Raw genomic sequence first — 55886 nt, 5'->3', positions numbered from 1 at the left:
ACCCTGACCATCACCGCCGACTTCGCCGCGCCCGTCGAGCGCGTGTGGGAGGTCTACGCCGACCCGCGCCAGCTGGAGCGGGTCTGGGGTCCCCCCTCCCACCCGGCCACCTTCGTCGACCACGAGCTCGCCCCGGGTGAGCGGACGACGTACTACCTGACCACCCCCGAGGGCGACCATTACTACGCCTACTGGGACATCCAGACCGTCGACGGCCCGGACGGCTTCACGTTCCGCGACGGCTTCGCCCTCGACGAGACCTTCACGCCCAACCCGGAGATGCCGGAGTCGCAGCAGGCCTACTCCTTCGTCCCGACCGATGGGGGCACCCGCGCGACCTACGTGTCGTCGTACGCCACCGCGGAGGCGTTGCAGACGGTGCTCGCGATGGGCGTCGTCGAGGGTGCCTCGTCGGCCCTCAACCAGATCGACGACCTGCTCGCCTCGCGCGCAGCCTGACCACCACCACCAGAAGAGGACACCCACGTGCGACCCATCGTCATCACCGAGTTCATCTCCCTCGACGGCATCGTCGACTCCCCGGGCGGCGGGGACCACCCCCACGCCGGCTGGACGTTCAAGGACGTCGACTTCGTCGAGGAGGCCTACGACATCAAGGGCCGCGAGACCGAGCAGGCGTCCGCGCTGCTCCTCGGTCGCCAGTCCTACGACGAGTTCTTCCCGGTGTGGCCCTCGATGGAGGAGTTCGCCACCTACAACGCGATGCCGAAGTACGTCGTCTCGACCACGCTCGCCGGTGACACCGCCCCGTGGGGCGACAGCGAGGTGCAGGTGCTCCGCTCGCTCGACGACGTCGCCGCACTGAAGGAGACCGACGGGGGCGAGATCCACGTGCACGGCAGCCCGACCCTCGCGCAGGGACTGGCCGCGGCGGGCCTGGTCGACCGCTACCACCTGCTGGTCTTCCCGGTCCTCCTCGGCAGCGGCAAGCGCCTCTTCGTCGACGGCACGGCCCTCGACAAGACCACGCTCGAGCTCACCGAGCACGCGTCCTACCCCAACGGGATCACCCTCCAGGTCTACGAGGTCGTGCGCTGAGCGCGAACGCGGTGGATTGAGCGAGTTCCACCCGCGATGATCTGCGGGTGGAACTCGCACTGCTGCTCGTCTCGATGGCCGCCGTCGTCCTCGCCGCCACCGCCATCAGCGAGCGCCTGCACGTCCCGGCGCCGCTCCTCCTGATCGTCGTGGGTGCCGCGGCGTCGTACGTCCCGATGCTGCCCACCATCCACCTCGAGTCCGAGGTCGTGCTGCTCGGCCTGCTGCCACCGCTGCTCTACGCGGCGGCCATCCAGACCTCCCTCGTCGACTTCAACGCCAACCGCGGCGCCATCCTGCGCCTCTCGGTGCTGCTGGTCGTGGTCACCACGATGGCGGTCGCCGCGGTCGTCGAGTGGCTCGTGCCCGGCCTCGGCTGGGCGGCCGCCATCGCGATCGGCGCGGTCGTCGCGCCGCCCGACGCGGTGGCCGCGACCGCGGTGGCCAAGAGGATCGGCCTGCCGCGTCGCGTCGTGACGATCCTCGAGGGCGAGTCGCTGCTCAACGACGCCACGGCCCTGGTCGCGCTGCGCACCGCGATCGCCTTCCTCGCCGGGAGCCTGACGGTCATGGAGGTGGGCCTCGACTTCGTCCGCGCGGCCGGCGGCGGCGCGATCGTCGGATTCGCCCTGTTCGCGCTCGTCGCGTGGCTGCGCAAGCGGATCACCGACCCGCTGCTGGACACCGGCATCTCGTTCCTGACGCCGTTCGCGGCGTTCGTCGCGGCCGAGGAGATCGACGCCTCGGGCGTCATCTCGGTCGTGGTGGCCGGCCTGCTGCTCGGGCACAAGGCGCCGATCATCCAGACCGCCCAGTCGCGGATCACCGAGCGCATCACCTGGCGCACGGTCGCCTTCATCCTGGAGAACACGGTCTTCCTCCTGATCGGCCTCCAGCTCGACTGGATCCTCGAGGACGTCCGCGAGTCCACGCTGCCGGTCGGCAGGATCGTGCTCCTCTGCCTGGCGACGCTGGCAACCGTCATCGTCACGCGCCTCGTCTACATGCAGGTCACCTGGATCTTCCGCCGCACCGACCCCCTCCCGTCCTCGTGGACCTTCCTCATCGGCTGGGCCGGCATGCGCGGCGTCGTCACCCTCGCGGCCGCGTTCGTCATCCCCGAGGAGACACCCCACCGCGAGGTGCTGCTCCTCGTCGCCTTCACGGTCGTGGCCGGGACGCTGCTGCTCCAGGGACTCACCCTCCCGCTGCTCGCCCGCGTCCTCGACGTGCCGGCCCCCGACCCCGCCGAGGACGCGCTCGCCCGCGCCGCCCTGCTCCAGCAGGCCGCCGACGCCGGGCTCGCGCGGCTCGACGAGCTGGAGTACGACGACCACCACGGCGTCTCGGACCAGATCCGGGCCCGCCTCGACCAGCGCTCGTTCGCCGCCTGGGAGCAGCTCGCCACCGCCGAGGACTCCGAGACGCCGTCGCAGCTCTACGCGCGGATCCGCGGCGCGATGATCGAGGCCGAGCGCGCCAAGGTGCTGCTCGTGCGCAGCAAGGGCAAGATCCCCTCCGACGTGGTCAGCGGCGTGCTCGCGATGCTCGACATCGAGGAGTCGATGCTCGACGCCGCCGCCGAGGCGCCCGAGCGCACCCGCATCGGGTCGCTGGCCTTCACCGGCGGGCGGCAGTGCGACGACCTCGACGCGTTCCCCGCGGTCGACACCGTCGCCGACCCGGCGTGCGCGACCTGCCTGGCCGACGGCACCCCCTGGGTCTCGCTGCGCCAGTGCCTCGAGTGCGGCCACGTCGGCTGCTGCGACTCCTCGATCGGCAAGCACGCGACCGCCCACTTCCACGAGACCCTGCACCCGGTCATGGAGTCGGCCCAGCCCGACGAGTCCTGGCGCTGGTGCTTCGTCCACAACCTCACCGGCTGAGAAGGAGCAAGACCATGGGAGCACCCGCGATCGTCATCGCCTCGGCCCACCACGGTGACGTGCTGGCGGAGGCCTTCGGCCGCTACGAGCGGGAGTACGACGTACGCCTCGTCCACGACGAGGTCACCGCGAAGCACACCGCGAAGGACCTGATGAGGTCCGGGCACGAGGTCGCGCTCTTCGTGATCGACTCCGACCACGACCAGGACAAGCTCTACGGCCTCATCGGCGGCACCCGCAAGGCGGTGCCGACCGCGCGGCGGCTGATCGTGTCGCACATCAGCCGGTTCCGGACGGACAACGCCGACTTCCGGCACGCGGTGGCGGCGGGCAAGGTCGACGCGCTGCTGCTGATGCCGCAGGGTCCGCGCGACGAGGAGTTCCACGGCGCCGTCGGCGAGATGCTCAACGAGTGGAACGCGACCGTCGCGAGCCCGGTCGTGGAAAACGTCCGCATCATCACGCCGGAGAAGGACGCGCTCACCCGCGAGCTGCTCGACTACCTCGGGCGGGTCGGGCTGCCCGCCGGCGTGCACCACCCCGACAGCGAGGTCGGCCGCGAGGTCATGGCGAGCTGTCCCGAGGACGAGGGTCGCTGGCCGGTCGTCTCCTCGCTCGCCGGCTGGTGCGGCCACTGCCCCGACGTACGCTCGCTCGCCAACCAGCTCTACGGCCGGCCCGACGAGATCGACGTCGACGAGGTGGTCGACCTGGTGGTCGTCGGCGCCGGCCCGGCCGGCCTCGCGGCCAGCGTGTACGCCTCGAGCGAGGGCCTCTCGACCGTCTGCCTCGAGGCCGAGGCCATCGGCGGGCAGGCCGGCACCAGCTCGATGATCCGCAACTACCTCGGCTTCCCCCGCGGCATCTCCGGGATGCGGCTGGCCCAGCGGGCGCGGGGGCAGGCGCTGCGCTTCGGCACGCGCTTCTTCACCGGCTGGCCCGCGACCGGGATCTCGCCGTGCGAGGACGGCGGCCACCACATCGTCCACACCGAGGGCGGTGACGTGCACACCCGCTCCGTGCTGGTCGCGACCGGCGTGAATTACCGCCGGCTCGGGGTCGACTCGATCGAGGAGCTCGTCGGTCGCGGCGTCTACTACGGCGCGGCGATGGCGGCCGCGCGCGAGCTCGCCGGCGACCACATCGTCATCGTCGGCGGCGGCAACTCGGCCGGTCAGGCGGCGATCCACGCGGCCCGCTTCGCCAAGGAGGTCACCATCGTGGTCCGCCGTCCCGACCTCACGGCCACCATGTCGTCGTACCTCATCAACGAGATCGAGTGGAACCCGCGGATCACGGTCCGCGGCTCGGCGTGCGTCGTCGACGGCGGCGCCGACGACGTCCGGCACCTCTCCTGGCTCACCGTCGAGGACGTCACCACCGGTGAGCACGAGCGGGTCGAGGCGCGCGGCCTCTTCCTCCTGCTCGGCGCGGCGCCGGAGTGCGCGTGGCTGCCCGAGACGGTGCTGCGCGACGAGCGTGGCTTCGTGCTGACAGGTCGTGACATCCCGCGCGAGCAGTGGGAGGACGACGTCCCTCCGGAGGACCTGGCCACCACGGTGCCCGGCATCTTCTGCGGAGGCGACATCCGCTCGGGCTCGATGAAGCGGGTGGCGTCGGCGACCGGCGAGGGCGCGTCGGTGGTCTCGTCCGTGCACGCCTGGCTGGGCCAGTAGGCGCGTCCGTACGTCAGAGCTCGAGCAGCAGGAACAGCACCGCGAGCGCGGGCAGCGTGCCCTGGGTGACGGCGGCGCGCGCCATCCTGCGGTCGTGGGTGACCAGCACCAGGGCCGCGGCGAGCATCGAGCCGGTGCCGGCGAGCGCGAGGGCCGAGCCGACCCCGTGCTCGGACCGGTAGAGCGCGAGACCGACGAGCGTGATGATCGCAAGGAAGAGGTTGTAGAAGCCCTGGTTGTAGGCCAGCGGCCTGGTGGTCTCGGCATCCGCCTCGGTCGTGCCGAAGGTCTTGCGGGTCGCGGGATGCGTCCAGCGGAAGGACTCGAGCACCCAGATGTAGACGTGCAGCAGCGCGGCGAGCAGCGAGAACCCCACGGTGAAGATGGTCATCCTCGAACAGTAGGGGCACCTACCCCTGCGAGGGTGGTACGCCGTTCACGCCGGGGCCATGATCGGGGCCGACGGCTACCCCGCCGCCATGATCAAGGAGGTCCCCATGGGACGACTGATCGGCATCCTGCTCGTGCTCTGGTTGATCATCGGAGCGTTCGCGGCATTCCAGCGCGGCTACTTCGACGACGCGGAGACCAACTGCTCGGAGACGAGCGACATCGTGCTCAACATCGTCGCCGGACCGCTCAACTACACCGGGATCAACCCCAAGGTGGGCTGCCCCGACGTCGACGTCGACACCCCGGAGCCCTCGAAGTAGGGCATCAACGCCCGCGGTTGCGTGGGTGGATCTTCGCGGTCCGCTCATTGCCGCGGCGGTAGTTGCCGGTGATCCGCGCCATCAGCTCCTGCGGGTCGTCGTCCTCGACGTCGGCCAGGAACCGTACGGCGGCCGGGCCGCGCAGGACGGTGGCGCGGCGGCCGTGGTGCGTGATGACGACGTCTCCGCCGCGTGTCTCGTAGTCGAAGCCTTCGGGTCCGGGCACGGGCCCAGCGTGTCAGCCCGGACCCGTCAGGACGATCCGTTTTCCAGCCAGGTCGGCGTCCAGTCCTCGTCGGGGTCCTCGCCGACCCGGCCGTCGACGGCCTCCCGCAGCAGGTCGGCGTGGCCGGTGTGGCGGGAGTACTCCTCGAGCAGGTCGATCAGCAGCCGGCGCAGGCGCGGGTGGTTGCCGTTGCCGTCGTCGACGTGCGCGACGAGGTCGAGCCCGTCCTCGGCGAGGGCGTCCTCGATCCGCCGGGTGTTGCGGACGACCGCCTCGTCGAAGATGGCGTACGTCTCTGCGGCGGTGAAGTGGTCGGCCTCGAACTCCCACTCGTCGGAGTCGTCGTGGCCGAGCGACGACCACGGCTCGACGAGCTCCTCCCCGCGGAGCTTCGTCGTCAGGTAGTAGTCCTCGGCCAGCGCGAGGTGACGGAGCAGCCCGCCCAGGGACAGCGACGACGACGGGATCCGGTGCGCCAGCCCCGCCTCGTCGAGGCCGTCGGCCTTCCACCGCAGGGTGGCGCGCATCCGGCCCAGCGCACCGGTGAGGTGCTCGGCCTCGGTGCCGTCGATCGGCGGCTCCCACGGCGGGGGAACCCAGACGTCGGCGTTCTCTTCAGTGGTCATGACCCTGACGCTAGTGACGGTTGCGGACAGTCGGCTGCCGCTACGGCCTCGCCCGTGGGGAGGCTGGACAGGTCCCCCGCAGTCGGAGCAGTCTGGCCGGATGCGACGACTCGGAGTCACCCTCATCCCCGCCCTGACCCTGCTCACTGCGCTCGCGGCTGCCACCGCGGCGACCTCGGCCGTCGAACACCGCGGCGCGACGCGGCTCGACCCCTTCGACGCCGGCTGGACCGAGCAGGTCCTCGACGCCGACCAGAACTTCCGCGGCCTCGAGGCCGTGAGCAGGAAGGAGGCGTGGGTCACCGGCGAGAGCCTCACGGACGGCGGACCCGCCACGGTCTTCCGCACGACCGACCGCGGGAAGACCTGGACCGACGTCAGCCCCGACGACACCGCAGGTCTGTCCTTCCGCGACGTCGAGGTCAACGGCAAGGTCGCGCACGTCCTGGCGATCGGTCCCGGTGAGGCTTCGCGGATCTACCGCTCCACCGACGGCGGCGCCACGTGGACGATCGCCTTCCAGAACGACGACCCGGACGCGTTCTACGACTGCATGGCGTTCTACCCCGGCGGCCGGAAGGGCCTCGCGGTGAGCGATCCCGTCGACGGCAAGCTGCGCATCCTGTCGACCCGGGACCGGGGCCGGACCTGGACCGTGCTGTCCGACGCCGGGATGCCCGCCTCGGCCGACGAGTTCGGCTTCGCGGCGAGCGGCGACTGCCTCGTCACGGCCGGCAAGGCGGCCTTCCTGATCACCGGAGGTGCGAGGTCCCGGGTCCTGCGCTCGGACGACCGCGGCCTCACCTGGACCGCCGTCGAGTCCGGCATCCCGGAGGGTCCGGCCGCGGGTGGCTTCGCCGGCGCGTTCGCGTCACCGCGTCGCGGCATCGCCGTGGGAGGCGACTTCGGCGAGGACCCGGACCTGCAGGACAACGTCGCCTACACCCGCGACGGCCGCACCTGGACCGACGGCATCACCCTGACCCACATCGGTGAGGACGTGACCTTCCTCCGCGGCTGGAAGGTCGCGGTGGCCACCGGCGACTTCGGCGGGTCGGCCGGCACCAGCCTGACCCGCGACGGCGGCGCGACCTGGGCCCGCGTCAGCGACCTCGGCTACCACGTCGTCGACTGCGTGGCGAAGGTCTGCTGGGCCGCTGGCGGCAAGGGCCGCGTCGGCCGGGGCTGACGGCCTCGGCATCCGGCTCGCCCGCGGCACCGAACCACAGGTGTGAGCCAGCCCGACACGATGTTCGCCAGCAGCAGCGTCCCGCGGCACCTCGTCCGAGGTGCGATCGGGCTGCCGATGATGGTGGCCGCGTTCGTCCTGGTCCCGTGGACGGGGCCGCTGGCACTCCTACTCGTCGTGCCTGCCGCCGTGCTGCTGCGCGGCTGCCCGACGTGCTGGGCCCTGGGACTCGTGCAGACCTGCGCGATCAGTCCACGGGCGTCAGCGGGTGGATCGCGACCTCGCCGCTGAGCGCACCGTCGGCGGCTGCGAAGGCGGCGGCCACGTGCGGCTGACCCATGTGGGCGTCGAGCGCCGCCTGATCGGTCCACCGCTCGACCGTGACGAAGGTGCCGGGAGCGCTGGCCGACTCGAACAGGTCGTAGGCCAGGCACCCCTCCTCGGCGCGCGTCGCCGCGACGAGGGTCGTCAACGCCTCCCGGATCGCGTCGGCGTGCTCGGGCTTGGCGGGGATGGTGGCGACGACCTGGAGATCACTCACGGAAGTTCCTTGTCAGTTGGCGGAGCCCCAGTGTGCGGGGTGCGCGGGTGCCCGGCATAGCCCCTCTCGCCGGGATGGTCGCCCTCGACCGCACGTGCACCGAGGACGCGCATCGCGACGAATCCGGCGCCGGCCGCCACCAGCACGATCACGAGCAGGGTCGTTGCCACAGCTGGGCTCAACATGTCCATCATGTCGATCACCTCCGGCTCCCCACGCTAGGGCGTCGGAGGCGTCCTGCTCCTTACGGTCCCGTGACGCCGTGGGCCTGCTGGCTAGGCTCTCGGCGTGCCCGACCCGACGCGTGTCCCTACCGCTCCCCTGCTCGCCGGAGGCCTCGTCGGCGGGTTCGCCCTGGCCCAGCAGACCGGCGTACGCCCCCTCGGCGGAGCCGCCATGCTCGCCGCCAACGCCGTCGCGGCGCGTCAGTGGTACGCCGTCGGTGGGGCGCCGCTGGCGGCCGTCCTCACGGCGGGCTACTGGACGGCGATGGGCGTGTCCCACCCGCTGGCGAAGAAGGTCGGCACCTGGCCCTCGGTGCTCGGCGTGACCGCGGTCAGCGCAGGCGCGGCCTGGCTGCTGGCCGACCGGCGCCGCTGAGGGTCAGTCCTCCGGCAGGTCGGCGAAGGCCTGCTTCATGTCGCGGTACCACCCGAGCGACCTCTTCGGGTGCCGCCAGCGGCTCTTCATCTCGTCGCGGGCCGGCTGGTGGGCGGCGTCGCCGTCCTTCTCGGCCTGCTTGAGGTGCTGGTCCTGGGCGTTGATCACGTCGTCGTGGGTCTCGCCGCGGTGGGCGAGGTCGCACGGGCCGCCGAGCTGGCGGCAGGTCATGGTCTTCATGAGGATCTCCTGGTGGGTCGTGTCCGGGTGTCATGTGGTCGACGATCGACGGGCCCGGGATGTGACACACCGTCGGACCGGTCCTGAGGCCGGTCGCTGTCTGAGGTGTCACGGCCTGTGGCACGTCTCGGATGGGCGTACGGCGTGTGGTGGGCCACCCCGCGTCGGATCCGCTCGCTCGTGGCGTGGGGACGTGGCGCATGGCGTGTCACCAACGGCACTGCGCGGCCCCGGGACGTCGTCCGGGGTGGGTCACGTCGGGTCGGCACCGGAGCGGCGTACGACCCGGGCGAGCACCGCGGGGTCGGCGCGGAAGGTGATGGCGCGGACCTGACCGGCCTCGACGGTGAAGTCGAAGACCACCCGCGCCTCCCCGCGCAGGAACCACGCCGACGCCGGCCGGTCGCCCACGAGGACGGGGAACGCCGACTGGGCGCTGCCGTTGAAGAAGGTCGCGACCTCGTCACGGCCCTCGATCGACGACGGTGTGCCCGCCAGGACGGCCGCCTCGTCGGCGCCGACGACGGCGTCGGGCGCGAGCAGCTGGAGCAGCCGCTCGACGTCACCGCCGCGAGCGGCGGCCATGAACGCGTCGACCACCTCCCAGTCCGCGAGCGCGTCCTCGGTCGCCGGCTGGGCGACCTTCGACCGGGCGCGCGAGGCGAGCTTGCGGGCGGCCGCGGGAGTGGTGTCGAGGACCGCCGCGATCGTGCCGAACTCGAAGCCGAAGCTGTCGTGCAGGACGAACGCCACCCGCTCCCGGGGCGACAACCGGTCGATCACCGCCTGGAGCGCGATGCCGACCGTGTCGGCGAGCGCGACGTCGTCGGCCGGGTCGGGCGCGGTCTCGACGACTTCGACCTCCTCGTGGGGCACGGGCGTCCGGGAGCGCAACCGGTCGAGGCAGAGCCGGGTGGTCACCGTCGTCAGCCAGGCCGGCAGGTTCTCGATGTCCGTCGCGTCCCGCGTCACCGCCCGGTCCAGCCGCAGCCAGGTCTGCTGGACGACGTCCTCCGCCTCGGCGTGGTCGCCGAGCACCCGGCTCGCGATGCCCACCAGCCGCGGCCGCTCGGCCTCGAATACCTCGGTCTCGTCCATCTGCTCCACCCGCTCCACCCTCTCTGCCCGGCATCATCCACCCCCCTGACGATCGGGCGGCCGGATGTGTGACACGACCCGCGCTGGGAACCGTCCCGCACACTGGGGAGATGGACGGCCCCTGGCGCCGCGGCGCAACGGCACTCGCGACCCTGCCACTCCTCGCGGCCTGCACGGCGACGCCGGAGGAGGAGAGGCGTACGTCGTCGCCGTCCCCGTCGCCCACGTCTAGCGCGAGCACCCCGGCCGAGGAGCCGACCCCCACCGAGGAGCCGACCGAGGAGCCCACCGAGGAGCCCACCGCCGAGCCCACCGAGGAGCCGCGGCCGACCTCGATGGCCGCCCTCGCCGCCGCCGACCTCACCGGCGGCGACCTGCGCCTCGGCGCGGTCCGCGAGCGCACCCCGGCCTACACGTCGTACGACGTCACCTTCCGCTCGACCACCGCCGGCCGCGGCACGGCACCGCTGCGGATCAGCGGGGTGCTCAACGTGCCCACCGGACGCGGCCCCCAGAACGGTCAAGGATGGCCGGCCGTGGTGCTGGCGCACGGCTACATCGACCCGGCCTACTACGTCCGCGGGCAGGGCATGACCCGCGAGCGCGGCTTCCTCGCCCAGCGCGGGTTCGTCGCGCTCCACGTGGACTACCGCAACCACGCCGAGTCGACCGACGACCCGCGGATCGAGCAGGCGGTCAGGCTCGGCTACGCCGCGGACTCGATCGCCGCGGCCCGCGCGCTGAGCAGCTCCGACGACGTCCGGGTCGACCCCGACCGGATCGCGCTCTTCGGCCGCTCGATGGGCGGCGGGGTGATGATGAAGGCCCTTGTCGCCGAGCCCGGGCTGTTCGCCGCCGGTGTCGGCTGGGCGTCGGTGTCGAGCCTGGAGGCGGACAACTTCGCCCAGTTCCAGCGGCCCGACGCCCCGCTCGCGGAGCTCGAGGCGGGCTTCCGCGGCAAGCACGGCCTGCCCAAGGACGACCCGGACTTCTGGCGCGGCGTCTCGCCACGTCCCGACTTCGCCGACATCACCGAGCCGGTGCTGATGGTGCACGGCCGCTTCGACGACACCTGCCCGCCGCCGTGGGCACGCGCGACGCAGCGCGCGATGACCGAGGCGGGCGTCGACGCGACCCTGGAGTGGTACGACGACGGGCACGCGTTCGGACCGGCCTTTGTCGCCGCGATGGACCGCACGGTCCGCTTCCTGCGGGCGCGGATGCCCGCCTGACGCCGACCGTCAGTCTGCGGCGGCACCCTCGAGCCGCTGCGGTGGCGCGACGGCGTAGGCCTTCGACAGCCGACGGTAGGGCGCGGAGGCGAGCGCGATCAGGACGGTGACGAACATGATCGCCCCGGCGAGCATGAAGACCAGCGCGATGCCGCGGGCGTCCCCGTCGCCGACCAGCCAGCCCCAGGCGTCGCGACCCTCCGCGGACTCCATGTAGGGGATGAGCGCGAACTCCGCGATCGGGCCGATCATGAAGGCCGAGATCGGGCTGGCGGCGAGCTCGACGCTCTGCGCGAAGCCGAACACCCGGCCCTGCGTGCGGAACGGCACGACCCGCTGGAGGATCGTCTGCTCGGCGGACTCGGCCGCCGGGATCACGGCCATGAAGAGGAAGATGCCGAGGACGTAGAGCCAGGCCCACTCGCGGATCGTGAAGGTCATCCCGAGCAGGGCGATCGCGACGTTGACCAGCAGGAGGGTGCGGACCGGGTTGGCACCGAGGCCGAGCTTGGCCACCAGGCCGCCGCCGACGACGAAGCCCAGGCCGGTCACGCCGAGGACGATGCCCCAGGCCTCGACGCTGAAGAGCTCGAGCCCGTAGGGGTCCATCAGCGCGATGTAGACCCCGCTGACGAGGTTGTTGAACGTCGTGAAGAGGATCAGCGCGACCAGCCCCGGCACCGCGGTGATCGCCGTGATGGCGCCCCTGAAGTCGAACCGGGCGCCGCCCTCCTCCGGGTCGGGGTCGAGCTCGGGGATCGTGATCGGCACCAGGTGCAGCAGCGAGGCGCCGGTGAGGACGACGGCGATCGCGAGGGTCCAGCCCATCCCGAGCAGGCCCACGCTCAGGCCGCTGAAGACGCTGGTGATCATGAACGAGATGCCCTGCACCGTGCCGACGAGACCGTTGGCCTTGTCGCGGTCGTCCTCCGGCACGAGGAGGGTGACGGTCGTGGAGAGCGCGATGTTGCGCATGCTCTCGACGACCCCGCCGATGAGGACGACCCCGGCGAACAGCCAGAACCACGGGCTCTCCCAGTCGGCGAGCCGCCTCTCGCCGAGGAGCAGCCAGAGCCCGCCTGCCGCGCCGTAGGTGACCAGGGTGATGGTCGACGACAGGACCATCACCTGCTTCTTGCGGTGGCGGTCGACCAGCGTGCCGAAGAACGTCCCGAACACGGCGGTGAAGAGCATGAACCCGCCGCCGATGATCGCCGTCGCCATCACCGAGCGGGTCTCGAGGTAGGCCCAGAAGGTCAGCGCGAACCACAGGAAGCTCGAGGTCACGTTGGCCACGAGCGTGTTGCCGAGGACCGCACGGAACGCGCGCACCGTCTCCGGACCGCGCGTCACCCCGGGCGGGAGGTGGGCCTCGACCTGCGGCGCGGCGGGGTCCGCCGGCACGGGGTCGAGCTCGTCCATGGGCATGGCGAAACCCTAGGACGGACCACCGACAGCGCGCCCCCTACTTTCCGACCGGTGACCCCTCGGCCCACATGGCCGCGATGTGGCGCGAGTCGGTGCCGCAGCAGCCGCCGACGATCCGTACCGCTGGCAGCGATCCCGCCAGTGCCCGGGTGCGCGCCGCGAGGTCGGGCAGGTCGCCCTCGTCGAGCTCCTCGGCCTCGTCGAGCTCGGCGTGGCTGAGCCGGGAGGAGTTCACCCGCAGGCCCGCGATGCGCGCCGCCCACGGTGCCGACGCGTCGAGCCCGAGGCCGACGTGGTCGGGGTGCGCGCAGTTGACCAGGACGTGCGCGGCACCGGAGTCGGTCGCGGCGTCGAGCTGCTCGATCGCCTCCCCGAGAGTGGTGCCGTCGGGCAGCCGGCCGTCGGTCTCGACGGTGTAGGAGACCGCCACCGGCAGCCCCACGGCCTGCCCTGTGCGCACGACCCCGACCGCCTCGGCGACCGTCGTCAGGGTGTACGCCGTCGCGAGGTCCGCGCCCGCCTCGGCGAAGGCCGCGAGCTGCGGGCGGTGGTAGTCGGCGTAGCGGTCCGCGTCGAGGTCGCCGGCGAGGTAGCCGTCGCCGCGCGGGCCGACCGCCCCCACGACCAGCACCCGCTCGACCCCGTCGGGCACCTCGTCCGCGAGGCCGCGCAGGTGGGCGACCGCATCCCGGTTGACCCGCTGCAGTGCGTCGACGTCGTACCCCAGCCGGGCGCCCCAGTCGGTGTTCGCCCGCCAGGTCGGCGTCTCGAGCAGCAGCCCCGCGCCGGCCCGCGCGGCCACGTCGACGTACCCCCGGTAGTAGTCGTCGAGCGCCGCGCGGCCGTCAGCGGTGTCGAGCAGGGGAAAGGACGCGAAGTCGGGAAGGTCGAGCCCGCGGTGGAAGATCAGGTCGGTCTCGAGGCCACCGTCGGTGACCCACCCCTCGGCCGTCTCCGGCAGCTGCCAGGTCGATGCGCTCACCCGCCCAGTGTCGTACGACGACAGGCCCGGCGGCGGGCTGACTAGTCCGGTCGGGCCTGCCGCCGCAGGAGCAGCCTCTCGATCCCCCAGAAGGCGGCGGCGACGACGAGACCGAAGACGAGGATGAAGAAGAGCGTCGTGGCGACCGAGGCGTAGCCGAGGTCCTCGACGTTGGCGAAGCCGTAAGGATAGGCGTGCACGATCGCGCCCCGCACGAGCATCCACACGATCCACACGAGCGGGATCACCAGCGCGAGCGGCACCTCGCGACGCGTGATCCACCCGCGCGGTCCCCAGACCGCCCACACGACGACGGTCAGCAGCGGCGTCACGACGTGGAGGATCGGGTCGGTCAGGAGCGACCAGCCCTCGACGTCGACGGTCGGGGCGAGCAGCACCTGGTAGACGATCGCCGTCACCGTGATCATCAGCAGGCCGGACAGGCGCAGCACCCGGATCGCGAGCGTGTCGCGCAGCGGACGGGCGAGCAGGAGCGTCACGGAGAGCGCGACGACGATGTTGGACCAGATCGTGAAGTAGCTGAGGGTGTCGACCACGCGCGCCAGTGCTCCCGCGGCGCCGGGGGCCGTGTCTCCGTAGAGCCCGGCCTCGACCGGCACCCGCGAGTACCCGTCCAGTGCCGAGATGAGCAGGGTCGCCACGATCCCGAGCCAGGCGATCCCTGCGTTGACGGCGTACGCCGTGTGCGCCTTGCTGGTCGGTTGCCGGTCGGGCGTCTCGTGGTTCTGCACGTGAGGAGTATGGAGGGCGATCAGGCCGGCGGGAACTGCTCCGCCACCGCCGTCAGCCTCGAGGTGTAGGCCGGCCAGTCGACGCCGGGCATGTTGGTCGAGCCCGCGAAGAGGCCGGCGGCGCCGTCGATGCCCTCGCGGAGGATGTCGGCGTGGCCGGCGTGCCGGGTGGTGTCGGAGATGACGTGCACGATGATCCGGGCGAGCGAGACGTCGCGGTGGTCCTCGGGCCACCACGGCACGGCGCCGCGGGCGTCGAGCGGGAGGTCGGCGATCGTCGCGTCGCTGAAGGCCGCGACCTCGCGGTAGAAGTCGGCGACGTCGGTCGCCGACACCTCGGCCGGCACCCACCAGTCGGACTGCGGATCCTCGTCGGCCTGCTCGTCGCTGACGAACAGCGGGTGGTCGGGTGCCGGCCACTCGCGGCCGAAGGTCGGTCCGAAGTAGCCGATCTCGACGTTGGCGACGTGGCGCACGATGCCGAGCAGGTTGGTCCCGGTCGGGGTCCGCGGTAGCCGGAGGTCGCGCTCGCCGAGGCCGTCGAGCTTCCAGAGGATCGCCTCGCGGGCGCCGTCGAGGTAGTGCTGCAGCGCGCCCTTGGCGTCGAGGAGGTGGTCGTCCATGCCGCGATCATGCCCGGGCTTCCGGACGGTCCGCGACCGCATTGCGCGGGCGTGCCCGCACCACCCGTACGGTCTCAGGGTGACAGCGCGCGTCGTCTCCATCCACCTCGCGCCGGGCAGCCGGCTGCCGACGAAGTCGGTCGACCAGGTCGAGGCCGAGGCGGGCGCCGGGTTGGTGGGCGACCGCTACCACGGCACGAAGCACCGCCACGTGACCGTGCAGGCGCTCGACGACCTCGCCGTCTCCGCGGAGGTCCTCGGCCGTCCGATCGACCCGGGCCTCACCCGGCGCAACCTGACGATCGACCGCGGACCGATCCCCACGCGCCCGGGCGAGCGGATGCGGATCGGCGAGGTCGAGCTCGAGGTCGTCCGGATCGCCGCGCCCTGCCGGCTGCTCGACGACTGGCTCGGCCCCGGTGCGATGCAGGCGCTGAAGTCACCGCGCGGCGGCACCGTCTTCCGGCTGCTCGGCTCCGGGACGATCCGCGTCGGCGACGAGGTGGTCGTCGACTAGTTCTGGACGAGCCGGAGCAGGACGCCGTCGGCGTCGACCAGGTAACCGATCCGCATCCCCGAGTCCTCGACCGTCGGCGGGTGCAGCCGTGGCCAGCCGAGGTGGGTCTCGGGGAGCCCCGCGGCCACGCCGGCGTCGTACAGCGCATCGAGGTCGTCCACCCGCAGGCAGCAGCCCGCCGAGGTGGTCGCCGGGTCGAGGCCCGGGTCGGGGAAGAACTCCAGCATCAGCGCACCGCGCTCGAGGATGAGCCAGCCCGGACTGGTGTACGTCGTCGTGAAGCCGAGCGCGGCGTAGAACGCGACCGTCGCGTCGAGGTCGCGGGACGGCAGGTTGGGGGTGGCGCGGTCGACCATGCGACCACGCTAGTGCGGTGATCCTGGTGCGGCTGGCGCACCAGGATCACCGCGCTGCTGTCGGAGTCCCCGCCTGAGCGGGGACTCCGACAGGCGAGCAGGCCTCAGGCCTTGACGTCGTACCGGTCGTTGTCCATGACCTTCGCCCACGCGGCGACGAAGTCGTGGACGAACTTCTCCTCGGCACCGTCCTGCGCGTAGACCTCGGCCACGGCCCGCAGCTCGGAGTTGGACGCGAAGACCAGGTCCGCGCGCGAGCCGGTCCAGGCGTTGCCGTTGGTGCTGGCCTCGAAGCGGTCGTTGGAGCCGGCGGGCGCCCAGACCGTGTCGAGGTCGAGCAGGTTGACGAAGAAGTCGTTGGTCAGCTCGCCCACACGCTCGGTCAGCACACCGTCGGTCGACGCAGCGGTGTTGGCACCGAGCACGCGGAGACCGCCGACGAGCACGGTCATCTCGGGCGCGGTGACGTTGAGCAGGTTGGCCTTGTCGACCAGCAGGTACTCCGCCGGCAGCTTGGCGTCGGCCCGCTCGAAGTTGCGGAAGCCGTCGGCCTTGGGCTCGAGCCAGGCGAACGAGTCGACGTCGGTCTGCTCCTGCGTCGCGTCGCCGCGACCCGGGGTGAAGGGCACCTCGACGGTGTGGCCCGCGGCGGCCGCGGCCTGCTCCACACCGACGTTGCCGGCGAGGACGACCGTGTCGGCGAACGTGATGTCGTGGGCGTCGGCGATGCCCTCGAGCACGGTGATCACGCCGGCGAGCTGCTGCGGGTCGTTGACCTCCCAGCTGCGCTGCGGCTCGAGGCGGATGCGACCACCGTTGGCGCCACCGCGCTTGTCGGAGTGGCGGTACGACGACGCGGCCGCCCACGCGGTCGACACCAGCTGGCCGACGGTGAGGCCGGACTCGGCGATCTTCGCCTTGACGGCGGCGATCGTCTCGGCGGACGCGGTGTGCGTCGGCGCCGGGATCGGGTCCTGCCAGATGAGCTCCTCCGACGGGACCTCGGGGCCGACGTAGCGGCTGACCGGACCCATGTCGCGGTGGGTCAGCTTGAACCACGCGCGGGCGAAGGCGTCGGCGAACTCGTCGGGGTTCTCGAGGAAGCGACGCGAGATCTGCTCGTAGGCCGGGTCCATCCGCAGCGCGAGGTCGGTGGTGAGCATCGTGGGCTTGCGCTTCGCGCCGCCCTCGTCGGGCGCCGGGATGATCGCCTCGGAGTCCTTGGCGACCCACTGGGCGGCACCGGCGGGGCTCTTCGAGAGCTCCCACTCGTGCTCGAAGAGGATCTCGAAGAAGCGGTTGCTCCACTGGGTCGGGACGTCGGTCCAGGTGACCTCGAGGCCCGAGGTGATGGCGTCCTTGCCGACGCCCGAGCCGTACTTCGAGAGCCAGCCCATGCCGCCGGTCTCGATGGGTGCCGCCTCCGGCTCCGGACCGACGTACTCCTCGGGGTCGGCCGCGCCGTGGGTCTTGCCGAAGGTGTGGCCGCCGGCGATGAGCGCGACGGTCTCCTCGTCGTTCATCGCCATCCGGCCGAACGTGTCGCGGATGTCGTGAGCCGCGAGGACCGGGTCGGGGTTGCCCTCCGGGCCCTCGGGGTTGACGTAGATGAGACCCATCTGGACCGCGGCGAGCGGGTTGTCGAGCTCGCGGTCGCCGGAGTAGCGCTGCGAGCCGCCCTTGTCACCGCCGAGCCACTCGGTCTCGGGACCCCAGTAGACGTCGTCGTCCGGCTCCCACGCGTCGACGCGTCCGCCGGCGAAGCCGAAGGTCTCGAAGCCCATGTCCTCGAGCGCGACGTTGCCGGTGAGGATCATCAGGTCGGCCCACGAGAGCGCGTTGCCGTACTTCTTCTTCACCGGCCACAGCAGACGGCGGGCCTTGTCGAGGTTGCCGTTGTCGGGCCACGAGTTCAGGGGGGCGAAGCGCTGCTGGCCGGTGCCACCGCCGCCGCGGCCGTCCTGGACGCGGTAGGTGCCGGCGCTGTGCCACGCCATCCGGATCATCAGCGGGCCGTAGTGGCCGAAGTCCGCGGGCCACCACTCCTTGCTGTCGTGCAGGATCGCGGTGATGTCGCTCTTCACGGCGCCGAGGTCGAGCGCCGCGAAGGCGGCGGCGTAGTCGAAGTCCTCACCGAGCGGGTTCAGCACCGGCTGGTTCTTCGCGAGGATCTTGAGGTTGAGGCGCTCGGGCCACCACTCGCTGTTCGCGTCACCCTGGGTGGGGTGCTTCTGGCCCTGGTGCAGGACCGGGCACGACCCGGCCGGGGCGTCCTCGTTCATCTCCCCGACCTCGGCGTTGGCCTGGTTGCTGTCGGAGGTGTCGGTCGCGCGCTCGGAGTCGTTGGGCAGGTCGTCGTTGGCGTTGGACATGGGGAGGGGTCCCTCTCAGTTGGTGGCAGGTTCGGAAGTTGCGGTGGCGCAGGCGGGGCACAGGCCCCAGTAGGTGACCTCGGCCTCGTCGACGACGAAGCCGTGGGTGTCGGAGGCGTCGAGGCAAGGGCGTACGCCGACCGCGCAGTCGACGTCCGCGACCGTGCCGCACGAGCGGCAGACCACGTGGTGGTGGTTGTCGCCGACGCGCAGCTCGTAGCGGGCGACCGAGCCGGCCGGCTGGATCCGGCGGACGAGGCCGGAGTCGCTCAGCACGCCGAGCACGTCGTAGACGGCCTGGTGCGAGACGGTCGGCTCCTCGGTGCGGACCGCCGTGAGGACGCTGCCGGTGTCGGCGTGCGGATGGCGACCGAGGGCCCGCAGGACGGCCAGGCGCGGCCGGGTGACCCGGAGGTCCGCGGCACGCAGCAGCTGCTCGAAGTCAGCCTCGGCGTCCTGTGTCTGGTGGTGGTCCATCGCTCGCCACCCTGCCGTCTTTACTTGAACGAGTCAAGTCTTTCGGCGGGCTCGTCGGGGTAGTCCAGTGAGAATTGGCTGCCGATGGGCGTCCGGGACGACCGACATCCACTGGACTACCCCGGGCGGTCGGACCCTCGGTAGTCCACCGGAAATGGCTGCCCGGTCGGGTTGGTCCACCGGGAAGTGGCTGCCGAGACCGGCCCTGGACGACCAGAACCCGGTGGGCTACCCCGGGCCGGGGACGAGACCTACGTCCGGGGCGGGAGACCGGACCACTCGCGAGCCAGGAGCGCCCAGACCTCGAGGTCCTGGCGCTCCTCCCGCACGGGGAAGACCTCGCGGAGGGTGCCCTCGTGGGTGAACCCCAGCCGCTCGGCCACCCGTCGGCTGGCCAGGTTGCCCGGGGCGCACTTCCACTCGACCCGGTGCAGTCCGCGCTCGACGAACGCCCAGTCGAGCATCGCCGCGACGGCGCGGGTGACGATCCCCCGTCCCCGCGCCGAGGCGGCGAGGAAGACACCTGCCTCCGCGATGCGGGAACGGGCGTTGATGCTCGGGAAGAGGGTGCCGCCGACCAGCTCGTCGCCGACCCAGATGCCGTACAGGCGGCGGTTGCCCTCGCCGCGGCCCCGGGTGAAGCCGTCGATGAAGCCGCGCGCGCCCTCGACGTCCTCGAAGCCCTCCCACGGCAGCCAGTCGTAGAAGTCGGCGCCGTGCGCGCGGAACAGCGCGGCGAGCTGCTCGGCGTGCCAGGGCTCGAGGTCGGTGAGGCGGACGTCGTCGTCGATCTGCAGGCTCAGCACCGCGCCACCCTAGGTCGCGACGTCACCTAGCCGAGGGCGGACAGGCCGGGGCCACTGAGGTCGGCGCGCGCGGCGGAGCGACCCGACACGGCGAGGAGGAGCGAGACGACCGGCCCGGAGACCTCGGGTCCCTCGCCGATCACGACGTCGGCGTCGCTGGCCCGGAGGCGTACGCCGGCGGCGCGCTCGCGACCGCCGGCGATCGACACCTTGGTGCGCACCTGGTGCTCGAGGGCGGGGACCACGGCGGCCGCCGGGTAGTCGTGTGCGATCCCGAGCGGACGGCGTACGTCCTCGCCGTGCACGACCTCCTCGACCAGTCGCACGACGAGCGGGACGAACGGCGGGGCGTCGGTGTTGCCGGCGACCTCGCGCAACCGGCGGAGGGTGTAGGCGGGGCCGTCGCCGAGCTCGCGAGCGGCGTCGGCCTGGTTCATCCGGTCGAAGTCGAAGCGCGCGCGGGCCATCGCCACGACCAGCCCGGCGACGGAGATGTGCCCCGCGTTGCCGACGAGGTGGGCGGCGACGTCGTGGACGGTCCAGCCCGCGCAGAGCGACGACGTACGCCACTGCTCGTCGGACAGACCGGACAGATCGTCGACCAGGGCGCGGCGCTCGGCGTGGACGAGCGGCCAGACGTCCGTCATCCGGCGAGCCCCGCGGCGTCCTGGAGCCAGGCCCACGCCCGCGTGCGTACGTCGGCGGACGGGCGCGTCGACGGCAGCAGGCTGGAGGGCCGCTCGATGCGGTCGTGCCAGAACCTCCCCGTCGGCGGGGCCGGGTCGACGGCCGCGAGCCAGACGCTGGTGTCCGCGCCCTGCGCGTCGTCGCGCAGCACCGGCCGCGTGATCGCCCGGAACCGCGGCAGCGACTCCTGCACGCCGGGGGTGTCGGCCCAGCCGGGGTGCATCACCGCCACCGTGATGCCGTCGGCACCCCAGCGCTCACCGAGCAGCGGCGCCATCTCGACCTGCCAGCGCTTGGACCGCGCGTAGGAGGTGGCGGGCGCGTAGTCGCCCTTGCGGTAGTCCGGGTCGTCGGCGCGCAACGGCTGGCCGTACATCCCGCCGCTGCTCACCAGCACCACCCGACCGCCGGCCAGCGGTCCGCGCAGTGCCTCGGTCATCACGACGGGACCGAGGAGGTGCACGGCCATGCTGAGCTCGTGGCCCTGCGGCGACTCGGCCCGCTCGGGCGGCATCGCGCCGGCGTTGTGCACGATCGCGTGAAGGCTCGGGACCTCGGCGGCGAAGTCGGCCGCGAACCGGCGTACGTCGTCGAGGTCGCCCACGTCGCAGCGCCAGAGCCGCAGCTCGGCACCGGGACGTCGTGCGCGGATCTCGTCGCGGACCCGGGCACCCTTGGCCTCGTCGCGCACCAGCATGTGCACGACCGCGCCGAGGTCGGCGAGCCCCTCGACCGTGGCGATCCCGAGCCCGGAGCTGGCGCCCGTGACGAGGACGTGCCGCCCCTCGAGCGAGCGCGGCAGCGGGTCGGCCGGCCAGCCGGGCAGCGCCTTGCGCACCGCGAGGCCGATCGTCGTGTAGCCGAGGACCAGCGAGCGGTCCATCACGGTGTCGACCGCGCGGGCCAGGAGCGGGCGGGTCATCCGCGGCTCAGCTCGCGTCGAGCCGGGCCAGCTCGTCGGCGGTCAGCTCGAGGTCCGCGGCGGCCGCGGAGTCGGTGATCGACGAGGGTCGCTTCGCGCCGGGGATCGGGATGACGACGGGCGACTGCGCGAGCTCCCACGCGAGGGCGACCTGCTGCGCGCTGACGCCCCGGTCGGCCGCGATCTCGGCGAAGGCGGGGTGCTTGTCCGCGAGCTCCTTGGCGTTGGACAGCCCGCCGAGGGGGCTCCACGGGAGGAACGCCAGGCCGAGCTCGTCGCACACGTCGATCTCCGGCTTCGAGCTGCGGAAGGCCGGCGAGAACTGGTTCTGCACGCTCACGAGCGCGTCACCGAGCACGGCGTGCGCGTCGCGGATCTGCTGGGGGTCGGCGTTGGAGAGGCCGATGTGGGCGACCTTGCCGCTGTCGGCGATCTCCTTGAGCGTCCCGATCACGTCGTCGTAGGGCACCTTCGGGTCCGGGCGGTGGTGCTGCCACAGGAAGAGCTGCTGGACGCCGAGGCGCTCCAGGCTGGCGTCGACGGCCTCGTGGAGGTGGGCGGCCGAGCTGTCGACCTCCCAGTTGCCGCCGTCGGTGCGCACGTGGCCGCCCTTGGTCGCGAGCAGCACCCGGTCGCGCACGCCGAGCTCGTCGAGGATCGAGGCGATCAGGCGCTCGTTCTCGCCCTGCGCGCCCGCGCCCTTCTCGTCGCCCGGGCCGTAGGCGTCGGCGGAGTCGAAGAGCGTCACGCCGGCATCGAGGGCGGCGGTGACGGTGTCGAGGAGCTGCTGGCGCGGCTGCGTGCCGGTCTGGTCGAAGGTCATGAGGCCGAGCCCGATGGCGCCGACCTGCTGGTTTCCGAGGGTGCGAGTCTGCATGCCTTCGACCCTACGGGCCGCATGTTCAGGCGTTCAGCCCCCGAAGGGCGAGGACGTCCTCGGGACTTCCGAGGTCGGGCGTGGCGATGAAGACCGTGTCCACGCCGAGCCCCGCGAGGCGTGCCCACCGGTCGCGGTGGCCGGCGACGGTCGCGGCGTGCGTCCGGGCGGCGTACGTCGCCGCCGGCGTCCGGCCGCGGTGCCGCTCGACCCGCGCCCAGACGTCGTCGCGGTCGCTGCCGACGACCGGGAGGTCGAGGACGGTGACCGCGACCTCCTCGCGCGCTCGGCCGACGTCGTCGCAGTGCGCGTGCAGCACGCCGATCAGCCGCTCGAGCTCGGCCTCGTCGGTGGTGCGGAGGTTGCAGGCGTCGCCGTGCGCGGCCGCGATCCGCAGCGTGCGGCGCTCGCCCGACCCGCCCACGACCACCGGGATCGGCCCGGCCGGGCGGGGATAGCTCGTCGTCTCCGGCAGCACGACTCCGTGGTCGTCGTAGGCCTTGGTGCCGCTCGCCCACAGCGCCTTCATCGTCACGATGGCCCGCTCGAGGTCGTCGAGGCGGTCGCGGGCGGGAGGGAACGTGAGGCCGTAGGCCGCGTGCTCGCGCTCCCACCACCCGGCGCCGATGCCGACGAACGCGCGCCCGCCGGTCAGCGCCGACAGCGTGGCGGCGGCCTTGGCGGTGATGCCGGCAGGCCGGAACGTGACCGGCGTGCAGAGGGTGCCGAGCTCGAGCCCGGTGCCGAGCCCGGCGATCGCACCGAGCGTCACCCACGGCTCGGGGATCGGGTCCCACGCCCGGCCGACCTGGGGCACCTGGATGAGATGGTCCATCAGCGCCAGACCGGCGAAGCCCGCCTCGTCGGCCGCTCGCGCGATCCCGGTCAGCCAGTCCAGCGGGTCCTCGCCCCACGGGAACCGCGACACCTGGAGGACCGACCGCAGGCCGAGGCTCGAGGTGCGGTCCGGCGTCGACCTCACCTCGGCGGGCGCGGGCGCCTCCGGCGCGTGCTCGGCGCGCACCGGGACGACGAGGTCCCACCCCTCGGCCTCGAGCAGCGGACGTACGTCGCGCACCGACCGCAGCTGCCCGGCGAGCACGGGTGCCGGGACCGGCCGGTCGCGAGCTGCGTTGCGCCGCCGGCACTCGACGTCCGGGGTGTCCATCAGGACGGCGACCGCGGGGAGCCCGGCGGCGCGGGCCGCGTCACGCCAGGCCCGCCGCTTCGCCGGATCGAGCCCGAGGGTGTCGACGACCGTGGTCAGGCCGCGCCCGAGCCGCGCCGCCACGACGGTCTCCAGCACGGCGAACGCGTCACCCGAGGCGTCGAGGTCGTGCGGCCCGCCGCCGACGATGCCGCGCAGCTCGTCGGACGAGACGACCTCCGCGGCGCGGTAGTGCGCCGCGGCCCAGGTCGACTTCCCCGACCCCGAGGCGCCGACCAGCACCACGAGGGCCGGGTCGGGGAGCTGCACGCCGTCAGTCTGGCGCACCCGGCACGGCCGTTGCGCGGAGCGGACCGGCGGGTCACGATGAGCCCATGCTCAGTGACGCACCGGCCTTCAGCGGCTTCTCGGTGGACGACATCACCGTCGCCCGCGAGTTCTACCGCGGCACGCTCGGCCTCGTCGCGCTCGACCGCGAGGGCGCGATGCTCGACCTCGAGCTCGCCGGCGGCCACCGGGTGCTCGTCTACGAGAAGCCCGGTCACCAGCCGGCGACCTTCACCGTCCTCAACTTCTCGGTCGAGGACGTGCCGGGGACGGTCGCCCGGCTGACCGAGCGCGGGGTCCGCTTCGAGAGGTACGAGGGGACGCCGGCCCAGACCGACGAGGACGGCGTGTTCCGCGGCGGGGGTCCGCTGATCGCGTGGTTCACCGACCCCGCCGGCAACGTCCTCAGCGTCGTCGAGGCCTGACCCGGCTCACGCCGTGGCCCCCTGCCAGATGAGCAGGACGCCGAAGACGACGAACGCGGCCGTGGCGGCGTACCGCACCGCCTTCTCGGGGAGCTGGCGGCCGATCAGGATGCCGGCGCCGATCGCAAGGGCGTCGGCGGCGACCATGCCGATCGTCGAGCCGATCCACGTGCCGAACCAGCCCTCGTGGGTGGCGAGGGTGATGGTGGCGAGCATCGTCTTGTCGCCGAGCTCGGCGAGGAAGAACGCGATGCCGACGGCGAGGATCGCCGCGCCCTGGCTGGTGCGGGCCTTGTCGGCCTCCTCGTCGGTGAGCTCGTCGCCGCGCAGGGTCCAGGCGGCGAACAACAGGAAGGCGACACCGGCGGCGATGTTGATCGCGGGCTGGTAGTCGCCGAACGCCTCTCCGATGGCGGCGCCGATGCCGACGGAGGCGAGGTGCACCACCGCGGTGGCGATGGTGATGCCGATGATCACGTCACGGGCGCGGTAGCGGGTGGCGAACGTCATCGCCATGAGCTGCGACTTGTCGCCGAGCTCGGCGACGAAGATGACGACGGTGCTGATGAGCAGTGCGTCCCACATGAGGTTTCCTTCCGGCCCAGCCGGAGGACGACCCGTGGGAGAGGGACGCGCCTTCGACCAGGCACGTCCGTTGAACAGGGTCGTGTATCTGGTCGAAAGTCTCGTCCGCCACCGCGCGGGTGGCCCGGTGTGCCGGACCCGAGGGTCAGCGTGTCGACACACCTGTTGGGGACTACTCCCTTTCGTCCACCACCCTAGGGGGACGACGGCCGCAGGCACGACCCGGTCCGCGCGTGACCTCTCCCACGTCAGCCGGCGTTGACGCGGAACTTCTCCAGCAGCTCGAAGGCCGAGGACGCGTGCGGGGCGAGGTCGTGGCCCACCGAGTCGCGCGCGAAGGCGCCGAAGTCCTGGAGCTGGGCGACCTCGCGGGCCGAGACGTTGCGGAACCCCATCGACCAGGTGGCGAACGCCCGCTCGCCGACCTCTCGCCGCTCGACCACGTGGACGTCACCGTGGCGCGGGTCGGCGCGGATCGCGTCGAAGACGTCGTCGACGGCGTACGACGTCCCCTCGAGGGTCTGGATCACGTTGCCGCCGCTGTAGAGCAGGAGCCCGGTGACGCCGAGGCGCTCGTTCTTCGGGCGGATCTGCTCGATGAGCTCGACGAGCTCGACCACCGACAGCAGCCGCGTCGCGGCGCTGGTGTAGGTGAGGCTGGTCAGGGGCAGGGCGTCAGTCAAGGTCGATCGTCCCGACCCAGCGCTCACCCGCGTCGCCGCCCCAGGCGTCCCAGGCCACCCGGCCGGGCGACGGGAACCCGTCACCACCCTGGCGGAACCCGGCGGCGTCCTTGTCGACCGTGTGCCGGGCGAAGTAGGCCTGCATCTTCTCCACGACGTCGTCGCTGACCTCGTCGCCCGAGGCCAGCTGCGACGCCCGCCGTCGGCCGGTGTCGGTGAAGCCCTTGCCGGCCTTGCCGTCCTCGATCCAGCGCTGGGCACGCTGGGCTGCTTCCTGCACGTCCTTCGGCGGCTGGTGCGCCACGCCTCTTCCTCCTGTGCTCGTCAGTCCCCTCGACGCTAGGTCGACCTGACGACCGTCGCCTCACCCCTGTGACGGGGTTGGCGGGTGGCACGGGTCACGGCGCGCGGACGGCGATCCGCAGGGTCCGGGCAGTGGACAGCGTCGTGGCGTCGCCGGCGTACGACACCCGGACCGAGGGCCCGCCCCGGGTTGCGAAGGCGCGGAGGGTGACCACCGCCCTGCCGTTGCGGAGCCGCGCGGCGTACGTCTTGCCCGCGGCGCGGACGGTGACCGTGCCCGTCGGGGTCGAACCGGCGGAGCGGACGGTGACGACCACCTTCGCCCTGGTCTTCCTCGCCACGACGCGTCCCGGCCTGACCTTCACCTTCAGGTTCGGCCTCGCCTTCGTGACCGCGGGCGGGGTGGTGGACGTGGGCAGCGGAGCGGGAGCGGGGGTCGGCTCCGGCGTCGGGGTGGGCGCCGGCGTCGGGGTCGGCGCGGGCGGTGCCGCGGTCACCGCGATGGACCGGGTCACGGTCGTGCCGGTCGTGCTGCCGACCATCCGCACGATCGCGGTGCCGGCGGCGAGGTCGGCCGGGATGGTCGCGCGGACCGCCACCGTGCCGTCCTCGTCGAAGGCGTTGTCCGTGCGCGTGCGGTCGACCGGGAAGCTGCCCGCCGGGCGACCGGCGATGGTCACGTCGACGGTGGTGTCCTGCGGGTCGGTGGCGGCCGAGTAGGACCACGAGCTCAGGTCGACGGCGTACGTCGTCCCGGCGACGTACGACGACGGGGCACCGCCGGGCACGGTGACGCCGACCGCGCGCTGGGACTGCGGCAGGGCGAGCGGTCCGACGGTCGAGGAGTCGCCGAGGTAGGCCGCGAGGGCGGACAGGGTCGTCGCCGAGCGCACCTGCGGCACGAGGCCGGTGGTGAAGCCGCGGAAGTTGTCGCCGCCGGCGGCGAGGGACTGGCTGACGGTGACCGAGTAGGTGCCGGCGGGGTTGAGGGGTGCGCCGTCGAGCCAGGTGCCGGTGATCCGGTCGCCCTGGGGGCGGCTGGCGTCATGGGTCCACGTGAAACCGTCGGACGCACCGAGCCGGACGAAGGCGGGGGTGGCCGCCTCGCCGCCGGACGTGGTCTGCCACTGCTGCTCGAGGACGGTCGTGATCTGCGCGCCGGTGAGCCGCATGTTCACGAGCGGCTCGGCGTCGACGACGGCCGCGGCCTGCGCGTAGGTGACGGTGGAGCCCGTGGGGACGAGGTCGGTCTTCAGCGCGCTCGGGGTGGCGAAGGAGATCCGGGCGGTGCCACCGCTCGCACCACGGGTGGCCCAGCGCTGGGCGTCGGCGACGAGGTTGCCGAGCGTCGACTCGCCGCCCGGGTTCGCGGTGGTGCCGTCGGCCTTCGTCGCGCGCCTCGCGGGCCCGGCGACCGGGCCGAGGTCGACGCCGGGCTGCACCTGGATGTCGCGGAAGTCGACCTGCGCAGCCTCGCTCCGGTTCTCCAGGCCGATGTAGCCGCCCAACGGGACCGCGCGGTCCACGGCGTTGACGACGCGTCCGTTGAGCAGGACGCGGATGCGGGCGGGCGTCACCTGGACGGCGTACCGGTTCCACTGGTTGACCGGCCTCACCGCTGCTGCGAGGGCGGCGGCGTCGGCGGTCTGGGTGAAGGCGCCGTCCGCCGAGGTGACGGTCGCGGTGTCCGAGGCGCCGATCATCACCCGGTAGCCGGTCGTCGGGTTGGCGGTGTTGTTGGTGCTCGATCCGACGTACACGCTCGACGCGTCGTCGGCGTCGCGCCTCAACCAGTCGAGGAGGAGCGTGTAGGGACCGGCCTGCTGGCTGGTGGTCGTCTGGGTCCAGGTGCTGCCGGGGCCGCGGAAGCCGCGGATGGTGCAGTCGGTCTGGTGACCGAAGCCGCCACCGCCGGCCTTGCGCCACTGGTCGAAGCTCGCGAAGGTGCCGTCGAACAGGCGCGCCGCACCGACCGGCGCCGGGGTCGCGACGCACGTGTCGGGCTCGAGCCCGCCGACCTGGATCGCGTCGAAGTTGAGCCGGCACATCTCGGTCGGCAGGTTGCGGGTGCAGTTGACCGCGATGGTGTTGGCACCTTGGGCGAGGGTGACGTCGGCCCGCGCGAACGCCCACGTCTCCCAGCTGCCGGTCAGCGGATAGCTGACGACCTGGCGCGAGCCGTTGGTCGTCAGGCCCATCGACCGCGTGACGTTCTCCTCCGGGGTGAGCGGCCCGGCGGCGTACCTGATCCAGACGGGGTACGTCCCCGCCTCGGGCGCGGTCACCGTCATCGTCGACGTCATGCCGGTCTCGCGGAAGGTGTACGACCCGCTGCCGGAGAAGTTGCCGTGGTCGCCGGAGTTGAGCGCCGGGCCGCCGGAGATCGCGCCGTCCTCGACCTCGACCCAGGCGATCCGGGTGTCACCGACCGCGGCGGTGGCGGGCGGCGTCGCGACGACCGCGAGTGCGCCGACCACGAGCGGCAGGAGGGCGACGGTCGACAGGCGACGCAGGCGGCTGGACTGGGGCACGACGGGCTCCTCCGAAGACGATTCGGGTGGGGCTCGGTGTGCGGACTCGAGCGGGACGCGGCTGTGACGCGTGCCACAACCGGTGCCGACCGTACGCCCTTCAGTTCACGTTGTCGAACACAGTTCTGCCCACCGATACGGCCGACAGAATCCTGTCGCTCCTCGCGGGCATGCGGCGCATACTCGGAGGTGCTGGGGAAGGGAGGGTCCCGATGGCGGTCGTCGACGACGTCCTGCCGCTCGGCGAGACGCTGGAGCGGTCGTACGTCGCGCACGTCGCGGGCCGCCTGAAGTTCCGGGTCGGGTCGATCGTCTACGTCGCCTTCTCCCTCGACGAGACCGTGATGGGCTTCGCGTTCCCCAAGGAGGAGCGCGTCGCGCTCGTCGAGAGCGACCCCCGCTTCCAGCTGCCCCGCGAGTCGGACCTGCGCTTCCACTGGGTGCACGCCACCCTCGCCGAGCTCGAACCCGACGAGGCCCGCGAGCTCGTCGTCGACGCCTGGCGGATGGTCGTGCCGCAGAAGGTCTCGCGGGCCTACGACCTCGCCCACCCGGTCGGACCGGGCTGACCTGTCCGAACGTCAGCCCTGGGCCATGTCCACGAAGCGGGAGTAGTGGCCCTGGAAGGCGACGGTGAGGTCGCGGGTGGGGCCGTTGCGGTGCTTGGCCACGATCAGGTCGGCCTCGCCGGGGCGGGTCGACTCCTTCTCGTAGACGTCGTCGCGGTGGAGCAGGATCACCATGTCGGCGTCCTGCTCGAGGGAGCCGGACTCACGCAGGTCGCTCATCATCGGGCGCTTGTCGCCGCGCTGCTCGGGACCACGGTTGAGCTGGGAGAGCGCGATGATCGGCAGCTCGAGCTCCTTGGCGAGGAGCTTGATGTTGCGGGAGAACTCCGAGACCTCGAGCTGGCGGGACTCGACCTTCTTGCCCGAGCTCATCAGCTGCATGTAGTCGATGACGATCAGCTTGAGGTCGTGGCGCTGCTTGAGGCGACGGGCCTTGGCCCGGATCTCCATCATCGTCATGTTGGGGCTGTCGTCGATGAACATCGGCGCCCCGGAGACCTGGCCCATCTTGCGCGCGAGCTTCTCCCAGTCGTCGTCACGCATCGTGCCGTTGCGGATGTGGTTGAGCGGCACCTTCGCCTCGGCGGAGAGCAGGCGCATCATGATCTCCGAGCGCGTCATCTCGAGGCTGAAGAAGCAGCTGGTGAGGTTGTTGTGGATCGACGCGGCACGGCAGAAGTCGAGGGCGAGCGTCGACTTGCCCATGGCGGGGCGGGCCGCGACGATGATCATCTGGCCGGAGTGGAGGCCGTTGGTGAGGTCGTCGAGGTCGGCGAAGCCGGTGGGCACGCCGTAGAGGCCGGCCTCGCGGTTGCCGATCATCTCGATCTCGTCGAGGACGCCGCTCATGATGTCGCTCAGCGGTGCGTAGTCGACGCTCGCGCGGCGGTCGGTGACCTTGTAGACCTCGGCCTGGGCGTTGTCGACGACGTCGTCGATCTCGCCCTCGCCGGCATAGCCCAGCGCGGCGATCCGGGTGCCGGCCTCGACCAGGCGTCGCAGGATCGCCTTGTCGCGCACGATCTCGGCGTAGTAGCCGGCGTTGGCCGCGATCGGCACGTTGGCCGAGAGGGTGTGGAGGTAGGGGGCGCCACCGATGCGCTGGAGCTCGCCGCGCTTGACCAGCTCGGCCGCGACGGTGATCGGGTCGGCCGGCTCGCCGCGGCCGTAGAGGTCGATGATCGCGTCGTGGATGATCTCGTGGGCCGGACGGTAGTAGTCGACACCCTTGATCACGTCGACCACGTCGGCGATCGCGTCCTTGGAGAGCAGCATCGAGCCGAGCACGCTCTGCTCCGCGGCGTTGTCCTGCGGAGGCGTCCGGTCGCCGGCCGAACGGCGCGACTCGCCGGGCTCGTAGGCCGCGGGCCCGTCGCCCCACGCCTCGTCGGTGTCCCCCTGGAACCCACCCTGGAAGGTGACGCTCACCGATGCTCCCTTCGCCGCGCTGCCCACGGTCCGACGCTAGGGACGACCACCGACACTGATGTGCTGTCATGGCGCCGACGGATCCCGAGCGTGGCCCTTGCCGCGGGCGAACGTACGCGCTCGCGAGCCCCATGGACAGCCGGTTCTCCACAGGGCTTGTGGACAACCTGCGCACTCGCGTGGACGACACGCGGGAGCCCGTGGACGCACCGTGGAGTGAGCTGTGGAGAACTTGCGGGATCGACCGCGGGAACGCATCTGACCTGCGGAAACGTTCTGCACACCCTGTGGACGGAGAATAGTTCGCTCCGGGGGTCGTTCACCTGTCCGACATCTGGATGTTGCCTGTTGCTTTGTCGACATCGGGCTCGGACAGGTGTGACGGGGCGCTCATCCACACGACGATGCACAGGTAGTCCGAAAGGACTATGTACGCCGCACGGACCCGTCCACTAGTGGGGCCTGCCACGCTGGGGAGGACGGGGGGTTCCTAGGGTTGGACGCGTGAAGGCCGTCGACCGCGAGATCCTGCGACTCGCGGTGCCCGCCTTCCTCGCCCTCGTCGCCGAGCCGCTGTTCCTGCTCTCGGACGCCGCCATCGTCGGTCACCTCGGCACCCCGCAGCTCGCGGGCCTGGGCATCGCCGCGGTGATCCTCCAGACCGTCGTCGGGCTCTGCGTCTTTCTCGCGTACGGCACCACGGCGAGCGTCGCGCGCCACCTCGGGGCGGGCGACCTCCGCGCGGCGCTCGCCCAGGGCGTCGACGGCATCTGGCTGGCCGTGATCATCGGCGCGATCGCGACCGTCGGCGGGATCCTGGGCACGCCCGCGCTCGTGGGCGCCTTCGGCACCGGCACGGAGGTCGCCGGTCACGCCGAGACCTACCTGGCCATCGCCTTCCTCGGCACCACCCCGCTGCTGATCATGCTCGCGGCGACCGGCGTGCTCCGCGGCCTGCAGGACACGCGTACGCCGCTGCTGGTCGCCGTGGTCGGCAACGGCCTCAACATCGCGCTCAACCTGCTCCTCGTCTACGGCCTCGACCTCGGCATCGCCGGCTCGGCGATCGGCTCGGTCATCGCGCAGGTCGTCTCCGCGGCCTGGCTGGTCGCGGTCGTGGTCCGCGCCTCCCGCGAGCACGACGCCCCGTTGACCCCCGACCTCGCCGGCATCCGCGCCGCGGCGCACGCCGCGGTCGCCCTGGTCATCCGCACGCTCGCGCTGCGTGCCTGCCTGCTCGTCGGGACGTACGCCGTCACCCGGGTCGGCTCCGGCGGCGACGACGTCACCGTCGCCACCCACCAGGTCGCGATCACCCTGTGGTCCTTCCTCGCCTTCGCCCTCGACGCGATCGCGATCGCCGCGCAGGCGCTCACCGGTCGCTCGCTCGGCAGCGGTGACGTCGAGACCACGCGTCGGCTGACGAGGCGGATGATCCAGTGGGGGTGGTGCAGCGGGCTCGTCGCCGGGCTCGCCCTGGCGGCGGTGTCCCCCGTCGTCGGCGCGCTCTTCACCAGCGACCCGGCCGTGCAGGACCTGCTCGTGCCGGTGCTCCTCGTGGCCGCGGTCGGGCAGCCGCTCGCCGGCGTCGTCTTCGTGCTCGACGGCGTGCTCATCGGCGCCGGCGACGGGGCGTTCCTCGCCTGGGCCGGCCTCGTCGTGCTGGCGGCGTACGCCCCGGCCGCGCTCTGGGCGGCCACCCTCCCCCACGGGCTGGTGATGGTGTGGGTGGCGATGACCGTCGTCTTCATGGGCGCGCGCGGGGTGCTGCTCACGTGGCGGGCGCGCGGCGACGCATGGATGGTGACCGGGGCGACCGTCACCCGCTGAGCCCTAGGCTGGCGGACGTGAACGGCGTACGCACCTGGCTCGTGGCGGCCGTGCTGGGCCTCGCGCTCACCGGCTGCGGCGAGGACGCGGCACCCGCCCCGACCGACGAGACCGCCGAGGAGAGCCCCGTGGACGAGCCGACGACCAGCGAGACCGCGCCCGTCCCCGGCGCGGACTCACCCGTGGTGGTCGCCGCGATCGACGACCTCGCCTCGAGGCTCGGCGTCGAGGCCGAGGCGGTGGAGGTGCTCGACGTCCAGGAGGTGACCTGGAGCGACGGCAGCAAGGGCTGCGCGAAGAAGGGGATGAGCTACACGATGTCGATGGTCGACGGCTCGCGGATCACGCTGCAGGTGGACGACACGACCTACGAGTACCACTCCGGCGGCTCCGGCCCGCCGTTCCTCTGCGAGCGCCCCACCCAGTAGCGCGGCGCACTTCGGGGTGGAGAGACGACGAACGGCCCGCCGCCTCCGAGGAGACAGCGGGCCGTGCGTCGTGGTGCGGGTGTCGCGTGGACCGATCAGGCGGGGACGACGTTGAGGGCCACCGTGGCGGACACCTCGTCGTGCAGCTTGACCGACACCGAGTGCGAGCCGAGCGTCTTGATCGGGTTGACCACGACGATCGTGCGACGGTCGACCTTCTCGCCCGAGACCTCGGCGATCGCGTCGGCGATCTCCGAGGTGGTGACGGCGCCGAACAGGCGACCGCCCTCGCCGGCACGGACCTTGACCATGACCGGGCTCGCCTCGAGCTTGGTCTTGATCTCGGTGGCGTGGTCCTCGTCGCGCGCCGCACGGGCGGTGCGGGCGGTCTTGATGGACTCGATGGTCTTCTCGCCGCCGCGGCTCCACTTGATGCCGAGGCCACGGGGGACGAGGTAGTTGCGGCCGTAGCCGTCCTTGACCTCGACCACGTCGCCGGGGGCGCCGAGGCCGTCGACCTCCTGCGTCAGGATGAGCTTCATGTCTCGTGCTCCTCTCAGCGACCGGTGGACGTGTAGGGCAGCAGAGCCAGCTCGCGCGCGTTCTTGACGGCGATGGCCACGTCGCGCTGGTGCTGGACGCAGTTGCCGGTCACGCGACGGGCGCGGATCTTGCCACGGTCGGAGATGAACTTGCGGAGGAGCGTGGTGTCCTTGTAGTCGACACCGGTCGCCTTCTCCTTGCAGAACTGGCAAACCTTCTTCTTGGGCTTGCGCAGAATTGCCTTGGCCATTGTGGTGCTCCCTTTCAGTGAGCCCGGCCCTGAGGCAATCAGGGACGGAATGGTGGTGTGTTGTTCAGATGATCCGGATCAGGATCAGAAGGGCGGCTCGTCGTTGCCGCCGTTGACCCCGGGCGTGGCCCACGGGTCGTTGGGCGGTGCGGACGGGGCGCCCGCCTGGCCACCCTGGCTCGGGGACTGACCGCCCCAGCCGCCCTGGTTGCCGCCACCCTGAGAGGGAGCCGGGCTGGCCCACGGGTCGTCGCCGGTCGCGGACTGACCGCCACCGCCGCCGCCCGAGTAGCCGCTGCCACCGGAGTAGCCGCCACCGCCGCCGGACCGCTGCGTCTTGGTGACCTTGGCCGATGCGGAGCGCAGCGACGGGCCGACCTCCTCGACGTCGATCTCGAAGACGGTGCGCTTCTCACCCTCGCGGGTCTCGTACTGCCTGGACTTGAGGCGACCCTGGACGATCACGCGCATGCCCCGCTGGAGGGACTCGGCAACGTTCTCCGCGGCCTGTCGCCACACCGCGCAGGAGAGGAACAGCGTGTCGCCGTCCTTCCACTCGTTGGTCTGGCGGTCGAAGGTGCGCGGCGTCGACGCGATCCGGAAGTTGGCCACGGGTGCCCCCGAGGGGGTGAACCGCAGCTCCGGGTCGTCGACGAGGTTGCCGATGACGGTGATCGTGGTCTCGCCTGCCATGCCAGGTCTCCTCAGAATGTGGTGCTGATCCGGGGTGCTCCCGGTGATGCGCCCATCAAACAGGCACTCACCGACAGCCGGAAGGGTCTATCCACAGATGCCGGTGAGGGCGATCAGTGAGCGTCGGGACGCATGACCTTCGTGCGCAGGATCGACTCGTTCAGCGTGAGCTGGCGGTCGAACTCCTTGACCGTCGCGGGCTCGGCCGTCAGGTTGACGACGGCGTAGATGCCCTCGGCGTTCTTCTTGATCTCGTACGCCATCCGGCGACGACCCCACACGTCGACGGACTCGACCGAGCCGCCGTCCTTGCGGATCACGTTGAGGTACTTGTCGAGCGACGGCTCGATGGTGCGCTCGTCGAGACTCGGGTCGAGGATGACCATCACTTCATAGGCACGCATAGCGGTCTCCACCTCCTCTGGGCTAGAGCGGCCACGGGCTTTCCGTGGCAGGAGGGACTGTGCGTTCACGGCGTACGACGTGGGTCGTGGTGCCGCGTTGGTGCTGTCGCCCGAAGGCAACCGGGGAAGACTACCAGCGGCTCCGGGGCCTGCTGGAATCGTCGTACGCCGCCTGTGGAGGACCGCTGCGCCGGGTCCGGGGATCGGGCTAGCGTCGCGGGGTGGTCGCTCCCGTCCGGTCCCGGCCCGCCGTGGTCGCGGGGCGCTACGTCCTGCTCGACCAGGTCGGGTCGGGTGGCATGGGGTCGGTGTGGCGGGCGTGGGACGAGCGGACCCGGCGCCACGTCGCCCTCAAGGTCCTGGGCCAGCACAGCTCGGCCCTGCTCGCCCGGTTCGTGCGCGAGCAGGCGGTGCGGATCCGGCACCCGCACGTCGTCGCACCGCACGGCTGGGCCGCCGAGGACGACCTGGTGGTGCTGGCGATGGAGCTGGTGCCGGGCGGCTCGGTCGCCGACCTGCTGCGCGAGCACGGCTCGCTCGACGCCGGCACCGTCGGGCTGATGTGCGAGCAGCTCCTCCTGGGCCTGTCGGCGGTGCACGGCGCCGGCCTCGTGCACCGCGACGTCAAGCCGGCCAACCTGCTGCTCGAGGCGACCGGCGACGGTCCCCCGCACCTGCGGCTCGGCGACTTCGGCGTCGCCGCCCCGATCGCGGACCGCCGCTTCACCACGGTCCCGGGCGCGATCGGCACCGACGGCTACATGGCCCCCGAGCAGGCGCGGGGTGCGCCGCCCGAGCCGACCCAGGACCTGTACGCCGTCGGCCGCGTCGTGCTCGAGATGGTCACCGGGCTGCCGCCGGCCCGGCAGGGCACCATTCCCTCGCACCCGCTCCGGCCCCTGGTGGAGCGGCTGCTGGTCGCCGACCCCGAGCAGCGGCTCGCCACGGCCGACGCGGCGCTGCGGCTGCTCCGCCGGCTGCCGGTGCCCGACGCCGCTGGTCCACCGGTGCCCGACCGGCTCGGCCCGCCGCCGCGCGGACGTCGTACGCCCGGGGGCGAGGTCGACTGGCCGGCGTGGGCGGCCGTCGCCGGGCTGGTCGCCGTCGTCGCCGGCTGTCTGTGCGTCCTCCTAGGCTGGAGCCCATGACGACCCTCGCCATCGGAGCCCACGTCGAGCAGACCGACCCCGTCGCCGAGGCGATCGCCCGCGACACGACGCTGGTCCAGTTCTTCCTGGGCGACCCGCAGGGATACAAGGGGCCGGAGGTCCGCTACGAGGGTGGCGCCGCCGCCCTGCGCGCGGCCGCGGAGGAGGCGGGCGTCGACCTCTACGTCCACGCCCCCTACATCGTCAACGTCGCGACGACCAACAACCGGATCCGCATCCCGAGCCGCAAGCTGCTCCAGCAGCACATGGACGCCGCCGCCGAGATCGGCGCCAAGGGACTGATCGTGCACGGCGGCCACGTCAACAAGGACGACGACCCGGGCGTCGGCTTCGACAACTGGCGCAAGGCGATCGAGGCGACCGACCTCAAGATCCCGCTGCTGATCGAGAACACCGCCGGCGGCGACAACGCCATGGCCCGCCACCTCGACCGGATCGCCGGCGTCTGGGACGCCGTCTCCTCGGCCGAGGGCGCCGACGACGTCGGCTTCTGCCTCGACACCTGCCACGCCTGGGCCGGCGGGATCGAGCTGGGCGACGCGGTCGAGAAGGTGCGTGGCATCACCGGCCGCATCGACCTGGTCCACGCCAACGACTCGCGCGACGACTTCGACTCCGGCGCTGACCGCCACGCCAACTTCGGCAACGGCCACCTGCCGGCCGACGAGTTCGCGGCCGTCGTGCGGGAGGCCGGGGCACCGGTCATCTGCGAGACGCCCGGTGGCGCGGCCGAGCACGTCGCCGACTTCGCCTGGCTGCGCGAGCGCCTCTAGCGCCACACCGTCCGACCGGGCTCAGGCAGTCCTCCCCGGCACCCGTCCACCGAGCGGACCCCGGGTGGGCCATGCGCGGATGGCCCGGACGGAAGGATCTTGACGCTGCCTTGAGCGCAGGCAGGTGACACTCTTCGAAAAAATGTGCTCATCCGGCGCAACCGTTCCGGACGAACCGGCGTCTGTAGTCACAAGGGACCAGACACGTACGGGGGTCGTGTCTGGTCCCTTGTAACGTCTTCCCGGTGACGACCTCCCTCTCGCTGCGCCCGATCACCGCGCCGCAGCATCGTGACTTCATCGCCGGTCGGTCGTCCGCGAGCTTCCTCCAGACGCCCGCCTGGGCCGCGGTGAAGGCGGAGTGGAAGGCCGAGTCGATCGGCTGGTTCCGCGGCTCCGACCTGGTCGGTGTCGGCCTGGTGCTCTACCGCCAGCTGCCCCGGGTCAAGCGCTACCTCGCCTACCTCCCCGAGGGCCCGGTCATCGACTGGGACGACGACGACCTCGAGTCCTGGCTCGCCCCGATGGTGTCCCACCTCAAGCGCCAAGGCGCCTTCGCGGTCCGGATGGGCCCGCCCGTCGTGACCCGTCGCTGGTCGGCCGAGCAGGTCAAGGCGGGCGTCGCCGACGAGGCCGTACGCCGTCTCGGCGACGTACCTCCCCTGGAGCGCTCGCAGGAGGGTGCCTGCGTCATCGCGCAGCTGCACGAGCTCGGCTGGCAGCAGCAGTCGGCGGAGGGCGGCTTCTCCGCCGGCCAGCCGCAGTTCAACTTCCAGGTCCCGCTGGTCGACGAGGACGGCTCGCCCCGCAGCGAGGACGACGTCCTCAAGGGGATGAACCAGCTCTGGCGGCGCAACATCAAGAAGGCCGACAAGTCCGGCGTCGAGGTGACGCTCGGCGAGCGGGCCGACCTCAAGGCCTTCCACGACCTCTACGTCCACACCGCCGAGCGTGACCACTTCACGCCGCGCCCGCTGGCGTACTTCCAGACGATGTACGACGCGCTGCTCGCCGAGGACCCCGACCGGATCCAGGTCTGGCTGGCCCGCCACGAGGGCGACCTCGTTGCCGCGACGATCGCGATCCGCGTCGGCACCCACGCGTGGTACTCCTACGGCGCCTCGTCGACCGAGAAGCGCGAGGTCCGCGGCTCCAACGCCGTGCAGTGGGCGATGATCCGCCACGCGCTCGGGGCCGGCGCCCGGGTCTACGACCTCCGCGGCATCACCGAGACCCTCGACGCCGACGACCCGCACGTCGGGCTGATCCAGTTCAAGGTCGGCACCGGCGGACAGGCCGTGGAGTACGCCGGCGAGTGGGACCTGCCGGTCAACCGCGCCGTCTACAAGGCGTTCCAGCTCTACCTGGCGCGGCGGGGATGACATGAGCGAGCGCAGCGAGCGAGTCATCGAGCACCGTGTCCCTCGTGCCTCGTGCGCGCACGGAGCGAAGCGAGTACGGGCATGAGCCTGACCCTCACCGTCGACGGCGAGCGCTGGCGTGCGCACCTGCTCGCCACCGCCGCGAAGCACCCCGGCATCGTCCCTGTCACGAAGGGCAACGGCTACGGCCTGGGCCTGGGCCGGCTCGCGCGCCGCGCGCAGTGGCTGGCCGAGCACGCCGACCAGACCGGCGCACCGCTCGACATGATCGCCGTCGGCACCTACGACGAGATCGAGCAGCTGTCGTCGCGCTACGACGGCGACCTCCTGGTGCTCACCCCGTGGCGACCCTTCCGGGCAGCGCTCGACCTCGATGCCCGTACGGCCTCGCGCGTCGTGCACACCGTCAGCCGGCCCGACGACCTGGCCGGGCTGCGCGCCCAGGACCCTGATGCCCGCTTCGTGCTCGAGCAGCTCACCTCGATGCGTCGGCACGGCATGACCCGTCGCGAGCTGGCCGCGGCAGCGGACATGGTCGGCGACCAGCGCAGCGGCCTGCGCGGCGTCGCGATGCACCTGCCGCTCAACACCACCTCGCACCTCGGCGAGGTGACCCGTCTGATCAACGAGATCGTCGCCTCCGGCCTGCCGACCCGGACGGTCTTCGTCTCCCACCTCACGCACGCCGAGATGACGTCACTGGCGAGCAGCTATCCCGACTTCACCGTGCGTCCGCGCATCGGCACCGACCTCTGGCTCGGCGACCGCGGTGCCCTCACGGTGGGTGCCACCGTCCTCGACGTCCACGAGGTCGACCGCGGCGACACCTTCGGCTACCGCGGGCGCAGCGTCCCCAAGCACGGCCACATCGTCATCGTCAGCGGCGGCACCGCGCACGGCATCGGCCTCGAGGCGCCGACCGGCGACCAGTCGCTCAAGGCGCGGGCCGCGACCCTCGCCCGCGGCGGCATGGACGCGGTCGGCTTCGTCCGCTCGCCGTTCTCCATCGACGGCAAGCAGCGGCTCTTCGCCGAGCCGCCCCACATGCAGGCCTCGATGCTGTTCGTGCCGTCAGGCGCTCGGGTGCCGCGTGTCGGTGAGGAGATCGAGGTCCGGGTCCGCTTCACCGCGACCGACTTCGACCGCGTCGTCGTCACCTGACCACACGTCGGGCACCTCGGGCACGTCGCGCAGCACCGCGACCGCGATCCACACCAGGCCGGCCACCCGCAGCAGGATCGCCAGCCAGTAGGCACGTACGTCGTCCGTGATCGTCGGCACGAGACCGCCACCGACGTACCACCCGGTGATCACCCAGCTCACCACGTGCAGGCCCTGCCACACGAGCAGGTCGCGCCACCGGCGTACGGCGATCGCGGCCAGCGGCAGCGCGACGAGGGCCAGCTCCGGAGGGGCCGACGGCGCTACGACCAGTGCGGCGCACACCATCACCAGCCCCGACCGGGCGCTCGTCTGCGGCGTGATCCGCCCGGAGCGGCGCACCATCCACGCGACCCCGACGGCCGCCGCGGCCAGCACCACGAGCTGGACGACCGCGCGCGTCGTCGCGGACGCGGAGGCCCCGGCCTGGTCGAGCATCTGCCAGACCGATCCGATGTCGACGCCCCCGGACCGCGCCCGCCCGGGCAGCGTGACGACGACGTAGGCCGCCGCCGCCGACAGGAGCGCGTCGACCCGGTCGCGCGTACGGCCGCCGATCGCGATGACACCGACGAGGGCGACCGCGACCGGCAGGGCGAAGGCCGCGCCGATCCCGGCGCCGACACCGGCGAGCCAGGGCCGACCGGTCGTCCACCCCCACAGCAGGACGGCGACGCCGAACGCCGCGACCAGCTCCCACGACAGCCAGTGGGCGACCAGCACGGGGGCGAGCGCCCAGCCGGCAGCTGCCCAGGGCCGGCGGGCGTCCACCCGGACGAGGAGTGCGGTGGCCAGCAGGGCGAGCGCGGCCAGGATCACGGCCAGCGCGGCGGTGGTCGCGACGGTGCCGCTGCCGGGGAGCAACCCGGCGAGGCGCTCGAGCCAGGCGGTGACGTGCGGGGGCGTGCCGGCGCTCGCCGAGGTACCGGCGAGCTCGGTCCAGCACAGCTGGCGGAACGGCTGCTCGTCCTTGCCCCACCCGGAGGTGACGCAGGCGGACTTGCCGGCCATGCCCATCGCGAGGGCGACGCCGGTGGCGCCGAGCAGCACCCGCGCCGGGGTCCACCAGCGGTGCGGCGCCGCGTGGTCACCCAGCGGACCGCCGACCACCTCGGACATCGCCGCGACCACCGGGTCGGCGCGGCTGGGTGCCTGCGCCGGCTGCACCCGCATGGTCAGGGCCGGTACTCGACGACCGCCGCGCGCCCCGCGTACCTCGCCGCCGGCGTCGTCGGAGGATCGGTGGGCGTCGGGGTGGGTGTCGGCGTGGGGGTGGGTGTCGGCGTCGGCGTCGGCGTCGGCGTGGGCGTCGGGGTCGGCGTCGGGACCGGCGTCGGGGTCTCCGTCGGGATGGGCGTCTCCGTGGGCAGAGGCGTCTCGGTCGGCGTCTCCGTCGGCGTCTCCGTCGGCGTCTCGGTCGGTACGCCGCCGGTCTGGGTCGGCGACCTGGTGGGCTTCGGCGGCGGGGGCGGCGGCGGGGTGTACTCGTGGCCGTCCTCGGGCGCGTCGCCGTCGACGTAGACGGGCTCCGGGAAGTCCTCGACGTCCATGCCATCCATCACGCGCTGCATGATCCCGGTCCAGGTCTGGGCGGGGTAGACCGCACCGAAGTAGGACGGCAGCCACCCGTCGATCTGGTCGTCGCCGTCCCCGCGGACGTACATCACGGCGGTCGCCATCTGGGGTGTGTAGCCGGCGAACCACGAGGAGGAGACGTGCTCGTCCTCACCGCCGGTCGCGGTGCCGGTCTTGCCGGCGGCCGGGCGGCCGAGCTGGAGCGCGGCCTGGCCCGTGCCGTTCTGCACGATCTGCTGCATCACGTAGGACGTGTCGGCGGCGATGTCCTCGTCGACCGCGTCGCGGGTCTTGCCCTTCCACTCGTAGAGGGTCTCGCCGTTCTTGTCGACGACCTTCTGCACGACATGGACGTCCGCGCGCTGGCCGCCGTTGGCGATCGTCGCGTAGGCGTTGGCCATGTTGATGGGGCTGACGCGGCCCTTGCCGAGGGTGATCAGGGTGTCCTGGGGGCCGAAGTCGGTCGAGGTCATCGGGATGCCGGGGAACTTGCTGGACGCGTCCTCGCCGGGGATGCCAAGCGCGCGGGACATGTCGTAGATCGCCTGCGGGCCGTCCTCCATCGAGTCCGACATGTCGACGAATGCGGTGTTGATCGACTCCTCGCCGGCCGTGATCAGGCTGACGGACTCGCCGTAGTCGTTGCCGAGGCCGTCGGTGCCGGTGCCTTCGTTGCGCACCTCGGTGCCGTCGGGGAACTCGAAGGGTGAGTTGCCCTGGAAGGTGTCCTCGATCGAGAAGCCCTGCTTGAGGGCCGCGGCGACCGTCAGCGGCTTGATCGTCGAGCCGGCCATGCCGCCGGTGGCGGCCCAGTTGATCTGGGACTGCAGGTAGTCCTGGCCGCCGTAGAACCCGCGCAGGGCGCCGGTGCCGACCTCGACGGTGGCCGCGCCGATGTGGAGCTGCTTGTCGCCGAAGCCCTCGGGCTTCTCCTCCAGGACGCCCTCCTGGACGTCGGCCATCACCTGCGGGTCGAAGGTGGTGGTGATCCGCAGGCCGCCGCCGTCGATCTCCTCCTCCGAGGCGATGCCCTTGGCGAGCAGCTCCTGCTTCACCAGCGCGAGCATGTGGCCCTTCTGGCCGCCGAACTGGCTCTGCGCCGCGACCTTGGGGAACTTGGGCAGCCGCTTGAGCGCCGTGTCGCGCTCCTCGGTCGTGATGGTGCCCATCTCGGCCATGCTGTCGAGGACGTAGGCGTAGCGGCCCTTGAGGTCCTCGCGGGCCTGCTTGCCGTTGGCCGGGTCGTACTTGCTGGGGTTGTTGAGCACCGTGGCCAGCACCGCGGACTCACGCAGGTTGAGCTCGGTCGCGTCGTGGTCGAAGAACGCCTTCGACGCGGCCTGGATGCCGTAGGCACCACGCCCGAAGTAGATGGTGTTGAGGTAGCCCTCGAGGACTTCCTTCTTGCTGAGCTGCTGCTGGATCTTGAGCGAGACGACCGCTTCCTTGATCTTGCGCTTGTAGCTCTGCTCGCTCGTCAGGTAGAGGATCTTGACGTACTGCTGGGTGATCGTCGACGCACCCTGGCGGGCGTTGCCGCTGGCGTTGGAGAAGAGCGCGCGCAGGATGCCCTTGGGGTCGATGCCCTTGTCGGTCCAGAACGTGCGGTTCTCGGCGGCGACCACGGCGTCCTGCATCACCTGCGGCATCGTGTCGATCGGGATCGACTCGCGGTTCTGGTCCTCGTAGTAGGTGCCGAGCTGCTGCTTGCCGTCCTGGTAGTAGACGAACGTCGTCTGCGCCTGGAAGGCCGAGTTGGGCGTCGGGATGCTGATCGCCTGGTAGAGCACGACGACGACGCCGGCCACCACGAGTGCGCCGACCACGGCGAGGACGCCGAGGACCTTGGCGATCCTCGCTGCGCGCTGGCCCTTCGTCCGCCGCTTCTGGGGTCGTCGGGTCTGGGCCTTGCCGTCGGCCCTGCGCTTCTTCGCAGTCACCGCAACAGGGTACGGGGGGCCGCGTGTCCTCCCCATTCGCCAGCCCGATTCGTCACTCGCGGATATATCGGTACGATAGGTCGCATGGCACGTCGTGCGGACACCATCGAGCTCGCAGTCCTCGGACTGCTGCACGAGGGACCCATGCACGGCTACGAGCTGCGCAAGCGCCTCAACCTGATGCTCGGGTGGGGCCGCGTGCTGTCCTACGGCTCGCTCTACCCGGCGTTGAAGAAGATGCTGCGCGCCAACCTGATCACCGAGGTCGCCGGCCCGGCCACGACCTCGACCCGTCGCCCGCGCATCACCTACGAGGTCACGCCCGCCGGCAACGAGCACTTCCAGCGGCTCATGTCCGAGGTCGGCCCGACCGCGTGGGAGGACGACAACTTCGACATCAGGTTCGCGTTCTTCTCCTCGACCGACATGGAGATCCGCCTGCGCGTCCTCGAGGGTCGCCGCTCGCGGCTGCAGGAGCGGCTCGCGCGCGTGCAGGGCGAGCTCGAGCGGACCCAGGCCGAGGTCAACCGCTATGCCGCCGAGCTCCAGCGCCACGGCGTGGAGTCGGTCGAGCGCGAGGTGCGGTGGCTCTCCGACCTGATCCAGGCCGAGCGCGCCGACCCACCGCGTCCCGCACCGACGCCGACGCCCACCACTGACTAGTCACACCAGCTTCACCAGACACCCGCCAAGAAGCACCACCGTTGATGAGAAGGAGAGCCCCATGGGTTCGGTTCGAGTAGGGATCGTCGGAGTCGGCAACTGCGCCACCTCCCTCGTCCAGGGCGTTGAGTACTACAAGGACGCGGACCCGTCCGGCACCGTCCCCGGCCTGATGCACGTGAAGTTCGGCGACTACCACGTCAAGGACGTCCAGTTCGTCGTGGCGTTCGACGTCGACGACAAGAAGGTCGGCAAGGACCTCTCCGAGGCCATCAACGCCTCCGAGAACAACACGATCAAGATCGCCGACGTCCCGACCCTCGGCGTCGAGGTCAAGCGCGGCCCGACGCTCGACGGCCTCGGCAAGTACTACCGCCAGACCATCGAGGAGTCCGCCGCCGAGCCGGTCGACGTCACCCAGGCGCTCAAGGACGCCGAGGTCGACGTCCTCGTCTGCTACCTCCCGGTCGGCTCCGAGCAGGCCGCCAAGTTCTACGCCCAGTGCGCGATCGACGCCGGCGTCGGCTTCGTCAACGCCCTGCCCGTCTTCATCGCCTCCGACCCCGAGTGGGCCAAGAAGTTCGAGGACGCCGGCGTCCCGATCGTCGGCGACGACATCAAGAGCCAGGTCGGTGCCACCATCACCCACCGCGTGATGGCAAAGCTGTTCGAGGACCGCGGCGTCGCGCTGGACCGCACCTACCAGCTCAACGTCGGCGGCAACATGGACTTCAAGAACATGCTCGAGCGCGAGCGCCTGGAGTCCAAGAAGGTTTCCAAGACCCAGGCCGTGACGTCCAACCTCACGGGTGAGCTGGCCGACAAGATCGACAGCAGGAACGTCCACATCGGCCCGTCGGACTACGTCGCCTGGCTCGACGACCGCAAGTGGGCCTACGTCCGCCTCGAGGGTCGCGCCTTCGGTGACGTCCCGCTCAACCTCGAGTACAAGCTCGAGGTCTGGGACTCCCCCAACTCGGCCGGCATCATCATCGACGCCGTCCGCGCCGCGAAGATCGCCCTCGACCGCAAGGTCGGCGGCCCGATCATTCCCGCGTCGACCTACCTGATGAAGTCCCCGCCCGTGCAGATGCCCGACGACCTCGGTCGCGCCGAGCTCGAGAAGTTCATCAAGGGCGAGTGACGCTCGTCTGAGCAGCACCCCAGCAGCAGCCCAGCGGCCCCGCAGTCCACGTCCCGGACTGCGGGGCCGCTGGCGTGGGGGCGCGGCGGGTCAGCCGAGGCTCGCGGACACGACGAGCTGCGCGGTCTTCTTCGCGCGGGCCGCCGCTTCCGGCGACGCGGCCAGCGCTCCGTCGGACAGCCCGCCGTCGAGCAGCAGGGTCAGCGCGCGAGCGAGACCGGCCGGGTCGGTGGCGCCGGCGCCCTCGGCGAGCTCGGCCACCCACGCGCGTACGGCGTCCTTGTGGGCGACCGTGCGGTCGTGCACCGGCGAGCCGGGGACGGACTCGGCGGCGGCGTTGATGAAGGCGCACCCCCGGTAGCCCTCACGCCGGCACGCCGTGGTGAGCGCGTCGAACATGCCCACGAGCTGGTCGGCCGGCTCGTCGCCGGCCGCTTCCGCTGCCGCGTGGAGCTGACCGCTCCACACCCCGTCGACCTTGTCGAGGTAGGCCAGGACGAGCTCGTCCTTGGCCGGGAAGTGCTTGTAGAACGTCGCCTTCGCCACCCCGGACTCCGCGATGATCAGGTCGACGCCCACCGCGCGGATGCCGCGCGCGTAGAAGAGCGCGAAGGCGGTGTCGAGGATGCGTTCACGAGCGGGGGGGACGACCATTCCTTGATTGTAGACAGACCTGTCTGTTAGCGTCCATCCGAACAGGCAGACCTGTCTACCCCTGGGGAGGATCTCCTGATGAACATCGCAGTACTCGGCACCGGCATGGTCGGCCAGACCATCGCGGGCGGCCTCGTCCGGCTCGGCCACTCCGTCGTCGTCGGCACCCGTGACCCCGAGGCCACCCTCGCGCGCACCGAGACCGACGGCATGGGCAACCCGCCCTTCGCCAGGTGGCACGCCGCCCACGACGGCATCGCCCTGACGACGTACGCCGACGCTGCCGCGGGCGCCGACCTGCTCGTCCTCGCCGGCAACGGGGGCGCGGCCCTCGCCATGCTGACCGCGGCGGGGGAGGACAACCTCGCCGGCAAGGTGCTGGTCGACATCTCCAACCCGCTCGACTTCTCCGCCGGCTTCCCGCCCACCCTCTTCGTCAAGGACGACGACTCGCTCGGCGAGCAGATCCAGGCGGCGTTCCCGCGCACGAGGGTCGTGAAGTCGCTCAACACGCTCACCGCGGCGCTGATGGTGGACCCCGGACTGCTGGACGAGGCCACGACCGTCTTCGTCTCCGGCGACGACGCCGCTGCGAAGGCCACGGTGACCGAGATCCTGACCGGGTTCGGGCACCAGGACGTGATCGACCTCGGCGGCATCGAGACCGCTCGCGGCACCGAGATGCTGCTGCCGCTGTGGCTGCGCACGATGGGTGCCCTGGGCACGGGCATGTTCAACATCAAGGTCGTGCGCTGACCTCAACCCCCCAGCGACGACCCCGGTAGTTCAGGGGACGGTGGTCGTCCGGACCGTCGGACGACGACCATTCCTCCCTGAACTACCTCGGGGCGGGAGGTCAGGAGGGCCGGTCGGCCCACCACGACCGGAGCGCGGCCTCCGCCGCCTCCGGCGTCTGCGGGCCCTCGTCCATCCTCAGGTCGAGCAGGAACTTGTAGGCCTCGCCGATCTCGCGACCGGGACCGATGCCGAGGATCGCCATGATCTGGTTGCCGTCGAGGTCGGGCCGGATCGAGGCGAGCTCCTCCTCCTCCGACAGTCGGGCGATGCGCTCCTCGAGCGAGTCGTAGGTCCGTCGCAGCCGGTCGGCCTTGCGCTGGTTGCGGGTCGTGCAGTCGGCGCGGGTGAGGATGTGGAGCCGCTCGAGCTGGTCACCGGCGTCGCGGACGTAGCGGCGTACGGCGCTGTCGGTCCACTCCCCCGAGCCGTAGCCGTGGAAGCGCAGGTGCAGCTCGACCAGCGTCGACACGGCGTCGATGTCGTGGTTGGAGAAGCGCAGCGCCTGCATCCGCTTGCGGGTGAGCTTGGCGCCGACCACGTCGTGGTGGTGGAAGGTCACCGTGCCGCCGGACTCGAAGCGGCGGGTCTTCGGCTTGCCGACGTCGTGCATGAGCGCGGCGAAGCGACTGACGAAGTCGGGGCTGCCCCCGAGCCGGTGCTCGAGGTCGATCGACTGCTCGAGCACGGTGAGAGTGTGCTCGTAGACGTCCTTGTGGCGGTGGTGCTCGTCGCGCTCGAGCGCGAGCGCCGGCAGCTCCGGCAGGACGTGGGCCGCCAGGCCGGTGTCGACCAGCAGGGTGAGGCCGAGCCGCGGGTGGGGCGCGCACACCAGCTTGACCAGCTCGTCGCGCACCCGCTCGGCCGAGATGATCTCGATCCGCCCGGCCATCTCGGTCATCGCCGCGACCACCTCGGGCGCCACGGAGAAGCCGAGCTGGGCCGCGAAGCGGGCGGCGCGCATCATCCGCAGGGGGTCGTCGGAGAAGGAGTCCTCGGGCGTCCCCGGCGTCCGCAGCACGCGCTCGGCCAGGTCGACGATCCCGCCGAACGGGTCGACGAACTCGCGGCTCGGCACCCGCACCGCCATCGAGTTCACGCTGAAGTCGCGGCGACCGAGATCGCCCTCGAGGTTGTCGCCGAAGTCGACCTCGGGCTTGCGCGAGGTGGGGTCGTACGACTCCGACCGGTAGGTCGTGATCTCCACCTGCCACGGCCCCTTGCGGCAGCCGATCGTGCCGAACGCGCGACCCATGTCCCACACCGCGTCGGCCCAGTCGGACACGAGCCGCTCGGTGACGTCGGGGTGGGCGGAGGTGGTGAAGTCGAGGTCGCTCTGGAGCCGGCCGAGCATCGCGTCGCGGACCGGGCCGCCGACCAGCGCCAGCTCCTCGCCGGCGTCGGCGAAGAGGACACCGAGCTCGTCGATGACCGATCCGATGCGGTCCAGCTCCGCGCCGACGCGGCGCTGGATCTCGACGATCGTGAGAGGGGGCGAGGCGGCGTCGGACACGACGGGCCAGTCTACGTGGCGACCCCCGGAGGCTCCCCATCCGTCAACTACAGTCGGTGCGTGCCCCGCTCGTCCTCGTTCCGTGCTGCCCTGGCGGGGCTCCTGACGGCCGGACTGGCGAGCCTGGGGGCACAGGCACCCGCCGCGGCGGCGCCAGCGGAGGAGGCGGATGCGCTCGTCGTCCACATCGACACCATCGACCCGGTCCTGCCGCGCAGCGGCGACCTCGTGATCACCGGCACGGTGACCAACGTCAGCCAGGACACCTACACCCGGATCAACCTGCACGCCTTCTCCTCCGAGCAGCCGATCCTCGACTCCCTCAACCTCGTCAACTCCGCCGCCAGCGACCCGAGGCAGGCGGTCGGCGACCGGGTGACGGTGCCGGGCACCTTCTACACCGTCGACGAGCTGGCGCCCGGTGAGACGGCCTACTTCTCCGACACCGTGCCGGTCGACCTGCTCGACATGGATCCGCGCGTCGAGGGGGTCTACTGGATCGGCGTCCACGCCTTCGGTGACGGCGCCGTCCCGCGCGACGCGGTCGCCGACGGGCGCGCCCGCACCTTCATCCCCGCGCGGCCGGCCTCCGACGCCTCGGTGGAGGCGTCGGTCGTCCTCTCGGTCCGGAGCCGGGTCTGGTTCACCGACGAGGGCAAGGTCGGCGGCCTCGACCGGTGGGAGAAGCGGCTCGCGGAGGGCGGCACCCTCGACGGCGTGCTCGACATGGCGGAGTCCGCCGACGGTACGCCCTACAGCTGGCTCGTCGACCCCGCCGTGCTCGTCGCGCTGACCCGCCTCGAACGGGCCAACCCGGCGCGCAGCATCGTGCCCAACCCCAACATCCCGGACCCCAGCATCCCGGACGAGCAGCCGACGGAGACCCCGTCGGCCGAGGAGGGTGAGCAGTCCGGCGCGGCGGTGGGCGGCTGGGACACGCTTGCGCCTCCGACCTCGCCCACCGCGGAGCCCACTGCGCAGGAACAGGCGCTCGCCACCGCCGCGGCGAGCTGGCTCAACCGCTTCCGCGACCTGGTCGGCACCCAGCCGGTCCTGACGCTGCCCTTCGGCGACCTCGACGTCTCGGCCGCGGTCCGCAACGACCGGACGCGTCTCGACCAGGCCGTCGCGCGCAGCGCCGAGGCGATGAGCGTCCTGCGCCTCCCGTCGCGACCGGCCGTGTCACCCACCAGCGACCTGCTCAGTCCCGAGGCGCTCCAGACCGTCGCCCCCGACACGGTGGTGCTGCTCGGCGACAGCGCCTTCGACCTGCCCCCGACCACCCCCAACTCCGTCGTCAAGATGCTCGGTCACAAGATCCTCGTCACCAGCACCGCGGCCGAGTCCGGCGGCCCCGGCCCCACGGCGGCCACCGACCCGCTGGCGATGCGCCAGCGGCTGCTCAGCGAGGCGGCCCTCCGGGCGCTCGACGACGACTCCGCACCGCTGATCATCACCATGCCCGCGGTGTGGCAGGGCGAGGACGCCGCGGCGTTCTTCGACGAGCTCGAGCAGCCGTGGCTCGACGTCGTCCCGGTCGAGACCATCGCGGACGAGCCCAACAACGCCGTGGGCCGGCCCGCGTCGGCGCTGAACTACACGACCAGGGACCAGGCCAAGGAGCTCGGCGCCGGCAACTTCACCGCCGCCACCCGCGCCACCAACGCCGCGGCCCTGCTCGAGCAGGTGCTCAGCCTCCAGACGACCATCGAGGCACAGGTCCGCGACGAGGCGCTCGTAACGCTGTCCGAGCAGCACCGGTCGCGGCCGCGCCTCGCGCTGCGGGCCGCCAGCCGGGTCGGGGAGGCGATGTCGGGCTACCTCGGCAAGGTGCAGATCGAGGCACCCGGGTCGGTGACGCTCTTCAGCGCGTCCGGCAAGCTCGGCGCGACGCTCGTCAACAACCTCGACCAGCCCGTCACCGTCCAGGTGCGGCCGACGACGGACGGGCGACTGACGATCAGCGGGCTCGACGGCGAGCGGACGCTCGGGCCCGGCGCGCGCACCCTGCTCCGCTACGAGGCGACCACCGACCAGCTCGGCGTGCACAACGTCCGCTTCGTCGTCACCTCGCTCGACGGGGCACCACTGGGGTCCTCCGACGCCGTGCAGATGCGCGCGGCGCGGGTGAGCGCGCTCGTGTGGATCGCGATGGCCGGAGGCGCCCTCGTGCTCTTCGGGATGATCGGCTACCGCCTGCCCGGGCAGATCCGCGCGCGACGTGCCGAGCTCGCGGCCGCCGGGCGCGGCGAGGACGAGGCGGCGGCCGCCGACGACGAGGTCGGGGTCGAGGAGAGCAGCACCCCGTCCGCCGTACGACCCGAGCCGTCGGCCGCCACGCCCCTGCTCCCGGGCCGTCCGTGAGCACCCTGATGAGCCACCGATGAGCCGCCGATGAGCGACCAGCGGATCCTGGCCTCCTCGGCCGTGATGGCCGCCGGCACCGTCTTCTCGCGCGCCTCCGGGTTCATCCGCGCGGCGCTGCTCGTCGCCGCGCTCGGCGCCCTGCTGCGGGCCGACCTCTTCACCATCGCCAACACGCTGCCCAACATGGTCTACATCCTGCTGGCGGGAGGCGTGTTCAACGCCGTCCTCGTGCCGCAGCTGGTCCGCCGGATCAAGGAGGACCCCGACGGCGGCGACGCGTACGCCAGCCGGGTCATCACGCTGTCCGCGCTGTTCCTCGGCGGCGTCACCGTGATCCTCGTGGCCGCCGCGCCGTGGCTGCTGCGGCTCTACCTGAGCGACCGCTTCCTGGAGCCCGACCGCGCCGCGCACCTCGAGTCGATCATCGACCTCACCCGCTGGTGCCTGCCGCAGGTGTTCTTCTACGGGATGTACGTCCTGGTCGGCCAGGTGCTCAACGCCCGTGGCCGGTTCGGTCCGATGATGTGGGCGCCGATCGCCAACAACATCATCGCCGTGGTGATGCTCGTCGCCTACCTCCTCGTCTGGGGCGAGGCGACCGACGCCCAGCAGACCGCGGCCCTCGACACCAGCCAGGAGGTCCTGCTCGGGCTGGGCTCGACGCTCGGCATCGTCGTGCAGTGCCTGGTGCTGGTGCCCTACCTCCGCGCGTCGGGCTTCACCTACCGCCCGCGCTTCGACTTCCGCGACCCCGAGCTGAGGAAGACGCTGTCCCTCGGCATCTGGACGGTGCTCTTCGTCATCGCCACCCAGGCGGCGTACTTCGTGGTGGTCAAGCTCGCCTCGGGCAGCAGCGTCGAGGGCAACCCGGGCTACACCGTCTACAGCAGCAGCCTGCTGATCATGATGGTGCCGCACTCGATCGTCACCGTGTCGCTGGCGACGGCGATCCTGCCGCGGCTGTCGTCGTACGCCCACGAGGGGCGGCTCGCCGACCTCGGCGCGACCGTCGGCTCGACGCTCCGCACGGCGCTGGCGCTGGTGCTGCCGTTCGCCGTGCTGCTCCCGATCCTCGCGGGCGACGTGTCGTCGGCCGCGTTCGCCTGGGCCGATCGCGACGCGGCGGCGGCCTTCACCCCGACCCTGGCCCTGTTCGGCCCGGCGCTCGTCTTCTTCACCGTCCACTACTTCATGCTGCGCGGCTTCTACGCGATGGAGATGACACGGCTGGTCTTCTTCATCCAGCTCGCGGTGTCGCTGACCAACATCGCGGTCGCGCTCGTCCTGGTGCCGTCGCGGCCCGCGGACGAGACGGCCCCGATGCTCGTCGTCGCCTACCTGTCGTCGTACGCCGTCGGGGCCGTGGTCAGCTTCGCGCTGCTCCGGCGGACGGTCGGGGGGCTCGAGACGCCCCGGCTGGTGAGGTTCCTGGTGCGGATGGCGATCGTGCTGGTCGCCGCCGGTGCCGTCGCCTGGCTCGTCGAGTGGTCGCTCGCCGGGCTCGGCGAGCAGCTCTCACCCCCGCTCGCGCTGGTCCGCGGCGGCCTGAGCGGGCTGGCCGGCGGCCTGGTCCTGCTCGGTGGGGCCCGCGTCCTCCGGATCCGCGAGGTCACCAGCCTCGTCGACACCGTCGCGGCGCGGCTGCGCCGGGGCTGAGAGTCCCTAGAGTGGCCTCTGGGACAGGACGAGCCGTGGGGAGCGAGGTGAGCGATGCCGACGTCGATGCAGGCCGGTGACGTGCTCGCCGACCGCTACCGCCTCGACGACCTGCTCGCGGAGAACGGGACCGGTCGCTTCTGGCGGGCGCACGACCTGGTCCTCCACCGGGCAGTGTCGGTGCACCTCCTCCCCTCCGACGACGAGCGCGCGGAGGCCGTCCTCGCGGCCGCGCGCGGGGTCGGACCCGTCATGGACCGCCGACTGCTCCGGGTGCTCGACGCCGAGTCGGCGGGCGAGCGCTGCTTCGTCGTGAACGAGTGGGGCCAGGGCGACTCCCTCGACATCCTCGTCGCGCGCGAGGGCCCGCTGCCGCCGCGCCGGGCGGCCTGGCTCGTCGCCGAGGTCGCCGACACGATGGCCGAGGCGCACGCCGCCGGGCTGGCCCACGGTCGCCTCGTCCCGGAGAACGTGCTGGTCGACCAGCACGGCCAGGTCCGCATCATCGGCTTCGGGGTCGATGCCGCGCTGCGCGGGCTGCCGCCGGGCCGCGTCGGCGTCGACGAGGTCGACCTCGCCGGTCTCCTCTACTGCGCGCTGACCGGCAAGTGGGCGGGAGCCTCGGAGTCCGCCGTGCCGCAGGCGCCCGAGGTGCACGGCGAGGTGCTGCGCCCCCGCCGGGTGCGCGCCGGCATCCCGCGGATGCTCGACGCGCTCTGCGACCAGGTCCTCAACCCCCAGCACGCGCCCGGCCGGGACGGCTCGGACCTCGACGCCCGTGCGATCCGGGACATGCTCCACGACTACGTCGGCGAGCTCACCGGGACGCACGTCCCCGTCCAGGCGCCGCGGCCGCCCACCGAGACGCCCACCGACACGCCCACCGACACGCCCACCGGGACGGCCACCGGGACGGCCACCGTCGCCGCGGTCCCGGTCGTCCCGGCGGATCCGACGCCCGAGCCCGAGGAGACGGCGCCCGAGGAGGCCGAGCCTGCAGCAGCGGAGCCCGAGGAGGCCGAGGTGCAGCCCGCCGTCCCGGACCCCGCACCCCCGGCGCCCGCTCCGACCGCTCCCGTCGACCTGCCGACCCAGGCAGGGATGCCGGTGTTCCACGACGACGACGAGGTCGACTGGCTGCGGGCGCGCGCCGAGAAGCCGGAGCCCCCGCCGCCGCTCGAGGAGCCGCCGCCCAAGCCGCTGTTCGCGCCCGACCCGCCCGACGGCGAACCCGTACGCCGTCCGCGCGCCGGCAGCCGTGCCGCGTCGGCCAACCCGGACTACTGGCCGTGGGACGTCTCCCAGGACTCGGTGCAGGACTCCTCGACCGACGCCCGCCGCGACTCCGGCGTACGCCCTCCCGGCCGGGACACCGGCTCGTGGAGCTCGGGGTCGTGGTCGGAGGACCGCTGGGGCACCGGCGAGGGCCTCGACGACACCGGCGACCAGGTGCCTGGTCGCAGCTGGATCCGCCTGGCGATGATCGTCGGCATCTGCGTGCTGGTGATGGTCGCGGCCGTGTTCGCCTACCAGCTCGGGCTCCCGCAGGTGACCGACTCCGGTGACGACGACCCGACCACGTCGTCCTCGCCGAGCCCGACCATCGTCGATCCCACGCCGTTCACCGACCTGACCGCTGCGGCCTTCGACCCGCAGGGCACCGACGGCGGCGAGGAGAACTCCGACTCGGTCCCCAACGTCGTCGACGGTGACGCCACCACGACGTGGAGCACCTCGACCTACCTCCAGAACTTCGGTCCCGGCGGCCTCAAGACCGGCGTCGGCGTGGTCGTCGACCTCGGCACCGCCAAGGGCGTGCGCCAGGTCGTGGTGACCGTCGACGGCGAGACGTCGCTGGCGGCGTACGTCACCTCGACCGCGCCGACGGGCGTCGCCGGCCTCACCCCGATCGGCACCGCGTCCGGCTCCGGCGAGCTCACCGTCTCGGTCGACGAGGCGGTGTCCGGGCGCTTCGTCACGGTCTGGCTCACGATCCTGCCCGACGTCGGCGACGGCTTCCGCGGCACGATCGCCGAGGTGCAGGTCCTGGGATGAGCGCCCCGTGACGACTGCGGCTGCCGACGAGCGGTCGGACCGCGAGCTGCTCCAGGCGCACGTCGACGGCGACGCCGACGCGTTCGGCGTGCTGTTCGCGCGCCACCGCGACCGGCTGTGGGCGGTGTCGCTGCGCACGATGGGCAACCCCGAGGACGCGGCCGACGGCCTCCAGGACGGCATGATCGCGGCCTTCCGGCGGGCGGGGTCGTTCCGCGGGGAGGCGCAGGTGACCACCTGGCTGCACCGCGTGGTGGTCAACGCCTGCCTCGACCGGCTCCGCGCGGCGAAGATCCGGCGCTTCGACGCGCTCCCCGACGACGTCGAGGACCGGGGCACGCTCGTCGCCACGGCCACGCACGACGACCTGCCCGACGCCGCCGCCGAGGACGCCGAGCGGCGCCAGCGGGTGCTCGACGCGCTCGCGACCCTGCCGGCGGACCAGCGCGCGGCGCTCGTCCTGGTCGACATGGAGGGCTACCCCGTCGCGGAGGTGGCCGAGATGCTCGGCTGCGCCGAGGGCACCGTGAAGTCGCGCTGCTCGCGCGGTCGCGCCAAGCTGGCCGGTCTGCTCGCCGACCTCCACCTGCCGGTCGGTGACACCCCTCACGGGAACCAGCCCCCGGACGGTCCCGTCCAACCCACCGTGCGGCCGCGCGGCCCGCCCGCGCCCTGAGCGCCCCCGTCCTGTGATCCCCGCCCTGTCGTGCCCGACCAGCCTCGCGAGGAGGTGACCCGATGACCCAGTCCCCCGACCTGCCGCCCGAGCAGGAGGCCGTACGCCGCCTGCTCGCCGACGCACGCCACGACGGTCCCACCCCTCCCGAGGTCGTCGCCCGCCTCGACGCGACCCTCGCCTCCCTCGCCGCCGAGCGCGGACCGGGACCCACCCCTGAGACCACCAGCGCTCCGGTGGTCGACCTCGGCGCCCGACGCCGCCGGGCGGCGGGCATCGGCCTCCTGGCCGCCGCCGCGGTCGTCGTCGCCGGTGTCGCGCTCGGCCAGGGCCTCCCGTCCGGCGAGGACAGCTCCAGCGCCGGCTCGGCCGCCGACAGCGACATGTCCACCTCGCAGCGCGAGTCCGGCGACGACGGCTCCAGCGGCGCGGACAGCGAGGAGCTGGGTCCGCAGAGCCTCAAGTCGGGCACGTCCGCACCGCTCGCGGCCTACCCCACGCTCTCGACCGACGACGGCGACCTCGACGGCGAGCTGCTCTCCCTGCGTGACACCGCCGCCGGTGTCCAGGCGCCGGGTGCGGAGATGTCGACCGAGCGGCTGGCCGACTGCGACCTGAGCGGCGCCGGGCGCGGGCGACGCGTCCTCGCGCAGGTCGACGGCGTGCTCGGCGCGGTCGTCTTCCGGCGCGCGGACGGCACCAGCCAGCAGGTGGACCTCTACGTCTGCGGCGACCCGACCGCCGTGCGCACGCTCACGCTGCCCGCGCCCTGACGCGGGAACACTGCTGGCCTACGATCGGTTGAGATAGCCGTACGCAGCAATCGATTCCAGCAGGAGTGACCCGCCCCATGAGCCAGACCACCGAACCGCGCAACGTCATCGTGATCGGATCGGGGCCCTCGGGCTACACCGCTGCCGTGTACGCCGCCCGCGCGGCGCTCGAGCCGCTGGTCTTCGAGGGCTCGGTGACCGCCGGCGGTGCACTGATGAACACCACCGAGGTCGAGAACTTCCCCGGCTTCCGCGACGGCATCATGGGCCCCGCGCTGATGGACGAGATGCGCGCGCAGGCCGAGCGCTTCGGTGCCGAGCTGATCGCCGACGACATCGTCGAGGTCGACCTCACCGGTGACATCAAGGTCGTGAAGACCGCCACCGACACCTACACCGCGCGGTCGGTGATCCTCGCGACCGGTTCGGGCTACCGCAAGCTCGGCCTGCCCCGCGAGGAGGAGCTCTCCGGTCGCGGCGTCTCGTGGTGTGCGACGTGCGACGGATTCTTCTTCCGCGAGCAGGCCATCGCCGTCGTCGGTGGCGGTGACTCCGCCATCGAGGAGGCCACCTTCCTCACGCGCTTCGGATCGAAGGTCTACCTGATCCACCGCCGCGACGAGCTGCGCGCCTCCAAGATCATGCAGGAGCGCGCCTTCGCCGACCCCAAGCTCGAGATGGTGTGGAACTCCGAGGTCGCCGCGATCAACGGCGCCGACAAGCTCGAGTCGATCACCCTGCGCGACACGGTGACCGGCGAGGAGCGCCCGCTCGAGATCACCGGCCTCTTCATCGCGATCGGCCACGACCCCCGCTCGGAGCTGCTCACCGGGCAGGTCGACCTCGACGACGACGGCTACGTCCTCGTCGACCACCCGTCCACCGCGACCAACCTGCCGGGTGTCTTCGCCGCCGGCGACCTGGTCGACCACCACTACCGCCAGGCGATCACGGCCGCCGGCACCGGCTGTGCCGCGGCCCTCGACGCCGAGCGCTTCATCGCCGCCCTCGACCACGAGGCGTCGACCGCGGGCGAGGCCGCCGCGACGGTCGAGGCGATCAGCGAAGAGGTGCAGACAGCCGGCGCCTGAGCGCGTCCGCCACGTCACGCGGCTCGTCGACCCAGAGGCCCACGCGGCCCACGGTCGTCGGGCCGTTCGGCGTCTCGAGGGTCGTCGGGCCGGTGAGCACCAGCTCGAGGTTCGTACGGCTGCTGACCCCGACCAGCAGGACCGCGTCGTCGCCCTCGCCCTCGACGTGCACGGACTTGAGCAGGCCCGGCAGGTCGTGGTCGGCCGAGCGGACGCTCGCGATCCGGTCGAGCGCGACGTCGACGCGGGCGTGGATGCCGTCGCGCACCTGGAGCGAGGTCTCGCCGAGCAGGTGCGGGCGGGTGCGGTAGGCCGCCATCAGGCCGAGCATCCAGACCAGGCCCCACACGCCGACGACCAGCAGCGGGATCCGCAGCGGCGTCCACCACCGGCTCAGCAGCACGTCGAGGACCACCACCTCGGTGGCCGAGCCGAAGATCCACAGCC

59 protein-coding genes (2 of these 59 only partly in view) are annotated in these 55886 nt (G+C 72.1%); 26 read left to right on the top strand and 33 right to left on the bottom strand.

What is annotated here, in order from left to right; genetic code table 11:
- The 4 genes in view from JI751_RS03600 to JI751_RS03585 are tightly spaced (at most 47 nt apart) and all read left to right on the top strand, a layout consistent with a single transcriptional unit that may run on beyond the window.
- A protein-coding gene (locus tag JI751_RS03600; protein WP_201933450.1) for an SRPBCC family protein crosses the window boundary here: on the top strand, window positions 1-459 show its 3' portion. 39 nt of this gene lie to the left of the window's left edge; only the last 459 of its 498 coding nucleotides appear in the window; its start codon lies beyond the left edge, outside the window; it ends in the stop codon at window positions 457-459.
- A gap of 27 nt (window positions 460-486) precedes the next feature.
- Window positions 487-1059 carry a dihydrofolate reductase family protein gene (locus tag JI751_RS03595; RefSeq protein WP_201933447.1) on the top strand — a complete coding sequence of 191 codons (573 nt, stop codon included), beginning with the start codon at window positions 487-489 and terminating at the stop codon, window positions 1057-1059.
- Between the two features lie 47 nt (window positions 1060-1106).
- Window positions 1107-2945, top strand: a complete 1839-nt coding sequence (locus tag JI751_RS03590; RefSeq protein WP_307813775.1) for a Na+/H+ antiporter — start codon at window positions 1107-1109, stop codon at window positions 2943-2945.
- Window positions 2946-2959: 14 nt separating this feature from the next.
- On the top strand, window positions 2960-4621 hold the full coding sequence (locus JI751_RS03585; protein WP_201933444.1) for an NAD(P)/FAD-dependent oxidoreductase: 1662 nt from the start codon (window positions 2960-2962) through the stop codon (window positions 4619-4621).
- Window positions 4622-4634: 13 nt separating this feature from the next.
- Here JI751_RS03585 and JI751_RS03580 read toward each other — a convergent pair whose 3' ends face one another.
- Window positions 4635-5012, bottom strand: coding sequence for a DUF1304 domain-containing protein (locus JI751_RS03580; protein WP_201933441.1), 378 nt, complete (start codon window positions 5010-5012; stop codon window positions 4635-4637).
- A gap of 106 nt (window positions 5013-5118) precedes the next feature.
- On the opposite strand from JI751_RS03580, the gene JI751_RS03575 reads away from it, so the two are divergent.
- Entirely contained in the window at window positions 5119-5334 is a 216-nt protein-coding gene (locus JI751_RS03575) for a hypothetical protein (RefSeq protein WP_201933439.1), read from the top strand.
- A gap of 4 nt (window positions 5335-5338) precedes the next feature.
- Here JI751_RS03575 and JI751_RS03570 read toward each other — a convergent pair whose 3' ends face one another.
- Both JI751_RS03570 and JI751_RS03565 read right to left on the bottom strand, forming a co-directional pair.
- Window positions 5339-5560 (bottom strand): hypothetical protein, encoded by a 222-nt coding sequence (locus JI751_RS03570; protein WP_201933437.1) that lies wholly within the window; start codon window positions 5558-5560, stop codon window positions 5339-5341.
- Window positions 5561-5586: 26 nt separating this feature from the next.
- Window positions 5587-6186: a mycothiol transferase gene (locus JI751_RS03565; RefSeq protein WP_201933435.1), complete on the bottom strand. Its 600-nt coding sequence runs from the start codon at window positions 6184-6186 to the stop codon at window positions 5587-5589.
- Between the two features lie 100 nt (window positions 6187-6286).
- Between JI751_RS03565 and JI751_RS03560 the strand changes: the two genes are divergently transcribed.
- Entirely contained in the window at window positions 6287-7375 is a 1089-nt protein-coding gene (locus tag JI751_RS03560) for a beta propeller repeat protein (protein ID WP_201933433.1), read from the top strand.
- A gap of 247 nt (window positions 7376-7622) precedes the next feature.
- Here the strand turns inward: JI751_RS03560 and JI751_RS03555 are convergent, their stop codons facing one another.
- Both JI751_RS03555 and JI751_RS03550 read right to left on the bottom strand, forming a co-directional pair.
- A complete protein-coding gene (locus tag JI751_RS03555) occupies window positions 7623-7916 on the bottom strand; it encodes a putative quinol monooxygenase (protein WP_201933431.1) in 294 nt (97 codons plus the stop codon).
- A complete protein-coding gene (locus JI751_RS03550) occupies window positions 7913-8119 on the bottom strand; it encodes a hypothetical protein (RefSeq protein ID WP_201933429.1) in 207 nt (68 codons plus the stop codon). Before JI751_RS03550 ends, JI751_RS03555 begins: the two co-directional genes overlap by 4 nt.
- A gap of 85 nt (window positions 8120-8204) precedes the next feature.
- On the opposite strand from JI751_RS03550, the gene JI751_RS03545 reads away from it, so the two are divergent.
- Window positions 8205-8516: a hypothetical protein gene (locus JI751_RS03545; protein ID WP_201933426.1), complete on the top strand. Its 312-nt coding sequence runs from the start codon at window positions 8205-8207 to the stop codon at window positions 8514-8516.
- Window positions 8517-8519: 3 nt separating this feature from the next.
- On the opposite strand, the gene JI751_RS03540 is transcribed toward JI751_RS03545, so the two are convergent.
- Window positions 8520-8756 (bottom strand): DUF1059 domain-containing protein, encoded by a 237-nt coding sequence (locus JI751_RS03540; RefSeq protein WP_201933423.1) that lies wholly within the window; start codon window positions 8754-8756, stop codon window positions 8520-8522.
- Window positions 8757-9008: 252 nt separating this feature from the next.
- Window positions 9009-9854: a sigma-70 family RNA polymerase sigma factor gene (locus tag JI751_RS03535; RefSeq protein ID WP_201934580.1), complete on the bottom strand. Its 846-nt coding sequence runs from the start codon at window positions 9852-9854 to the stop codon at window positions 9009-9011.
- 110 nt (window positions 9855-9964) lie between these two features.
- Here JI751_RS03535 and JI751_RS03530 point away from each other — a divergent pair, with 110 nt between their 5' ends.
- Window positions 9965-11086: an alpha/beta hydrolase family protein gene (locus tag JI751_RS03530; protein WP_236665531.1), complete on the top strand. Its 1122-nt coding sequence runs from the start codon at window positions 9965-9967 to the stop codon at window positions 11084-11086.
- Between the two features lie 9 nt (window positions 11087-11095).
- Here the strand turns inward: JI751_RS03530 and JI751_RS03525 are convergent, their stop codons facing one another.
- From JI751_RS03525 to JI751_RS03510, 4 genes are read right to left on the bottom strand one after another with little or no spacing between them, the layout of a single operon-like run.
- Window positions 11096-12514 carry an MFS transporter gene (locus tag JI751_RS03525; RefSeq protein ID WP_236665530.1) on the bottom strand — a complete coding sequence of 473 codons (1419 nt, stop codon included), beginning with the start codon at window positions 12512-12514 and terminating at the stop codon, window positions 11096-11098.
- Window positions 12515-12551: 37 nt separating this feature from the next.
- The gene (locus JI751_RS03520) at window positions 12552-13496 is read right to left on the bottom strand and encodes a homocysteine S-methyltransferase family protein (RefSeq protein ID WP_201933420.1); all 945 of its coding nucleotides are present in this window, start codon (window positions 13494-13496) and stop codon (window positions 12552-12554) included.
- Window positions 13497-13537: 41 nt separating this feature from the next.
- Window positions 13538-14248 (bottom strand): Pr6Pr family membrane protein, encoded by a 711-nt coding sequence (locus JI751_RS20815; RefSeq protein WP_201933416.1) that lies wholly within the window; start codon window positions 14246-14248, stop codon window positions 13538-13540.
- Window positions 14249-14268: 20 nt separating this feature from the next.
- Window positions 14269-14871: a DinB family protein gene (locus JI751_RS03510; RefSeq protein WP_201933414.1), complete on the bottom strand. Its 603-nt coding sequence runs from the start codon at window positions 14869-14871 to the stop codon at window positions 14269-14271.
- 79 nt (window positions 14872-14950) lie between these two features.
- On the opposite strand from JI751_RS03510, the gene JI751_RS03505 reads away from it, so the two are divergent.
- Window positions 14951-15388 (top strand): MOSC domain-containing protein, encoded by a 438-nt coding sequence (locus tag JI751_RS03505; protein WP_201933413.1) that lies wholly within the window; start codon window positions 14951-14953, stop codon window positions 15386-15388.
- Here the strand turns inward: JI751_RS03505 and JI751_RS03500 are convergent.
- From JI751_RS03500 to JI751_RS03465, 8 genes are all read right to left on the bottom strand, one after another.
- Complete coding sequence (locus JI751_RS03500) at window positions 15385-15744, bottom strand: bleomycin resistance protein (protein ID WP_201933412.1); 360 nt, start codon at window positions 15742-15744, stop codon at window positions 15385-15387. The two genes, JI751_RS03505 and JI751_RS03500, sit on opposite strands and share 4 nt — an antisense overlap.
- 104 nt (window positions 15745-15848) lie before the next feature.
- On the bottom strand, window positions 15849-18116 hold the full coding sequence (gene katG / locus JI751_RS03495; protein WP_443678515.1) for a catalase/peroxidase HPI: 2268 nt from the start codon (window positions 18114-18116) through the stop codon (window positions 15849-15851).
- A 15-nt stretch (window positions 18117-18131) separates the two neighbouring features.
- Window positions 18132-18593, bottom strand: a complete 462-nt coding sequence (locus JI751_RS03490; protein WP_201933411.1) for a Fur family transcriptional regulator — start codon at window positions 18591-18593, stop codon at window positions 18132-18134.
- A 251-nt stretch (window positions 18594-18844) separates the two neighbouring features.
- A complete protein-coding gene (locus JI751_RS03485; protein ID WP_201933410.1) occupies window positions 18845-19399 on the bottom strand; it encodes a GNAT family N-acetyltransferase in 555 nt (184 codons plus the stop codon).
- Between the two features lie 26 nt (window positions 19400-19425).
- Window positions 19426-20046, bottom strand: coding sequence for a maleylpyruvate isomerase family mycothiol-dependent enzyme (locus tag JI751_RS03480; RefSeq protein ID WP_201933409.1), 621 nt, complete (start codon window positions 20044-20046; stop codon window positions 19426-19428).
- A complete protein-coding gene (locus tag JI751_RS03475; protein ID WP_201933407.1) occupies window positions 20043-21008 on the bottom strand; it encodes an SDR family NAD(P)-dependent oxidoreductase in 966 nt (321 codons plus the stop codon). The genes JI751_RS03480 and JI751_RS03475 overlap by 4 nt, the downstream gene beginning before the upstream one ends.
- Window positions 21009-21015: 7 nt before the next feature.
- Window positions 21016-21885, bottom strand: coding sequence for an aldo/keto reductase (locus tag JI751_RS03470; protein WP_201933395.1), 870 nt, complete (start codon window positions 21883-21885; stop codon window positions 21016-21018).
- A gap of 25 nt (window positions 21886-21910) precedes the next feature.
- A complete protein-coding gene (locus JI751_RS03465) occupies window positions 21911-23362 on the bottom strand; it encodes an LLM class flavin-dependent oxidoreductase (RefSeq protein WP_307813770.1) in 1452 nt (483 codons plus the stop codon).
- Between the two features lie 65 nt (window positions 23363-23427).
- Here JI751_RS03465 and JI751_RS03460 point away from each other — a divergent pair, with 65 nt between their 5' ends.
- Entirely contained in the window at window positions 23428-23805 is a 378-nt protein-coding gene (locus tag JI751_RS03460; RefSeq protein WP_201933391.1) for a VOC family protein, read from the top strand.
- A 6-nt stretch (window positions 23806-23811) separates the two neighbouring features.
- Here JI751_RS03460 and JI751_RS03455 read toward each other — a convergent pair whose 3' ends face one another.
- From JI751_RS03455 to JI751_RS03440, 4 genes are all read right to left on the bottom strand, one after another.
- Window positions 23812-24390, bottom strand: a complete 579-nt coding sequence (locus JI751_RS03455) for a TMEM165/GDT1 family protein (protein WP_201933388.1) — start codon at window positions 24388-24390, stop codon at window positions 23812-23814.
- A gap of 248 nt (window positions 24391-24638) precedes the next feature.
- Window positions 24639-25073, bottom strand: a complete 435-nt coding sequence (locus tag JI751_RS03450) for a BLUF domain-containing protein (protein WP_201933386.1) — start codon at window positions 25071-25073, stop codon at window positions 24639-24641.
- Window positions 25066-25377, bottom strand: a complete 312-nt coding sequence (locus JI751_RS03445; protein ID WP_201933384.1) for a hypothetical protein — start codon at window positions 25375-25377, stop codon at window positions 25066-25068. The genes JI751_RS03450 and JI751_RS03445 overlap by 8 nt, the downstream gene beginning before the upstream one ends.
- A 94-nt stretch (window positions 25378-25471) precedes the next feature.
- Entirely contained in the window at window positions 25472-27907 is a 2436-nt protein-coding gene (locus JI751_RS03440; RefSeq protein ID WP_201933382.1) for a 5'-nucleotidase C-terminal domain-containing protein, read from the bottom strand.
- Window positions 27908-28119: 212 nt separating this feature from the next.
- On the opposite strand from JI751_RS03440, the gene JI751_RS03435 reads away from it, so the two are divergent.
- On the top strand, window positions 28120-28476 hold the full coding sequence (locus JI751_RS03435; protein WP_201933380.1) for an MmcQ/YjbR family DNA-binding protein: 357 nt from the start codon (window positions 28120-28122) through the stop codon (window positions 28474-28476).
- Between the two features lie 12 nt (window positions 28477-28488).
- Here the strand turns inward: JI751_RS03435 and dnaB are convergent, their stop codons facing one another.
- Window positions 28489-29904, bottom strand: coding sequence for a replicative DNA helicase (gene dnaB, locus JI751_RS03430; RefSeq protein ID WP_201933378.1), 1416 nt, complete (start codon window positions 29902-29904; stop codon window positions 28489-28491).
- 504 nt (window positions 29905-30408) lie between these two features.
- On the opposite strand from dnaB, the gene JI751_RS03425 reads away from it, so the two are divergent.
- Window positions 30409-31734, top strand: a complete 1326-nt coding sequence (locus JI751_RS03425) for an MATE family efflux transporter (protein ID WP_201933376.1) — start codon at window positions 30409-30411, stop codon at window positions 31732-31734.
- Between the two features lie 17 nt (window positions 31735-31751).
- Entirely contained in the window at window positions 31752-32162 is a 411-nt protein-coding gene (locus JI751_RS03420; RefSeq protein WP_201933375.1) for a DUF8738 domain-containing protein, read from the top strand.
- Between the two features lie 95 nt (window positions 32163-32257).
- Here JI751_RS03420 and rplI read toward each other — a convergent pair whose 3' ends face one another.
- The 4 genes from rplI to rpsF all read right to left on the bottom strand — a co-directional run bounded on the left by rplI (window position 32258) and on the right by rpsF (window position 34052).
- Window positions 32258-32704 (bottom strand): 50S ribosomal protein L9, encoded by a 447-nt coding sequence (rplI, locus tag JI751_RS03415; RefSeq protein ID WP_201933374.1) that lies wholly within the window; start codon window positions 32702-32704, stop codon window positions 32258-32260.
- Between the two features lie 14 nt (window positions 32705-32718).
- Complete coding sequence (gene rpsR, locus JI751_RS03410) at window positions 32719-32955, bottom strand: 30S ribosomal protein S18 (RefSeq protein ID WP_056603689.1); 237 nt, start codon at window positions 32953-32955, stop codon at window positions 32719-32721.
- A gap of 84 nt (window positions 32956-33039) precedes the next feature.
- Window positions 33040-33648 (bottom strand): single-stranded DNA-binding protein, encoded by a 609-nt coding sequence (locus JI751_RS03405; protein WP_201933371.1) that lies wholly within the window; start codon window positions 33646-33648, stop codon window positions 33040-33042.
- Window positions 33649-33761: 113 nt separating this feature from the next.
- The gene (rpsF, locus tag JI751_RS03400; protein WP_129426827.1) at window positions 33762-34052 is read right to left on the bottom strand and encodes a 30S ribosomal protein S6; all 291 of its coding nucleotides are present in this window, start codon (window positions 34050-34052) and stop codon (window positions 33762-33764) included.
- Window positions 34053-34273: 221 nt separating this feature from the next.
- Between rpsF and JI751_RS03395 the strand changes: the two genes are divergently transcribed.
- From JI751_RS03395 to JI751_RS03380, 4 genes are all read left to right on the top strand, one after another.
- Window positions 34274-35200: a protein kinase domain-containing protein gene (locus tag JI751_RS03395; RefSeq protein WP_201933369.1), complete on the top strand. Its 927-nt coding sequence runs from the start codon at window positions 34274-34276 to the stop codon at window positions 35198-35200.
- Window positions 35197-35994: a deoxyribonuclease IV gene (locus JI751_RS03390; protein WP_201933367.1), complete on the top strand. Its 798-nt coding sequence runs from the start codon at window positions 35197-35199 to the stop codon at window positions 35992-35994. Before JI751_RS03395 ends, JI751_RS03390 begins: the two co-directional genes overlap by 4 nt.
- 245 nt (window positions 35995-36239) lie before the next feature.
- Entirely contained in the window at window positions 36240-37376 is a 1137-nt protein-coding gene (locus JI751_RS03385; protein WP_307813766.1) for a lipid II:glycine glycyltransferase FemX, read from the top strand.
- 81 nt (window positions 37377-37457) lie between these two features.
- Complete coding sequence (locus JI751_RS03380) at window positions 37458-38537, top strand: alanine racemase (protein WP_201933363.1); 1080 nt, start codon at window positions 37458-37460, stop codon at window positions 38535-38537.
- Here JI751_RS03380 and JI751_RS03375 read toward each other — a convergent pair.
- Together JI751_RS03375 and JI751_RS03370 are read right to left on the bottom strand one after the other, a co-directional pair.
- Window positions 38448-39710 (bottom strand): glycosyltransferase family protein, encoded by a 1263-nt coding sequence (locus tag JI751_RS03375; RefSeq protein ID WP_201933361.1) that lies wholly within the window; start codon window positions 39708-39710, stop codon window positions 38448-38450. The two genes, JI751_RS03380 and JI751_RS03375, sit on opposite strands and share 90 nt — an antisense overlap.
- Window positions 39711-39712: 2 nt before the next feature.
- Window positions 39713-42052: a transglycosylase domain-containing protein gene (locus JI751_RS03370; RefSeq protein ID WP_307813764.1), complete on the bottom strand. Its 2340-nt coding sequence runs from the start codon at window positions 42050-42052 to the stop codon at window positions 39713-39715.
- An 84-nt stretch (window positions 42053-42136) separates the two neighbouring features.
- Here JI751_RS03370 and JI751_RS03365 point away from each other — a divergent pair, with 84 nt between their 5' ends.
- Window positions 42137-42715 (top strand): PadR family transcriptional regulator, encoded by a 579-nt coding sequence (locus tag JI751_RS03365; RefSeq protein WP_201933355.1) that lies wholly within the window; start codon window positions 42137-42139, stop codon window positions 42713-42715.
- Window positions 42716-42776: 61 nt separating this feature from the next.
- Window positions 42777-43859, top strand: coding sequence for an inositol-3-phosphate synthase (locus JI751_RS03360; RefSeq protein WP_201933352.1), 1083 nt, complete (start codon window positions 42777-42779; stop codon window positions 43857-43859).
- Between the two features lie 90 nt (window positions 43860-43949).
- Here the strand turns inward: JI751_RS03360 and JI751_RS03355 are convergent, their stop codons facing one another.
- The gene (locus tag JI751_RS03355) at window positions 43950-44513 is read right to left on the bottom strand and encodes a TetR/AcrR family transcriptional regulator (protein WP_201933350.1); all 564 of its coding nucleotides are present in this window, start codon (window positions 44511-44513) and stop codon (window positions 43950-43952) included.
- 78 nt (window positions 44514-44591) lie between these two features.
- Here JI751_RS03355 and JI751_RS03350 point away from each other — a divergent pair, with 78 nt between their 5' ends.
- Window positions 44592-45269, top strand: coding sequence for an NADPH-dependent F420 reductase (locus tag JI751_RS03350; RefSeq protein ID WP_201933348.1), 678 nt, complete (start codon window positions 44592-44594; stop codon window positions 45267-45269).
- A 100-nt stretch (window positions 45270-45369) separates the two neighbouring features.
- Here JI751_RS03350 and JI751_RS03345 read toward each other — a convergent pair whose 3' ends face one another.
- A complete protein-coding gene (locus tag JI751_RS03345) occupies window positions 45370-46821 on the bottom strand; it encodes a CCA tRNA nucleotidyltransferase (protein WP_201933347.1) in 1452 nt (483 codons plus the stop codon).
- Window positions 46822-46881: 60 nt separating this feature from the next.
- On the opposite strand from JI751_RS03345, the gene JI751_RS03340 reads away from it, so the two are divergent.
- The 6 genes from JI751_RS03340 (at window position 46882) to trxB (ending at window position 55439) form a co-directional block, all read left to right on the top strand.
- Entirely contained in the window at window positions 46882-49185 is a 2304-nt protein-coding gene (locus JI751_RS03340; RefSeq protein ID WP_201933345.1) for a DUF6049 family protein, read from the top strand.
- Between the two features lie 30 nt (window positions 49186-49215).
- Window positions 49216-50844 carry a murein biosynthesis integral membrane protein MurJ gene (gene murJ, locus JI751_RS03335; protein WP_201933343.1) on the top strand — a complete coding sequence of 543 codons (1629 nt, stop codon included), beginning with the start codon at window positions 49216-49218 and terminating at the stop codon, window positions 50842-50844.
- 54 nt (window positions 50845-50898) lie between these two features.
- The gene (locus JI751_RS03330; RefSeq protein WP_201933341.1) at window positions 50899-52899 is read left to right on the top strand and encodes a protein kinase family protein; all 2001 of its coding nucleotides are present in this window, start codon (window positions 50899-50901) and stop codon (window positions 52897-52899) included.
- A gap of 7 nt (window positions 52900-52906) precedes the next feature.
- Window positions 52907-53575: an RNA polymerase sigma factor SigM gene (gene sigM / locus JI751_RS03325; RefSeq protein ID WP_201933339.1), complete on the top strand. Its 669-nt coding sequence runs from the start codon at window positions 52907-52909 to the stop codon at window positions 53573-53575.
- A gap of 62 nt (window positions 53576-53637) precedes the next feature.
- Complete coding sequence (locus JI751_RS03320) at window positions 53638-54348, top strand: hypothetical protein (RefSeq protein ID WP_201933337.1); 711 nt, start codon at window positions 53638-53640, stop codon at window positions 54346-54348.
- A gap of 77 nt (window positions 54349-54425) precedes the next feature.
- Entirely contained in the window at window positions 54426-55439 is a 1014-nt protein-coding gene (gene trxB / locus JI751_RS03315) for a thioredoxin-disulfide reductase (RefSeq protein ID WP_201933336.1), read from the top strand.
- Here the strand turns inward: trxB and JI751_RS03310 are convergent.
- Window positions 55408-55886 carry the 3' portion of a hypothetical protein gene (locus JI751_RS03310; RefSeq protein ID WP_201933335.1) on the bottom strand. Its footprint extends 157 nt past the window's final position, so 479 of the gene's 636 nt are visible here — the last part of the coding sequence; the start codon falls outside the window, past its right edge; its stop codon occupies window positions 55408-55410. The genes trxB and JI751_RS03310 overlap by 32 nt on opposite strands.

Source organism: Nocardioides baculatus, assembly GCF_016735675.1.
Taxonomy (GTDB): Bacteria; Actinomycetota; Actinomycetes; order Propionibacteriales; family Nocardioidaceae; genus Nocardioides; species Nocardioides baculatus.
The sequence above is the reverse complement of the archived record's forward strand: the minus strand, read 5'-3'. Positions and strand labels throughout refer to the sequence as shown.

Coding starts and splice junctions, on each gene's coding strand:
- JI751_RS03560 (WP_201933433.1), top strand. CDS start 6,287: ATGCGACGACTCGGAGTCACCCTCATCCCCGCCCTGACCCTGCTCACT.
- JI751_RS03380 (WP_201933363.1), top strand. CDS start 37,458: ATGAGCCTGACCCTCACCGTCGACGGCGAGCGCTGGCGTGCGCACCTG.
- JI751_RS03320 (WP_201933337.1), top strand. CDS start 53,638: ATGACCCAGTCCCCCGACCTGCCGCCCGAGCAGGAGGCCGTACGCCGC.
- JI751_RS03330 (WP_201933341.1), top strand. CDS start 50,899: ATGCCGACGTCGATGCAGGCCGGTGACGTGCTCGCCGACCGCTACCGC.
- JI751_RS03575 (WP_201933439.1), top strand. CDS start 5,119: ATGGGACGACTGATCGGCATCCTGCTCGTGCTCTGGTTGATCATCGGA.
- trxB (WP_201933336.1), top strand. CDS start 54,426: ATGAGCCAGACCACCGAACCGCGCAACGTCATCGTGATCGGATCGGGG.
- JI751_RS03565 (WP_201933435.1), bottom strand. CDS start 6,186: ATGACCACTGAAGAGAACGCCGACGTCTGGGTTCCCCCGCCGTGGGAG.
- JI751_RS03475 (WP_201933407.1), bottom strand. CDS start 21,008: ATGACCCGCCCGCTCCTGGCCCGCGCGGTCGACACCGTGATGGACCGC.
- rpsF (WP_129426827.1), bottom strand. CDS start 34,052: ATGCGTGCCTATGAAGTGATGGTCATCCTCGACCCGAGTCTCGACGAG.
- rplI (WP_201933374.1), bottom strand. CDS start 32,704: ATGAAGCTCATCCTGACGCAGGAGGTCGACGGCCTCGGCGCCCCCGGC.
- JI751_RS03375 (WP_201933361.1), bottom strand. CDS start 39,710: ATGCGGGTGCAGCCGGCGCAGGCACCCAGCCGCGCCGACCCGGTGGTC.
- JI751_RS03360 (WP_201933352.1), top strand. CDS start 42,777: ATGGGTTCGGTTCGAGTAGGGATCGTCGGAGTCGGCAACTGCGCCACC.
- JI751_RS03405 (WP_201933371.1), bottom strand. CDS start 33,648: ATGGCAGGCGAGACCACGATCACCGTCATCGGCAACCTCGTCGACGAC.
- JI751_RS03530 (WP_236665531.1), top strand. CDS start 9,965: ATGGACGGCCCCTGGCGCCGCGGCGCAACGGCACTCGCGACCCTGCCA.
- JI751_RS03455 (WP_201933388.1), bottom strand. CDS start 24,390: ATGTGGGACGCACTGCTCATCAGCACCGTCGTCATCTTCGTCGCCGAG.
- JI751_RS03510 (WP_201933414.1), bottom strand. CDS start 14,871: ATGGACGACCACCTCCTCGACGCCAAGGGCGCGCTGCAGCACTACCTC.
- JI751_RS03350 (WP_201933348.1), top strand. CDS start 44,592: ATGAACATCGCAGTACTCGGCACCGGCATGGTCGGCCAGACCATCGCG.
- JI751_RS03500 (WP_201933412.1), bottom strand. CDS start 15,744: ATGGTCGACCGCGCCACCCCCAACCTGCCGTCCCGCGACCTCGACGCG.
- JI751_RS03435 (WP_201933380.1), top strand. CDS start 28,120: ATGGCGGTCGTCGACGACGTCCTGCCGCTCGGCGAGACGCTGGAGCGG.
- JI751_RS03585 (WP_201933444.1), top strand. CDS start 2,960: ATGGGAGCACCCGCGATCGTCATCGCCTCGGCCCACCACGGTGACGTG.
- JI751_RS03390 (WP_201933367.1), top strand. CDS start 35,197: ATGACGACCCTCGCCATCGGAGCCCACGTCGAGCAGACCGACCCCGTC.
- JI751_RS03470 (WP_201933395.1), bottom strand. CDS start 21,885: ATGCAGACTCGCACCCTCGGAAACCAGCAGGTCGGCGCCATCGGGCTC.
- murJ (WP_201933343.1), top strand. CDS start 49,216: ATGAGCGACCAGCGGATCCTGGCCTCCTCGGCCGTGATGGCCGCCGGC.
- JI751_RS03355 (WP_201933350.1), bottom strand. CDS start 44,513: ATGGTCGTCCCCCCCGCTCGTGAACGCATCCTCGACACCGCCTTCGCG.
- JI751_RS03365 (WP_201933355.1), top strand. CDS start 42,137: ATGGCACGTCGTGCGGACACCATCGAGCTCGCAGTCCTCGGACTGCTG.
- JI751_RS03480 (WP_201933409.1), bottom strand. CDS start 20,046: ATGACGGACGTCTGGCCGCTCGTCCACGCCGAGCGCCGCGCCCTGGTC.
- JI751_RS03540 (WP_201933423.1), bottom strand. CDS start 8,756: ATGAAGACCATGACCTGCCGCCAGCTCGGCGGCCCGTGCGACCTCGCC.
- JI751_RS03535 (WP_201934580.1), bottom strand. CDS start 9,854: ATGGACGAGACCGAGGTATTCGAGGCCGAGCGGCCGCGGCTGGTGGGC.
- katG (WP_443678515.1), bottom strand. CDS start 18,116: ATGTCCAACGCCAACGACGACCTGCCCAACGACTCCGAGCGCGCGACC.
- JI751_RS03525 (WP_236665530.1), bottom strand. CDS start 12,514: ATGCCCATGGACGAGCTCGACCCCGTGCCGGCGGACCCCGCCGCGCCG.
- JI751_RS03460 (WP_201933391.1), top strand. CDS start 23,428: ATGCTCAGTGACGCACCGGCCTTCAGCGGCTTCTCGGTGGACGACATC.
- JI751_RS03580 (WP_201933441.1), bottom strand. CDS start 5,012: ATGACCATCTTCACCGTGGGGTTCTCGCTGCTCGCCGCGCTGCTGCAC.
- JI751_RS03490 (WP_201933411.1), bottom strand. CDS start 18,593: ATGGACCACCACCAGACACAGGACGCCGAGGCTGACTTCGAGCAGCTG.
- rpsR (WP_056603689.1), bottom strand. CDS start 32,955: ATGGCCAAGGCAATTCTGCGCAAGCCCAAGAAGAAGGTTTGCCAGTTC.